Annotated in this window: 49 protein-coding genes; 27 read left to right on the forward strand and 22 right to left on the reverse strand. The window is 70.0% G+C overall.

Features of this window, described 5'->3' with window-relative positions; genetic code table 11:
• Positions 1 to 201 precede the first annotated feature (201 nt).
• Together ACIRGA_RS20185 and acnA are read right to left on the reverse strand one after the other, a co-directional pair.
• Entirely contained in the window at positions 202 to 999 is a 798-nt protein-coding gene (locus tag ACIRGA_RS20185; protein WP_400943009.1) for an alpha/beta fold hydrolase, read from the reverse strand.
• A gap of 80 nt (positions 1,000 to 1,079) precedes the next feature.
• Positions 1,080 to 3,887, reverse strand: coding sequence for an aconitate hydratase AcnA (gene acnA, locus ACIRGA_RS20190; protein WP_400943010.1), 2,808 nt, complete (start codon positions 3,885 to 3,887; stop codon positions 1,080 to 1,082).
• 341 nt (positions 3,888 to 4,228) lie between these two features.
• Here acnA and ACIRGA_RS20195 point away from each other — a divergent pair, with 341 nt between their 5' ends.
• The 6 genes from ACIRGA_RS20195 (at position 4,229) to ACIRGA_RS20220 (ending at position 11,718) form a co-directional block, all read left to right on the forward strand.
• Positions 4,229 to 5,578: an NlpC/P60 family protein gene (locus ACIRGA_RS20195; RefSeq protein WP_400943011.1), complete on the forward strand. Its 1,350-nt coding sequence runs from the start codon at positions 4,229 to 4,231 to the stop codon at positions 5,576 to 5,578.
• A gap of 181 nt (positions 5,579 to 5,759) precedes the next feature.
• Positions 5,760 to 6,302 carry a molybdenum cofactor guanylyltransferase gene (locus ACIRGA_RS20200; RefSeq protein WP_400943012.1) on the forward strand — a complete coding sequence of 181 codons (543 nt, stop codon included), beginning with the start codon at positions 5,760 to 5,762 and terminating at the stop codon, positions 6,300 to 6,302.
• Positions 6,303 to 6,346: 44 nt separating this feature from the next.
• Positions 6,347 to 8,623, forward strand: a complete 2,277-nt coding sequence (locus ACIRGA_RS20205; protein WP_400943013.1) for a hypothetical protein — start codon at positions 6,347 to 6,349, stop codon at positions 8,621 to 8,623.
• A gap of 92 nt (positions 8,624 to 8,715) precedes the next feature.
• The gene (locus tag ACIRGA_RS20210; RefSeq protein ID WP_400943014.1) at positions 8,716 to 9,786 is read left to right on the forward strand and encodes an AAA family ATPase; all 1,071 of its coding nucleotides are present in this window, start codon (positions 8,716 to 8,718) and stop codon (positions 9,784 to 9,786) included.
• Positions 9,787 to 9,856: 70 nt separating this feature from the next.
• Complete coding sequence (locus tag ACIRGA_RS20215) at positions 9,857 to 10,741, forward strand: DUF58 domain-containing protein (protein ID WP_225950060.1); 885 nt, start codon at positions 9,857 to 9,859, stop codon at positions 10,739 to 10,741.
• Positions 10,738 to 11,718 (forward strand): VWA domain-containing protein, encoded by a 981-nt coding sequence (locus tag ACIRGA_RS20220; protein WP_394360951.1) that lies wholly within the window; start codon positions 10,738 to 10,740, stop codon positions 11,716 to 11,718. The genes ACIRGA_RS20215 and ACIRGA_RS20220 overlap by 4 nt, the downstream gene beginning before the upstream one ends.
• Positions 11,719 to 11,838: 120 nt before the next feature.
• Here ACIRGA_RS20220 and ACIRGA_RS20225 read toward each other — a convergent pair whose 3' ends face one another.
• A complete protein-coding gene (locus tag ACIRGA_RS20225) occupies positions 11,839 to 12,300 on the reverse strand; it encodes a tRNA (cytidine(34)-2'-O)-methyltransferase (RefSeq protein WP_400943015.1) in 462 nt (153 codons plus the stop codon).
• A gap of 111 nt (positions 12,301 to 12,411) precedes the next feature.
• Between ACIRGA_RS20225 and ACIRGA_RS20230 the strand changes: the two genes are divergently transcribed.
• Positions 12,412 to 14,007 carry an alkaline phosphatase D family protein gene (locus ACIRGA_RS20230; protein WP_400943017.1) on the forward strand — a complete coding sequence of 532 codons (1,596 nt, stop codon included), beginning with the start codon at positions 12,412 to 12,414 and terminating at the stop codon, positions 14,005 to 14,007.
• On the opposite strand, the gene ACIRGA_RS20235 is transcribed toward ACIRGA_RS20230, so the two are convergent.
• From ACIRGA_RS20235 to ACIRGA_RS20260, 6 genes are all read right to left on the reverse strand, one after another.
• The gene (locus tag ACIRGA_RS20235) at positions 13,995 to 14,426 is read right to left on the reverse strand and encodes an acyl-CoA thioesterase (RefSeq protein ID WP_400943018.1); all 432 of its coding nucleotides are present in this window, start codon (positions 14,424 to 14,426) and stop codon (positions 13,995 to 13,997) included. The two genes, ACIRGA_RS20230 and ACIRGA_RS20235, sit on opposite strands and share 13 nt — an antisense overlap.
• Positions 14,427 to 14,498: 72 nt before the next feature.
• Positions 14,499 to 15,785, reverse strand: coding sequence for an alpha/beta hydrolase family protein (locus ACIRGA_RS20240; RefSeq protein WP_400943020.1), 1,287 nt, complete (start codon positions 15,783 to 15,785; stop codon positions 14,499 to 14,501).
• 145 nt (positions 15,786 to 15,930) lie between these two features.
• Positions 15,931 to 16,872 (reverse strand): TAXI family TRAP transporter solute-binding subunit, encoded by a 942-nt coding sequence (locus ACIRGA_RS20245; RefSeq protein WP_400943022.1) that lies wholly within the window; start codon positions 16,870 to 16,872, stop codon positions 15,931 to 15,933.
• A complete protein-coding gene (locus ACIRGA_RS20250; RefSeq protein WP_400943023.1) occupies positions 16,869 to 18,272 on the reverse strand; it encodes a sensor histidine kinase in 1,404 nt (467 codons plus the stop codon). The genes ACIRGA_RS20245 and ACIRGA_RS20250 overlap by 4 nt, the downstream gene beginning before the upstream one ends.
• A gap of 3 nt (positions 18,273 to 18,275) precedes the next feature.
• Positions 18,276 to 18,938, reverse strand: coding sequence for a response regulator transcription factor (locus ACIRGA_RS20255; RefSeq protein WP_400943025.1), 663 nt, complete (start codon positions 18,936 to 18,938; stop codon positions 18,276 to 18,278).
• A 16-nt stretch (positions 18,939 to 18,954) separates the two neighbouring features.
• Positions 18,955 to 20,310, reverse strand: coding sequence for an MFS transporter (locus ACIRGA_RS20260; RefSeq protein WP_400943027.1), 1,356 nt, complete (start codon positions 20,308 to 20,310; stop codon positions 18,955 to 18,957).
• Between the two features lie 191 nt (positions 20,311 to 20,501).
• Here ACIRGA_RS20260 and fabG point away from each other — a divergent pair, with 191 nt between their 5' ends.
• A complete protein-coding gene (fabG, locus tag ACIRGA_RS20265) occupies positions 20,502 to 21,206 on the forward strand; it encodes a 3-oxoacyl-ACP reductase FabG (protein ID WP_400943029.1) in 705 nt (234 codons plus the stop codon).
• A gap of 51 nt (positions 21,207 to 21,257) precedes the next feature.
• Entirely contained in the window at positions 21,258 to 22,025 is a 768-nt protein-coding gene (gene fabI, locus ACIRGA_RS20270) for an enoyl-ACP reductase FabI (protein WP_400943030.1), read from the forward strand.
• Between the two features lie 66 nt (positions 22,026 to 22,091).
• On the opposite strand, the gene ACIRGA_RS20275 is transcribed toward fabI, so the two are convergent.
• The 3 genes from ACIRGA_RS20275 to ACIRGA_RS20285 all read right to left on the reverse strand — a co-directional run bounded on the left by ACIRGA_RS20275 (position 22,092) and on the right by ACIRGA_RS20285 (position 24,344).
• Positions 22,092 to 22,496: a nuclear transport factor 2 family protein gene (locus ACIRGA_RS20275; protein WP_400943032.1), complete on the reverse strand. Its 405-nt coding sequence runs from the start codon at positions 22,494 to 22,496 to the stop codon at positions 22,092 to 22,094.
• 8 nt (positions 22,497 to 22,504) lie between these two features.
• Positions 22,505 to 23,686: a Cmx/CmrA family chloramphenicol efflux MFS transporter gene (locus tag ACIRGA_RS20280; protein WP_400943033.1), complete on the reverse strand. Its 1,182-nt coding sequence runs from the start codon at positions 23,684 to 23,686 to the stop codon at positions 22,505 to 22,507.
• Positions 23,687 to 23,759: 73 nt separating this feature from the next.
• Positions 23,760 to 24,344 carry a TetR/AcrR family transcriptional regulator gene (locus tag ACIRGA_RS20285; RefSeq protein WP_400943035.1) on the reverse strand — a complete coding sequence of 195 codons (585 nt, stop codon included), beginning with the start codon at positions 24,342 to 24,344 and terminating at the stop codon, positions 23,760 to 23,762.
• Between the two features lie 85 nt (positions 24,345 to 24,429).
• Between ACIRGA_RS20285 and ACIRGA_RS20290 the strand changes: the two genes are divergently transcribed.
• A complete protein-coding gene (locus ACIRGA_RS20290; RefSeq protein WP_400943036.1) occupies positions 24,430 to 25,476 on the forward strand; it encodes a ferrochelatase in 1,047 nt (348 codons plus the stop codon).
• A 46-nt stretch (positions 25,477 to 25,522) separates the two neighbouring features.
• Here the strand turns inward: ACIRGA_RS20290 and ACIRGA_RS20295 are convergent, their stop codons facing one another.
• On the reverse strand, positions 25,523 to 26,098 hold the full coding sequence (locus ACIRGA_RS20295) for a TetR/AcrR family transcriptional regulator (RefSeq protein WP_400943037.1): 576 nt from the start codon (positions 26,096 to 26,098) through the stop codon (positions 25,523 to 25,525).
• An 87-nt stretch (positions 26,099 to 26,185) separates the two neighbouring features.
• On the opposite strand from ACIRGA_RS20295, the gene ACIRGA_RS20300 reads away from it, so the two are divergent.
• Together ACIRGA_RS20300 and ACIRGA_RS20305 are read left to right on the forward strand one after the other, a co-directional pair.
• Positions 26,186 to 27,070: an alpha/beta fold hydrolase gene (locus ACIRGA_RS20300; protein ID WP_400943038.1), complete on the forward strand. Its 885-nt coding sequence runs from the start codon at positions 26,186 to 26,188 to the stop codon at positions 27,068 to 27,070.
• Positions 27,067 to 27,681, forward strand: coding sequence for a VC0807 family protein (locus tag ACIRGA_RS20305; RefSeq protein ID WP_400943039.1), 615 nt, complete (start codon positions 27,067 to 27,069; stop codon positions 27,679 to 27,681). The genes ACIRGA_RS20300 and ACIRGA_RS20305 overlap by 4 nt, the downstream gene beginning before the upstream one ends.
• Before the next feature lie 22 nt (positions 27,682 to 27,703).
• On the opposite strand, the gene ACIRGA_RS20310 is transcribed toward ACIRGA_RS20305, so the two are convergent.
• Positions 27,704 to 29,212, reverse strand: coding sequence for a carboxylesterase/lipase family protein (locus ACIRGA_RS20310; RefSeq protein ID WP_400943040.1), 1,509 nt, complete (start codon positions 29,210 to 29,212; stop codon positions 27,704 to 27,706).
• Between the two features lie 98 nt (positions 29,213 to 29,310).
• On the opposite strand from ACIRGA_RS20310, the gene ACIRGA_RS20315 reads away from it, so the two are divergent.
• Positions 29,311 to 29,910: a TetR/AcrR family transcriptional regulator gene (locus ACIRGA_RS20315; protein WP_400943041.1), complete on the forward strand. Its 600-nt coding sequence runs from the start codon at positions 29,311 to 29,313 to the stop codon at positions 29,908 to 29,910.
• 140 nt (positions 29,911 to 30,050) lie between these two features.
• Here the strand turns inward: ACIRGA_RS20315 and ACIRGA_RS20320 are convergent, their stop codons facing one another.
• Both ACIRGA_RS20320 and ACIRGA_RS20325 read right to left on the reverse strand, forming a co-directional pair.
• Positions 30,051 to 30,848, reverse strand: coding sequence for a hypothetical protein (locus ACIRGA_RS20320; RefSeq protein WP_400943042.1), 798 nt, complete (start codon positions 30,846 to 30,848; stop codon positions 30,051 to 30,053).
• A gap of 74 nt (positions 30,849 to 30,922) precedes the next feature.
• Entirely contained in the window at positions 30,923 to 31,351 is a 429-nt protein-coding gene (locus tag ACIRGA_RS20325) for a hypothetical protein (RefSeq protein WP_400943044.1), read from the reverse strand.
• Positions 31,352 to 31,484: 133 nt separating this feature from the next.
• Between ACIRGA_RS20325 and ACIRGA_RS20330 the strand changes: the two genes are divergently transcribed.
• From ACIRGA_RS20330 to mshC, 4 genes are all read left to right on the forward strand, one after another.
• A complete protein-coding gene (locus tag ACIRGA_RS20330) occupies positions 31,485 to 32,882 on the forward strand; it encodes an ATP-binding protein (protein WP_400943046.1) in 1,398 nt (465 codons plus the stop codon).
• Positions 32,883 to 32,919: 37 nt separating this feature from the next.
• Complete coding sequence (locus ACIRGA_RS20335; protein ID WP_400943048.1) at positions 32,920 to 34,875, forward strand: VWA domain-containing protein; 1,956 nt, start codon at positions 32,920 to 32,922, stop codon at positions 34,873 to 34,875.
• Positions 34,876 to 34,894: 19 nt separating this feature from the next.
• Positions 34,895 to 35,659 carry a MerR family transcriptional regulator gene (locus tag ACIRGA_RS20340; RefSeq protein ID WP_400943049.1) on the forward strand — a complete coding sequence of 255 codons (765 nt, stop codon included), beginning with the start codon at positions 34,895 to 34,897 and terminating at the stop codon, positions 35,657 to 35,659.
• Positions 35,660 to 35,734: 75 nt separating this feature from the next.
• The gene (gene mshC / locus ACIRGA_RS20345) at positions 35,735 to 36,973 is read left to right on the forward strand and encodes a cysteine--1-D-myo-inosityl 2-amino-2-deoxy-alpha-D-glucopyranoside ligase (RefSeq protein WP_400943050.1); all 1,239 of its coding nucleotides are present in this window, start codon (positions 35,735 to 35,737) and stop codon (positions 36,971 to 36,973) included.
• 50 nt (positions 36,974 to 37,023) lie between these two features.
• On the opposite strand, the gene ACIRGA_RS20350 is transcribed toward mshC, so the two are convergent.
• Entirely contained in the window at positions 37,024 to 38,631 is a 1,608-nt protein-coding gene (locus ACIRGA_RS20350) for an ABC-F family ATP-binding cassette domain-containing protein (protein ID WP_400943051.1), read from the reverse strand.
• 151 nt (positions 38,632 to 38,782) lie between these two features.
• Positions 38,783 to 39,250, reverse strand: a complete 468-nt coding sequence (locus ACIRGA_RS20355; protein ID WP_400943052.1) for a MarR family winged helix-turn-helix transcriptional regulator — start codon at positions 39,248 to 39,250, stop codon at positions 38,783 to 38,785.
• A 151-nt stretch (positions 39,251 to 39,401) separates the two neighbouring features.
• On the opposite strand from ACIRGA_RS20355, the gene ACIRGA_RS20360 reads away from it, so the two are divergent.
• From ACIRGA_RS20360 to ACIRGA_RS20370, 3 genes are read left to right on the forward strand one after another with little or no spacing between them, the layout of a single operon-like run.
• Positions 39,402 to 39,980 (forward strand): ArsR/SmtB family transcription factor, encoded by a 579-nt coding sequence (locus ACIRGA_RS20360; RefSeq protein ID WP_400943053.1) that lies wholly within the window; start codon positions 39,402 to 39,404, stop codon positions 39,978 to 39,980.
• Entirely contained in the window at positions 39,977 to 41,215 is a 1,239-nt protein-coding gene (locus ACIRGA_RS20365; RefSeq protein ID WP_400943055.1) for an MFS transporter, read from the forward strand. The genes ACIRGA_RS20360 and ACIRGA_RS20365 overlap by 4 nt, the downstream gene beginning before the upstream one ends.
• Before the next feature lie 15 nt (positions 41,216 to 41,230).
• Positions 41,231 to 42,055: a metallophosphoesterase family protein gene (locus tag ACIRGA_RS20370; RefSeq protein WP_400943057.1), complete on the forward strand. Its 825-nt coding sequence runs from the start codon at positions 41,231 to 41,233 to the stop codon at positions 42,053 to 42,055.
• Positions 42,056 to 42,157: 102 nt separating this feature from the next.
• Here ACIRGA_RS20370 and ACIRGA_RS20375 read toward each other — a convergent pair whose 3' ends face one another.
• Positions 42,158 to 43,057, reverse strand: coding sequence for a PAC2 family protein (locus ACIRGA_RS20375; RefSeq protein ID WP_400943059.1), 900 nt, complete (start codon positions 43,055 to 43,057; stop codon positions 42,158 to 42,160).
• Between the two features lie 178 nt (positions 43,058 to 43,235).
• Here ACIRGA_RS20375 and ACIRGA_RS20380 point away from each other — a divergent pair, with 178 nt between their 5' ends.
• From ACIRGA_RS20380 to hisG, 5 genes are all read left to right on the forward strand, one after another.
• On the forward strand, positions 43,236 to 43,916 hold the full coding sequence (locus ACIRGA_RS20380) for an HAD family hydrolase (protein ID WP_400943060.1): 681 nt from the start codon (positions 43,236 to 43,238) through the stop codon (positions 43,914 to 43,916).
• 56 nt (positions 43,917 to 43,972) lie between these two features.
• A complete protein-coding gene (locus tag ACIRGA_RS20385; RefSeq protein ID WP_400943062.1) occupies positions 43,973 to 45,436 on the forward strand; it encodes a DNA-3-methyladenine glycosylase 2 family protein in 1,464 nt (487 codons plus the stop codon).
• 14 nt (positions 45,437 to 45,450) lie between these two features.
• On the forward strand, positions 45,451 to 45,942 hold the full coding sequence (locus tag ACIRGA_RS20390) for a methylated-DNA--[protein]-cysteine S-methyltransferase (RefSeq protein ID WP_400943063.1): 492 nt from the start codon (positions 45,451 to 45,453) through the stop codon (positions 45,940 to 45,942).
• Between the two features lie 72 nt (positions 45,943 to 46,014).
• The gene (locus tag ACIRGA_RS20395) at positions 46,015 to 46,278 is read left to right on the forward strand and encodes a phosphoribosyl-ATP diphosphatase (RefSeq protein WP_016334149.1); all 264 of its coding nucleotides are present in this window, start codon (positions 46,015 to 46,017) and stop codon (positions 46,276 to 46,278) included.
• A 32-nt stretch (positions 46,279 to 46,310) separates the two neighbouring features.
• Entirely contained in the window at positions 46,311 to 47,156 is an 846-nt protein-coding gene (gene hisG, locus ACIRGA_RS20400) for an ATP phosphoribosyltransferase (protein ID WP_400943065.1), read from the forward strand.
• A gap of 69 nt (positions 47,157 to 47,225) precedes the next feature.
• Here hisG and ACIRGA_RS20405 read toward each other — a convergent pair whose 3' ends face one another.
• From ACIRGA_RS20405 to ACIRGA_RS20415, 3 genes are all read right to left on the reverse strand, one after another.
• Positions 47,226 to 48,161, reverse strand: a complete 936-nt coding sequence (locus tag ACIRGA_RS20405) for a ParA family protein (RefSeq protein ID WP_400943066.1) — start codon at positions 48,159 to 48,161, stop codon at positions 47,226 to 47,228.
• A gap of 67 nt (positions 48,162 to 48,228) precedes the next feature.
• The gene (locus ACIRGA_RS20410; protein ID WP_400943068.1) at positions 48,229 to 49,014 is read right to left on the reverse strand and encodes a thioesterase family protein; all 786 of its coding nucleotides are present in this window, start codon (positions 49,012 to 49,014) and stop codon (positions 48,229 to 48,231) included.
• A 9-nt stretch (positions 49,015 to 49,023) separates the two neighbouring features.
• Positions 49,024 to 49,917: a RecB family exonuclease gene (locus ACIRGA_RS20415; protein ID WP_400943069.1), complete on the reverse strand. Its 894-nt coding sequence runs from the start codon at positions 49,915 to 49,917 to the stop codon at positions 49,024 to 49,026.
• Positions 49,918 to 50,045: 128 nt separating this feature from the next.
• On the opposite strand from ACIRGA_RS20415, the gene ACIRGA_RS20420 reads away from it, so the two are divergent.
• Positions 50,046 to 51,197, forward strand: coding sequence for a site-2 protease family protein (locus ACIRGA_RS20420; RefSeq protein ID WP_400943070.1), 1,152 nt, complete (start codon positions 50,046 to 50,048; stop codon positions 51,195 to 51,197).
• Between the two features lie 60 nt (positions 51,198 to 51,257).
• Positions 51,258 to 52,082, forward strand: a complete 825-nt coding sequence (locus ACIRGA_RS20425; protein ID WP_007035384.1) for a tRNA (adenine-N1)-methyltransferase — start codon at positions 51,258 to 51,260, stop codon at positions 52,080 to 52,082.
• The last annotated feature ends 248 nt before the right edge of the window (positions 52,083 to 52,330 follow it).

A 52,330-nucleotide genomic window follows, 5' to 3' on the forward strand; every position in this document is an offset into this window, starting at 1 on the left:
TTTGGGTTTGTGTTTTTGGTTCAAATTTGTTTTAAAAACCAATTGCCCCACCCACCACCTCGGCCAGGATCGTATAAATAGACATAAAACGGACACCGCACAGTCGAAGAATGTCCCTTGTGGACACTCAGCGGCGCTTAGGCGTCAGCGAAGAGGGCCCACGCCACGTTTGACTTACGGGTCAATAACCCGAATCGCCACTCACGACCGCCCCAAGAAATCCAGCAGTATCCGCGAGAACTCGGCGGGCTTCTCCAGATTGATCATGTGCGCGACCCCGGGGACGACGAGTTTCCGCGCGTCGCGCGCATCGCACTCGATCTGGTCGGAGAGGGCGGCGATGTCCGGGGAATCCAGATCTCCGACCAAGGTCAAGGTTCGCGGGGTCAGCTCGCCGGTGCGTTCGACGGCCCGCAGTTCGTCCATCAGCGTGAAGCCCGAAAGCCCGTGCCGCACGATCGTCTGCGTGTACATCTCCTGGCACAGCCGCCGGACCCGCTGATCGACGTCCGCGGGCTCGCGCCGGGGGCCGTCCACCCACATGCGCAGGATGCATTCGATGGCGGCGGGGAGATCGCCTCGGGCGCCCGCCTCTTCGAGTTTCTTGTTCTGCTCCAGGACGAACGGATCCTTCGTCACCATCGCGCTGAGGCCGGTCGCGACGAGGACGAGGTTCTCGACCATGTCCGGGTAGGTCAGCGCGAAATCGACCGCGATCCGCCCGCCGCCGGACAACCCGACGAGTGACGCGCGGGGAAGTTCCAGCGCGATCATCAGCGCGCGGAGATCTTCGTAATGCTTGAACCGCTCTGTCGGGGTGGACGACTCGCCATGTCCGCGCGCGTCGTACCGGATGGCGGTGTGGTGTGGTGCGAGCGCCGCCATCTCGGCGTCCCACATCCGGGAATCGAGCATCCCGCCGTGGAGCAGGATCACCGGATCGCCTTCACCCCGGACCTCGTACGCCAATTCGCCGTTCTCGACCTGAACTCTCCCCATGCTCATACCGCACAGTACCGAAAAACGCACGAAGGCCCCTTTCCCGAAAGTGCGGGGAAAGGGGCCTTCGTGTGCCGTGCTTACGCCTTGGTCATCTTCCGCAGGACGTACTGCAGGATGCCGCCGTTGCGGTAGTAGTCCGCCTCACCCGGGGTGTCGATGCGGACGTCCGCGTCGAACTCCACCTTGGTGCCGTCGGTCTTCGTCGCGGTGACGTGGACCGTGCGCGGGGTCTCGCCGTCGTTCAGCTTCGTGATACCCGAGATGTCGAACGTCTCGGTGCCGTCGAGGCCGAGCGACGAGGCCGACTCGCCCGCCGGGAACTGCAGCGGGATGACGCCCATGCCGATCAGGTTCGACCGGTGGATGCGCTCGAACGACTCGGTGATCACCGCGCGCACACCCAGCAGGCGCGTGCCCTTGGCCGCCCAGTCACGGGACGAACCGGAGCCGTACTCCTTGCCGCCCAGGACGACCAGCGGGATGTCCTGCGCCGCGTAGTTCTGCGCCGCGTCGTAGATGAACGCCTGCGGGGCGTCGTCCTGGGTGAAGTCGCGGGTGTAGCCGCCCTGCACGTCGTCCAGCAGCTGGTTGCGCAGCCGGATGTTCGCGAAGGTGCCGCGGATCATGACCTCGTGGTTACCGCGACGCGAGCCGTAGGAGTTGAAGTCCTTCTTCTCCACGCCGTGCTCGGTCAGGTACTGCGCGGCCGGGGTGCCCGGCTTGATCGCGCCGGCGGGGGAGATGTGGTCCGTGGTGACCGAGTCGCCCAGCTTCGCCAGCACGCGCGCACCGGAGATGTCGGTGACCGGGGACGGCTCCGCCTTCATGCCTTCGAAGTACGGGGGCTTCCGGACGTAGGTGGACTCCGCGTCCCAGTCGAAGGTCTTGCCCTCGGGAGTCGGCAGCGACTTCCACCGCTCGCCACCGTCGAAGACGTCGGCGTAGTCCTTGGTGAACATCTCCTGCGTGATCGCGTAGTCGATGGTCTCCTGGATCTCCTTGGCCGACGGCCAGATGTCCTTCAGGAAGACGTCGTTGCCGTCGGAGTCCTGGCCGAGCGGCTGGTTCTCGAAGTCGAAGTCCATCGTGCCGGCGAGCGCGTACGCGATGACCAGCGGCGGCGACGCGAGGTAGTTCATCTTCACGTCGGGGTTGATCCGGCCCTCGAAGTTCCGGTTGCCCGAGAGCACCGAAACCGCGGTGAGGTCGTTCTCCTGGATCGCCGCGGAGATCTCGTCCGAGAGCGGGCCGGAGTTGCCGATGCAGGTGGTGCACCCGTAGCCGACCAGGTGGTAGCCCAGCTTCTCCAGGTACGGCCAGAGGCCGGCCTTGTCGTAGTAGTCGGTGACGACCTGCGAGCCCGGCGCCATCGAGGTCTTGACCCACGGCTTGACCGCGAGACCCTTGTCGACCGCGTTCCGCGCGAGCAGCGCCGCGCCGAGCATGACCGACGGGTTGGAGGTGTTGGTGCAGGAGGTGATCGAGGCGATCACCACGGCGCCGTGGTCGAGGATGAACTCGCCGCGGTCCGAGGTGCTGACCTTGATCGGGTTGGTCGGGCGGCCGCTGTGGCCGTTCGCCGCCGACTGGATGTCGACCGCGCCCTCGTCCTTGAACGAGAGGGCGGCCGGGTCGCTGGCCGGGAAGGACTCCTCGACGGCCTCGTCCACGTTGGTGTGCGGGACTTCCTCGCCGCCGACGTAGTCGTGGATCGACTTGCGGAACGAGTTCTTCGCGTCGGTGAGCTCGATGCGGTCCTGCGGGCGCTTCGGGCCGGCGATCGACGGGACGACCGTCGACAGGTCCAGCTCGATGTACTCGGAGTACTCCGGCTCGTGCGACGGGTCGTGCCAGAGGCCCTGCTCCTTGGCGTAGGCCTCGACGAGCGCGACCTGCTCCTCGGACCGGCCGGTGAGCTTGAGGTAGCGGACGGTCTCCTCGTCGATCGGGAAGATCGCCGCGGTGGAGCCGAACTCCGGGCTCATGTTGCCGATGGTGGCGCGATTGGCCAGCGGCACCGCGCCGACGCTCTCGCCGTAGAACTCGACGAACTTGCTGACCACACCGTGCTTGCGCAGCATCTCGGTGATGGTGAGCACGACGTCGGTGGCGGTCACGCCGGTCGGGATCTCGCCGGTGAGCTTGAAGCCCACGACGCGCGGGATGAGCATGGAGACCGGCTGGCCCAGCATGGCGGCCTCGGCCTCGATGCCGCCGACGCCCCAGCCCAGCACGCCGAGGCCGTTGACCATGGTGGTGTGCGAGTCGGTGCCGACACAGGAGTCGGGGTACGCCTGGCCGTTGCGGGCCATCACCGTGCGCGCGAGGTGCTCGATGTTGACCTGGTGCACGATGCCGGTGCCCGGCGGGACGACCTTGAACTCGTCGAAGGCGCCCTGGCCCCAGCGGAGGAACTGGTAGCGCTCACGGTTGCGCTCGTACTCGATCTCGACGTTGCGCTCGAAGGCGTCGGCGCGGCCGAAGACGTCGATGATCACGGAGTGGTCGATGACCAGCTCGGCGGGGGCGAGCGGGTTGACCTTGTCCGGGTCGCCGCCGAGGTCGGTGACGGCCTCGCGCATGGTGGCGAGGTCGACGACGCAAGGCACGCCGGTGAAGTCCTGCATGATCACGCGGGCGGGCGTGAACTGGATCTCGATCGACGGGTCGGCCTTGGCGTCCCAGTTGCCGAGCGCGCGGATGTGGTCGGCGGTGATGTTCGCGCCGTCCTCGGTCCGCAGCAGGTTCTCGAGCAGGATCTTCAGGCTGTAGGGAAGGCGCTGGGAGCCCTCGACCTTGTTCAGGCGGAACACCTCGTAGGAGGCGTCGCCCACCTTCAGCGTGTCTTTGGCGCCGAAGCTGTCCTTGCTGGCGGGTGCGGTCACTTCTAACTCCAGTGGCGGGTCAGTTCGGTGAGTTCTCCAGGCCGTTCGGGCCGGCCGGGAGCGAGTCTTGCGCACCCCCACCGTAGGTCCGGACGCGGGATGGCACACCTCGTTCGTCCCTTCAAACAGTACGCCCGTCCTTTTTACCTGGCAAGCCGACACGCGGGTCGCGAAGGTCTCATCCACCTGCGGCCGTTCGAGTGACGCACCGTTCGTCTGTTCGTCCCCCGTTGAGGGGAAATGGTGCCTACGGTGTGTAAGTTCCTGGTGGTGCTTCTGGTAATGCTGTGACGGCAGTGGCACAGTGAGCTCATTGTTCAAGATCAGGAGGTGGGCGGATCGTGCGTGGTGAAGCCGGGTCGGGGGCCGGTGCCCGCCGTGGCATGACCATCGGCGCGCTCGGCATCGCCCTGTTGCTCGGGGTGACGGGTACGGCCGTCGCGGTCCCGCCGCCTCCGCCGAACCCCAGCGACTCCGAGATCAATTCCAGCAAGGCCGACGCCAACGCCAAGGCGGGCGACGTCGGCAGGCTCACGAACCAGCTGGCCCAGGCCGAGTCGAAGCTCGCCCAGCTCAACGACGACGTCGAGCTGAAGATGGAAGAGGCCAACAAGGCGAGGGTCGACGCGGAGACCGCGCAGGACGAAGCCGCGCGGGCCGATCGCGAGGCGCGGTCCGCGCGGACCGAATCCGACGCCGCGCAGGCGACCATCGACAAGGCCCGCGCCGATCTCGACAAGTTCGCCGCCGCCAGCTTCCAGCAGGGCAGCACGATCGGCTCGGTGTCGGCGTACCTGACCGCCAACAGCCCGAAGGAACTCCTCGGCCGCGCCCAGATGCTCGACGCGGTCGGCGGCAGCAGGCTCAACGCGCTCGACACGATGAAGCGCGCGCAGACGGACAAGTCCAACAAGGACGCGACCGCGCGCAAGAAGCTGGAGATCGCGCAGGAGCGCAAGCGCGCGGCCGAGGCGGCGAAGCACGAGGCCGACAACGCGCAGCGCGCCGCGCAGCACGCGCAGGACACCCAGGCCGCGCAGAACCAGAAGCTCGAAGCCGACAAGGCGAGTGTCGAGAAGCAGCTCTTCGAAGCGCAGCAGAAGGTCAGCGGCCTGCAGGGGCAGCGGCAGCGTTACGAGGACTGGAAGGCGCAGAAGATCCGTGAAGACGAGGAGCGCGCTCGTCAGGCCGCCCTAGCCGCGGAAAGGCCCAGTCAGGGCGGCGGTGGCCGTCCGTCCGGCAGGCCGGTCCAGTCGGCCCCCGCCGGGGCGAGCGTCGAGGCCGTCGTCCGGCGGGCGCTGGCCCAGCTCGGCGTCGTCTACGCGTGGGGTGGCGGCAACACCTCCGGCCCGACCCGCGGTATCCGCGACGGCGGGACGGCGGACCGCTACGGCGACTACAACAAGATCGGCTTCGACTGCTCGGGCCTGATGATCTACGCGTTCGCCGGGGTGACGTCGCTTCCGCACTACAGCGGTTATCAGTACAACGCCGGGCGGAAGGTGCCGCTTTCCCAGATGCGCCGCGGCGACATGCTCTTCTGGGGCGGCAGCGCACGCGGCATCCATCACGTCGCGATGTACCTCGGGAACGGGCAGATGGTCGAGGCGCCGCAGTCGGGCCTGCGGGTCCGGATCGCGCCCGTGCGGTACGGCGGCATCATGCCGTACGCGGCCCGCTTGATCGGCTGACAGAGTGTCTCCCGAACTGAAGCCGGCAGTTCAGACGAGGACACGCGCGCGCGTTTCTTTTCGGCCGGAGGCCTCGGATTTGCGGAGGCGGGCCGCTGACACGGCTGAGCGAGCAGCTCGCCCATGCCGCGGCCCGGCTGCGGAAATCCGAAAGCGCGCTTTGAAAGGCCGGGCCTAGAGAGTGTCTTACGCGGGGATCGTGCTGGCGGGCGGCGCCGCGCGTCGACTGTCCGGTGTGGACAAACCCGCGCTCCCCGTCGGTGGGAAACCTCTGCTGGCCAGGGCCTTGGCGGCACTCGTGGACGCGGATCCGGTGATCGTCGTCGGCCCGGAACGGCCGGGATTCGGCGACGTCGTCTGGACCAGGGAGTCGTCACCCGGAACGGGGCCGGTGGCCGCGCTGGCGGCCGGGCTCGCGATGGTGCGCACGGAGATCGTCGTGGTGCTGGCCGGTGACCTCGCCGGCGTCCGGAAGTCCACTGTGGACCGGCTGCTGGCGGCGCTCGGCCGGGCTTCGGGCGCGGTGCTGGTCGACGCCTCGGGGGAGCGGCAGTGGCTGCTCGGCGCCTGGCGTGCGGAGGCATTGCGCGGCGCCCTGCCGGAAACGGTGGAGAACGCGTCGTTGCGGCGGACGCTGGGCGGGCTGGAGATCGTCGAGGTCCCCGAAGAGCCGGGAGAGAGCGACGACATCGACACGCCGGAGGATCTGGACCGGTTTTCCTGACCGAAGCCGGGGAACGCGGGCGCGCGGTTCGGCATCATAAGCCGGTGAGCGACCTGCATCCGGACGAATACGAGTCGGACGTCCTGCGTGACGGCGAAGGGTTCATCGAGGATTTCGACACGTGGTCCTCGCTGCTGGCGCTGGAAGCCGTCCTCGACGAAGCTCTCACCGAGCCGGAGATCGCCTCAGGACTCCGTAGGGAGGGATTGCGCGCCGAGGACGCTCGTGCGGCCGTGCTCGGCGATGTCACCGCGCTCGCGCGGATCCGGATGGAGCGGGAACGGCCGGGCGTGGTCTTCGAACGGCCCAGGCGCCTCCCGTTCCGGCGGATGACCGTCCGGGAGGTGGGCTGGTTGCTCGTGACCTGCGCGCTCCTCGTGGGCTACCTCCGGATCCTGCGGCTGTCGTGGTCGTCGATGCCGGTGCCCTTCCAGCTCGTCGGCGTGCTGGGGCTCGGGGCGGTGATCGGGATGGCCGTCCTGGTCATCGGACGCCGGATCCCCGGTCTCTTCGTCACCGAAGGCTGGCAACGCCCCGACGAGTGGGCGCATCCGGAGATGATCGGCTTGGGCGACCGGTGGGAGTTCGCGTTGCGGGAGATCGTCCTGCCCGCGCTGCGGGACCATCTCCGGGATCACCGGCGGATCCGCGACGGCGTGAATCTCGTCTTCGAAGAGCCGGACGCCTCGGCGGAGCTGGAAACGGGGCTGGTGCGGACGGCCGCGGTGAAACGGCTGCGCCGGATCGTCGATCGCGCGGAGTCGGTGGCCGTCGCGCTGGCCGGGCACCGGGGGACCGGAAAGACGACGTCGATCCGCTCGCTGGAGCAGGGCCTGCTGAGCCGGTCGGACCGAGCGGCGCCGCTGGTCGTGGTCGCCTCCGCGCCCGCGGCGTACGAGGCACGCGACTTCGTGCTGCACCTGCACGCGTTGCTCTGCAAGGCGGTGCTGGCGAAGATCTCGAAGGGCTCGCGCACGGTGTCCGGCCGTCTCCGGCGGCGGCGGATACTCGGGCGCTCACTCCGGAAGACGTTGGCGTTCCTGGTCTTCTGCGGAGCGGCGGCGTCGGGCGTCTGGCTTTTGTGGGGCGGGACGCCGTGGCAGGACCTCTGGACGCTCGCGCTCGATGTCGCGAACGGGCGGGTGACGCCTCAGCAGGTGTGGACGGGACAGCCGGTCGGGCGGCTGATCGCCCTCGGGGTGGTGTCGCTGTTCCTGCTGCGGCTGGTGTTCGGCGTGCTGGCGGCCGGAGCCGCGATCGTCCGGCTGCTGATCGCGCGCCGCCGGGATGTCCGTCTGGCGGGCTTACGTCGCCTCACCGAGCAGCAGCTCGACCGGATCCGGTTCCTGCAGACCTACACGACCGGGTGGTCCGGGAAGCTCAGCATGCCGCTGAAGGGTGAGGCCGGCCGGACGTGGTCGACGCAGCGCGCCGAACAGCAGCTCACCCATCCCGAGGTCGTCGAGAAGTTCCGCGAGTTCGCCGAAGAGGCGGCTCGGCGGCTGGAGGTGGAGCGGGTCGCGGGCCGGGTGGTGATCGCGATCGACGAACTGGACAAGATCGGCGAACCCGAGAAGGCGCATCAGTTCATCAACGACGTGAAGGGTGTCTTCGACGTCCCGGGGTGCCTGTTCTTCGTGTCCGTCTCGGATGACGCCGTGCTCGGCTTCGAACAGCGCGGGCTCGGCGTCCGGGACGCCTTCGACAGCGCGTTTTCGGAGATGGTGCGGCTCGAACCGTTCACGTTGGGCGAAAGCAGGCTCTGGATCGCCCTGCGGTTGCGGGGGATCTCCGAACAGTTCTGCTACCTGGCGCACTGCCTGTCGGGAGGCCTGCCCCGGGACCTCAAACGCTGCGCCATCGAGCTGGTCGATCTCGCGAACGAGGTCTACCAGCCGTCACTGGAGATCGTCGCGCGCAGCCTCGTCACGGGGGAGCTGGCGGGCAAGGCCCGCGCCTTCATCGCCACCGCGGCCACTTTGGACCGGTCGCCGGAGCTGACCGCGCTGACCACGGAACTGCTCGGCATTCCCGGTACCGAAGCACCGGGGGAGCTGGCCGGGCTCGCCGAGCGGCTGGTGGCCGGCGGCGACGGGGACGGCGCGGCGATCAGCGATCTGCGCTGGCACAGTGGCTGTTTCGTGCTGTTCTGCGCCACCGTGCTGGAGATCTTCGACGACACGCTGACCGGCGACCGGCTGACGCCCCGCCTGCACCGGCTCGCCGTCGTCCGCCAGCGGATGGCGATGCACCCGAAGCAGGCTTGGGACGACCTGGTGAAATTCCGCGGCGAGGCCCCTTCACAGCCGTCATACCGCTGATCGGGTTGGCTACCGTCACGAACGGCTGTGTCACCGAGCACTACGGTCACATCCGGACGCAAGAACGCAAGCGGGGAACACAGGAGGCACGAGTGACCGAGCCCGGCTACGCCGACGGCGCGCAGCAGCAGCCCGGAACGCCGGCGCGGGACGCCCAGTTGCTGGAGCGGACCGTGTTCGAGGTCAAGCGGATCATCGTCGGCCAGGACAGGCTGGTCGAGCGGATGCTGGTCGGCCTGCTGGCCAGGGGACACCTCCTGCTGGAAGGCGTTCCCGGTGTCGCGAAGACCCTCGCCGTCGAGACCTTCGCGCGAGTGGTCGGCGGCTCGTTCTCGCGCGTGCAGTTCACCCCGGACCTGGTCCCCGCCGACATCCTCGGCACCCGGATCTACCGGCAGGGCGCCGAGCGGTTCGACGTCGAGCTCGGCCCGGTGGTGGCGAACTTCGTGCTCGCCGACGAGATCAACCGCGCGCCCGCGAAGGTGCAGTCGGCGATGCTCGAGGTGATGGCCGAGCGGCACGTGTCGATCGGCGGCCAGACGTTCCCGATGCCCGACCCGTTCCTCGTGCTCGCCACGCAGAACCCGATCGAGAACGAGGGTGTGTACCCGCTGCCCGAGGCGCAGCGCGACCGCTTCCTGTTCAAGATCGTCGTCGAGTACCCGACCGCGGAGGAAGAGCGGGAGATCATCTACCGGATGGGCGTCACGCCGCCCACCCCGCAAGAGGTGCTGAGCCCGGCGGAGCTGGTGCGGCTGCAGAACGTCGCTTCGCAGGTCTTCGTGCATCACGCGCTGGTCGACTACGTCGTGCGCCTCGTGCTCACCACCCGGACGCCGAACGACCACGGCCTCGCCGACGTCGCGGGCTGGGTGTCCTACGGTGCTTCGCCGCGTGCCAGCCTCGGCATCATCGCCGCGGCCCGCGCGCTGGCGCTGGTCCGCGGGCGGGACTACGTGCTGCCGCAGGACGTCGTCGACGTCGTTCCCGACGTGCTGCGTCACCGGCTCGTGCTGTCCTACGACGCGCTGGCCGACGGCGTCCCCATCGACCACATCATCACGCGGGTGCTGCAGACCGTGCCGCTGCCGCAGGTCTCGGCCCGTCCGCAGGGCGGCACCGGGCAGGGCGGCCCGGTCCCGGCCGGCGCACCGGTCAGGTAGGGAAGCGAGCGTGAAGAACGAGAAGGGCGAACGTCCTTCCTGGGCTCCGCCGGTACTCCGCGGGGAGCGGATGGAGGCGGGCCTGCGCACGCTCGAACTCGACGTGCGCCGCCGTCTCGACGGACTGCTGCAGGGAAACCATCTCGGCCTGGTGCCGGGGCCCGGCTCGGAACCGGGGGAGGCCCGGCCGTACCAGCCCGGCGACGACGTCCGCCGGATGGACTGGGCGGTCACCGCGCGGACGACGAGCCCGCATATCCGGGAGACCGTCGCCGACCGCGAGCTGGAGACGTGGCTGGTGGCGGACGTGTCCGCGAGCCTCGACTTCGGCACGGCGCTGTGCGAGAAGCGCGACCTGGTCGTCTGCGCGACGGCCGCCGTCGCCCATCTGACCGGCGGTGGCGGCAACCGGATCGGCGCGCTCGTCTCCAACGGCGCGGGCAGCATCACGCGGATCCCGGCGCGCGGCGGGCTCCCGCACGCGCGGGGGCTGGTCCGCAAGATCGCCGAGACCCCGCGTGCCGAGGAAGGCGTCCGCGGGGATCTCGCCGCGGCACTGGAGAAACTGCGCCGTCCGCCTCGCCGTCGCGGGCTCGCCGTCGTGATCTCCGATTTCCTCGGCGACACCGAATGGCAGCGCCCGTTGCGCGCGCTCGGCGGGCACCACGATCTCATCGCCATCGAAGTCCTCGACCCGCGCGACATCGACCTGCCCGACGTGGGCACCGTCGTGCTGGCCGACCCGGAGACAGGGAAACAGCGCGAAGTGCACGCTTCGGCCTTGCTGCGCAAGGAATTCGGCGCCGCGGCGCACGCACACCGGCAGGAGGTCGCGGCCGCGCTGCGCCGGGCCGGTGCCGCGCATCTGGTGCTGCGCACCGATTCGGACTGGATCGCGGACATGGTCCGGTTCGTGGTGGCCCGCAAGCGCCGCTGGTCCGGTGGTGTCGCGTGAGCCTCACCGGATTCGCGTCGCCGTGGTGGTTCCTGCTGCTGCTGGCGGTCGCCGCGGTGGTCGTGGGCTACGTGCTGTCCCAGCGCGCGCGGCGCAAGCGGACCATGCGGTTCGCCAACCTTGAGCTGCTGGAGAAGGTCGCGCCGAAGAGCCAGGGATGGGTGCGGCACGTTCCCGCCATCCTGATCGTGCTCTCGCTGCTGGTGCTCACCGTCGCGCTCGCCGGGCCGACCGCCGAGCAGAAGGTGCCCCGCAACCGGGCGACCGTGATGCTGGTGATCGACACCTCGCTGTCGATGGAGGCGACCGACGTCGCCCCGACCCGGCTTAAGGCGGCCCAGGAGTCGGCGCGTTCGTTCGCGCAGAACATGACTCCCGGCGTGAACCTCGGGCTGATCTCGTTCGCGGGGACGGCGACCGTGCTGGTCGCGCCGACCACCGACCGCGGCGGAGTGGTGAAGGCGATCGACAACCTCAAGCTGGCTCAGTCGACGGCCACCGGTGAAGGGATCTTCGCCGCGTTGCAGTCGATCGAGAGCTTCTCGGCGATCGTCGGTGGCGCGGAGGGCCCGCCGCCCGCCCGGATCGTGTTGATGAGTGACGGCAAGCAGACCGTCCCGGACGACCTGTACGCCCCGCGCGGCGGCTACACGGCCGCTCAGGCCGCGAAGCAGGCTCAGGTGCCGATCTCGTCGATCTCGTTCGGCACCACGCACGGTTCGGTCGACATCGACGGCAAACCGCAGGACGTGAAGGTCGACGACGAATCGCTGGAGGAGATCGCGCGTCTTTCGGGCGGCGACTTCTACAAGGCGGCGAGCGCGGACGAGCTGAAACGCGTGTACGACGACCTCGGTGAGCAGATCGGGTACGAGCTGAAGGACGCCGACGCGAGCAGGCCTTGGGTGATCCTGGGGACGCTGGTCTTGATGATCGGTGCGGCGGCTTCGCTCTTCCTGGGGCAACGCCTGCCCTGATCGGCGCTTGAGCGTTCAGGGCATTCGGGCTGGGGCCGTCCAGCGACTGTGTCGCGAAAGCCACTTTCGGGACGTCTGATGTCCCGAAAGTGGCTTTCGCGACGTGCACAGGCCGTGGGGCTACGGCGTCGCGAAGCCGTTCTGCCGCCAGGCCTCGTAGACGCTGATGGCCGCGGTGTTCGAAAGGTTCAGCGACCGGCTCGACGGCAGCATCGGCAGCCGCACCCGATCGGTGATCTGTGGCGCCCCTTGAACCTCAAGAGGCAGCCCCGCCGACTCCGGCCCGAACATCAGGACGTCCCCGGGCTCGTACGCGACGTCGGTGTGCAGCCGCGTCGCCGAAGCGCTGAACGCGTAGACCCGCGCGGGGAGGAGCGCCGCCCAAGCCGCGTCGAGATCCGCGTGGACGTGGACGCGCGCGAGGTCGTGGTAGTCGAGCCCGGCGCGCCGTAACTGCTTGTCCTCCAGCGTGAAACCGAGCGGTTCCACCAGGTGGAGTTCGCAGCCGGTGTTCGCGGTCAAGCGGATCGCGTTACCCGTGTTGGGCGGGATTTCCGGGCGGTAGAACAGGATGCGGAACACGAGGGTTGATCGTCTTTCGTTCACGGGCGCTTCGCCTCAGCGCGGCCGGGTGGCCATCAAGGCGGGCGAGCATGAGGCCCACCCGTGACCATCCCACCACAGGAGGGCTTCATGCCTTCGCTCCCTCATCCCCTGTCGCGGCGTCGCTTCCTCGGTTACGGCTCCGCCGGCGCGGCCGCCGTCCTGCTGGGGACCGGTGCCTGGAACGCCGCCGGCGCGATGCCGCTCGCTCGCGGAGCCGGCGACCCGTTCACCCTCGGTGTCGCGTCGGGCGACCCGTTGCCCGGCGGTGTCGTGCTCTGGACCAGGCTCGCGCCGAAGCCCTACGAGGCCGACGGGTTCGGCGGCATGCCGCGGACGCCTGTCCGCGTCGAGTACGAAGTGTCGCTCGACGAGCGTTTCCGCGCCGTCGTCCGCCGGGGGTCGGTGGTCGCCACGCCGGAACTCGGGCACTCCGTGCATCCCGAGGTCCACGGTCTCGCGCCGGATCACGAGTACTTCTACCGCTTCCGCACGGGCGGCGTGATCTCGCCGGTCGGCCGCACCCGGACGGCGCCGGTCGCATGGTCGTCGCCGCGCGAGCTGAACTTCGCGTTCGCGTCGTGCCAGAGCTGGGAGGCCGGGCACTTCACCGCCTACGAGCACATGGCGGCCGAGGACCTCGACCTGGTCGTGCACCTGGGCGACTACCTCTACGAAAGCGGTGTCACGGGTGTCGGCCGCGGGACGCCGGTGGGGCCGCAGTTCAAGGGCGAGACCTTCGACCTGGCCCGTTACCGGCTCCAGTACGCCCTCTACAAGTCCGAAGCGCCGTTGATGGCCGCGCACGCCGCCTTCCCGTGGATCCACGTCAACGACGACCACGAGGTGGAGAACAACTGGGCGGGCGACATTTCGCAGATCGACAACGAACCGGACCAGGACCGCGCCGTGTTCCGCCAGCGGCGTGCGCAGGCCTTCCAGGCGATGTACGAGCACCTGCCGTACCGCATCGCCCAGCTGCCGAAGGGGCCGGACGCCCGGCTCCACCGGCGGCTCAGCTACGGCACGCTGGCCGATTTCACCATGCTCGACACCCGCCAGTACCGCGACGACCAGCCGTGCGGCGACGGCCAGTCGGCGAACTGCACCGAGCGGTTCGACGAGGACCGCACCCTGCTCGGCTCGGAGCAGCGGAACTGGCTGCTCGACGGGTTCTCCCGATCCCACGCGCGGTGGCAGATCCTCGGCAACCAGGCCCCGATGGGCCAGACCGACACCGACGCGGGCGAGGCCACGAACGTCTACCTCGACCCGTGGGACGGCTACGTCGCCGACCGCGACCGTGTGCTCGCCGCCGCCCAGGACCGCGGGGTGCGGAACCTGGTGGTCATCACCGGCGACAGGCACCAGAACTACGCCTGGGACCTCAAGCGCGACTTCGGCGACCCCGGTTCGCCCACCGTGGCGAGCGAGTTCGTCGGGACCTCGATCACCAGCGGCGGCAACGGCGCCGACATGACGCCCGCCGGCGAGAACCTGCTGAAGGCCAACCCGCACATGAAGTTCTTCAACAACCAGCGCGGGTATGTCCGGGTCAACGTCAACCGGCAGCGCTGGCGGAGCGACTTCCGGGTGGTGCCGTTCGTCAACACGCCCGGAGCGCCGATCAGCACGCGGGCCAGCTACGTCGTCGAAGACCGGCGGCCCGGCGTTCAGTCCGCCTGAGCGGGCAGGAAGGCGGCGTACTCCTCGCGCACCGACGCGGGCGGCGCCGTCTTCCTGAGCGTCGCCGGATCGACGAAGACGTAGCGGGTCTTGACCTCGGTGCACAGGACGCCGCCGCGGGTGATCTCGAAGTCGATGATCAGCGACGTCGAGCCGAGGTGGTTCAGGAACACGGCGACGACGAGTTCGTCGTCGTAGCGGCAAGGCGCGCGGTAGCGGAGGTTCGATTCGGCGACGACGACGTCGACACCGCGGGCGAGCGCCTCCTGGTGGGAGCCGAAGAGGGCCTTCTCCACCTCGAACATGGCCATGTCCACATAGGCGAGGTAGTGCGCGTTGAACACGATGCCCTGCCCGTCGCATTCGTGGTAGCGCACGCGCAGCGGCATTTCGACGATCGGTTTCCGTGGCTCGGTCACGGACTCCAACTTACGTGAAGGCCCCCTTCCCCCGGCTCAGCAGAGGGAAGGGGGCCTTCACGCGCGATCCGCTCAGTCGATGAAATCGATGTTCGGATGGCGCGGCGATTCGCCGTCGAACAGGTGCCTGTCGCGGCCACGAAGGTGGAGATCGAAGAACGCGCCGATGTAGTCCCGCTGCGCGGCCAGCGAACGACGGGGGTCGATCGTGCCGATGACGGCCTCACGCTTCTCCGGCGCCACTCGCGAACCGAGCTGCGGCACCACGATCTGCAGATCGCTGTAGGCCATGTGCGTGCTGCCGCCGCGCAGCAGGAGATCCCGCTTCCAGCCGCGCTGGTTGGCCCAGAAGTCCGCCCAGCTGCGGTCGAATTCGGGATGCCGGTGCGTGTGCTCCAGCGGTTTGCCGTTCTCGTCGGCGCCCTCGGCGCCCATCAGCATGAACGGCCTGTCCAGGCCACGTTTCGTGACCTCGCCGGGAACGTAGGCACTGCCCGGCGGGTAGCCGAACGCGGTGGCCATCGCCCCGTCGAGGTTGATCCCGGCGTCGACACGGCGGTCGTGGACCATCGTCTCGCCGGCGGTGAACCCGCCGTAGGAGTGACCGTAGGCGCCGACCCGCGACAGATCGAGCGATCGGCCGAGCCCACGCGGCAGCGGCCGGTTCTCCGCGTCCGGGTTCTGCCCGCGGGTGATGTCCGTCAGCTGGTCGAGGACGAACCGGCTGTCGGCGACCCGGGCGTCGAGCGCCTTCTTCATGAACTCGGGTCCCGCGCCCGGCGGAACGGCCGTTTCGAGCCTTCCGCCGGGGAATTCGACCGCGGCGCTCTCGTAGGTGTGCGAAAGCGAGACGACCACGTAGCCGCGGCTGGCGAGGTCGTCGACGATCGCCGTGTACGTCTCGCGAGGGCCGCCGAAACCGGGGGAGAAGAGCGCCACGGGCTTGGGCGCACCGTGAGCAACCGGCACGCCGGTTTCGGCGCGGCGTTTCGCCGACGCCCAGTCGATGGAGCCAGCCGGGAGATCGAGGTAGTCCTTGCCCGCCAGCGTCTGGTCGACGACGGCGCTCACGCCCGGCGTGAGCCACGGCGCGCGTGGCCCGTCGGCGGACCGGTCGGCCGGATAGGTGACGGTGACCATGAGCTCCCGGCGCCGCTCCGGTTTCCATGGATCCGGGCGGGACCGGTCGACGAGGTGGAGGTCGGTGGTGCCGACGTCGTAAGGGCCGGTGAGGGCCGGTGCGGTGAGCTTGACCTGGTCGGCCGCGACTGCGGGGGCCGCCGTGGCGAGCCCGCCCGCGAGCGCGAGGCCCGCGATCAGCGCCGAACCCCGCACCACCCTGGTGCGTCTCGATCCCACTGTCCCCTGTAGTCCAGGTTGTGACGACCGCATGAATCCGCCCACTGCTGGAGTCCTTCCGGATCGGGGCGGCCCGGCGGCCGCCTGCCTCCGACCCTGGCAGCGCTCCGGTGCGACGCGCATCCCTCTCAAGATGGAGCCCGGATCACCCGTGCAGGGCACGGTAGGCCGAGGCGGCTCCGGGATGCAGCGGGACCTTCCCGGTGCCGATCAGCGTCCGGACGTCGAGGAACTGCGTTCCCACCGCGGCCGCGGGGACGAGATCGGCGGCGTGCGCGGCGAGTACCCGCGCCACCGCGGCCGCGACGTCGTCGGGCAGTGAAGGAGCCGCCAGCAGCAGGTTCGCGACGCCGATCGTCCGCAGCTCGCCGACTCCCTGATAGGCCTGCGCCGGCACGTGGACCTGGTCGTACACCGGGCCGTAGCCCGCGCGCAGGGCGGGAAGGTGCGCGTCGAGCGGGAGAAGGGTGATCGGGGTGGTGCGGTTCAGTTCGGTGAGCGCGGGGGTCGGGATCCCGCCGGACCAGAGCAGCGCGTCGACCTCGTGCGCGGCCAGCGCGTTGATCGCCTCGCCCAAGAGCAGGTTCTTCGCCTTGACGGGCACGCCGGCGCGGGCGAACAGCCGCGTGCTGAACACCGCGACACCGGATCCGCTCGCGCCCATCGCCACCGGCCGCCCGGACAGGTCGGCGAGCGACCGCACACCGCCGTCCGCCCGGACGACGAGCTGGTGGTAGTTCTCGTAGACCCGGCCGATGGCCGAGAACGCGATCGGGACGGAGAACGGCTCCCCGCCGAGGAACGCGGACTCGGCGACGTCCCCGAGGACGAGCCCGAGATCGGCCCGGCCGTCACGGAGCCGCCGCAGGTTCTCGACACTGGCCTCGGTGGCGACGGCCATCGCCCGCAGCCGTGGTTCCGCCTGGTTCAGCTGCTGGGCCAAAAGCTCCGCGAAGGCGAGATAGAAACCGCCGCTCTCGCCCGCCGCGATGACGACCTCTCGCTCCGGGCCCCGGTAGCCCGCGGTCGAACAGCCCGCGAGCGTCGCCAGCCCGGCGAGGAGCGCGGTGCGCCTGGTGACGGTCATGCTCTTTCCCCTGCCGCCAAAGGGAGTTCGACGCGGACTTCGAGCCCGTGCGGTTTCGCCTCGCGCAATTCGAGCTTCCCGCCTCGCGCGAGCACGTGCTGGCTCGCGATCGCGAGACCGAGGCCCGTTCCGCGCGGCGCGCCGTCGCCGCCTGCCCGCCAGAACCGTTCGGTCGCGCGTTCTCGGTCCTCTGTGGACAGTCCGGGACCGTTGTCGGACACGAAGAGCGTGGCGGTCGTGGCACCGATTTCGTAGCCGGTGGTGATCGTGGCACCGCGTCCCGCGTAGTGCACCGCGTTGTCCAGCAGGACGTCCAGCACTTGGGCCAGTTCGCTTTCCTCGCAGCGCACCGGCACCGGCTCGTCGTGTCCCTCCGACGCCGCGAGGCCGACACCCGCGTCTTCGGCCGACGGACGCCACGCGTCGACCCGTTCCGCCAGGACGGCGGGGAGATCGCAGGGTTCTTCGCCGGATTCGCCCGCGGCGAGCCGGGTCGCGGCGCTTTCGGCGAGCGCCAGCGCGAGCAGCCCGTCGAGCAGGGACTCCAGACGCTCGACCTCCGCGACCGTCGCCCGGTAGGCCCGCTGGCCGTCGCCATCGACCTGCGCGGCGAGCGAATCCACCCGTAACCGCAAGGCCGCCATGGGATTCCGCAGCTGATGAGAGGCGTCCGCGACGAGCCGCCGCTGCTGTTCGGACGCCTCGACGACGGCGTCGGACATCCGATTGAAGGACGTCGCGAGCGAACGCAATTCCCGGGGCCCGGCCCGGTCGGGGACCTGCGCGCGATGTCCTTCGGTCACCGCCTGCACGCCGGTCTCCAGTTCGTGCAGCGGCCGCACCATCCAGCGGGCCAGCAGGACCGCGAGCAGCACGAACACCGCCGCGACCAGCACCGCGCCCGCGACGATCGCGGCCCAGCGGGCGGCGACGTCGGCCGCCGCCGTGGTCACCGACGCGCGGAGCACGACGACGCCGGCCACCCGGGTCCCGGTGCCCACCGGGCGGGCGAAATGGACCGGATCCACCGACCACGGGCTGAGCTGTTCGGGGCCCTTCGCGGGCTGGTTGCGCAGCGCGGCCTCGACGAGCGAGCGGACCACCGGTTCCGCGGCGGTCATCCCGCCGGTTTCGACCAGCGGCACCCCGCGTGCGTCGACCACCACGACCGCTTCGCCGTATAACGACGAATACCGCGCGGCGTCGACGGCCAGCGCGGTCGGGTCGGCGGCGTCGACCGCCTGCTGGGCGAGGACGACGAACCGGTCGACGTCGGCGTTGCGGGCGATGACGAGCTGCTGGGTCCGCTGCGCGGCGGTCGATCCGAACAGGGGGATCGCGAACGCGGCGACCACCGTCAGCGCGAGGGCGACGAGGACGACCAGCAGCCGGGCGCGCACCGCTCAGTCCCGGCCCAGCCGGTAGCCGAAACCCCGGATGGTGGTCAGCAGGCCCGGCCGGTCGAGCTTCGCGCGCAGCTGGGTCAGGTGCACGTCCAGCGAACGGGAGACGGCGAGGTACGCGTCGCCCCAGACCTCGTCCATCAGCTGCTGGCGGCTCACCGCGGTACCCGGCCGGGCGGCCAGCACCGCCAGGACGGCGAACTCCTTGGCGGTGAGCCCGATGTCGTGCCCGTCGACCAGCACGCGCCGCGCGCCGAGGTCGATCTCGACGTCCTCGACACGCACGACGCCGTCTTGTGGTGCCGCAGAGACGGCGGCACGGCGGACGACCGCGTCCATCCTCGCCAGCAGTTCGGCCAGGCGGACCGGTTTCGTCAGATAGTCGTCGGCGCCGAGCCGCAGCCCGCGCACCACGGACCGTTCGTCCCCGCTCGCGGTGAGCACGAGCACCGGCACCGGCGACACCTGGCGGACCTTCCTGAGCACGTCGAGCCCGGGCATGTCGGGCAGGTTGAGGTCCAGCAGGATCACGTCGGCGGCGCGGTGCCGGTGCAGCGCGTCGCTGCCGCGGATCGCGTGGGAGACGGTGTGGCCGCGTGACTGCAGCGCTTCGGCGAGCGCGTCGGCGACACCGGCGTCGTCCTCGACGAGCAGCACCCGCACGGCCACACCTTCCCGCCTAGCCTTCGCGGCCGGACACGAGCTCGGCCTCGGTCTTCTTCTTGTCCAGCTCCGAGGTCTTCGAGGTTTCCCGCATTGTGCCGTACACGATGAGCGACACCAGGACACAGCCCGCGACGTAGTAGAAGAACACCGATTCGTGGCCCGCTCCCTTCAGCGCCTGCGCGATGAGCTCGGCGGTGCCGCCGAAGATCGCCACGGTGAGCGCGTAGGGGAGACCGACGCCGATCGCGCGGATCTTCGTCGGGAACAGCTCGGCCTTCACGATCGCGTTGATCGAGGTGTACCCGGTGACGATCACCAGGCCGGACAGCATCAGCAGGAAGGCGAACACCGGCTGCTTCGTCCCGCCCATCAGCGTCATGATCGGGACGGTCAGCAGCGTGCCGGCGATACCGAAGAACATCAGCAGCGGACGGCGGCCGATGCGGTCGGACAGCTTGCCCGCCAGCGGCTGCAGGATGGCGGCGACGAGGATCGCGCAGAACAGGATCAGCGTGACCGTGCGGCGCGGGATGCCCGCGGTGTTCTCCATGAACTTCTGGCTGTAGGTGGCGAAGGTGTAGAACGACACCGTGCCGCCGAGGGTGAGGCCGACGACGAGCGCGATCTCCTTGGGGTACTTGCTCAGCGCGCGCAGCGTGCCCTTGTCGCCCGCGTCCTTGCCGGTGCCGGAGTTCTTGGCCTCCTCGAAGCTGGCCGACTCGTCCATCCCCCGGCGCAGGATCATCACCACGACCGCGGCGAGCGCGCCGACGACGAAGGCGATCCTCCAGCCCCAGGAGGTCAGCTGCTGCTCGGTCAGGACGGCCTGCAGGAGCAGCTGGAGGCCGAGCGCCAGCAGCTGGCCGCCGTACAGCGTCACGTACTGGAAGCTGGAGTAGAAGCCGCGCTTGCCGGGAGTGGCCACTTCGGACAGATAGGTCGCGGAGGTCGAATACTCGCCGCCGACCGAGAGCCCTTGGATGAGCCGGGCCACCAGCAGCAGGATCGGCGCGGCGATCCCGATCGTGGCGTAGGTCGGGGTCAGCGCGATCATCAGCGACCCCGCCGCCATCAACGTGACGGAAAGCACGAGTGCGCTTCGTCGCCCGAAGCGATCGGCGAACCGGCCGAGCATCCAGCCGCCGAGCGGCCGCATGAGGAATCCGACGGCGAAGACCGCCGCGGTGCCGAGGAAGGCCGCCGTCGTGTCCTTGGTGGGGAAGAAGGACTTCGCGAAGTACGTGGTGAAGGCGGCGTAGGCGTACCAGTCGTACCACTCGACCAGGTTGCCGATCGAGCCGCGCAGCACGTTGCCGACGACTCGCCTCTCGCTGACGGGCGGCGTGGATTCGCCGATCCGGGTTGTCATCTTTGACCTCCTGTGTTCCGGCTCACGGTGAACAATCCGTGACCGCCAGGCAAGGTTTCGGCGCGGTTCCTAACATCCGCTTAGGACGGTCGCGGTTACCCGGAGGTAGGGGTGGCGCGGCTCGGGCGCGAACCCGGCGAGCCGATAACCTCAGTGCCGTCAGCTCGACAGGACGAGGCGAGGAGAGCTCTGTGGGACGGTCGGTACTGGTCACCGGCGGCAACCGCGGCATCGGTTTGGCGATCGCGAAGGACCTCGCGGCGCAGGGCCACAAGGTCGCGATCACGCATCGCGGATCCGGCGCGCCCGAAGGTCTCTTCGGGGTGCAGGCCGACGTCACGGACGCCGAACAGATCGACGCCGCCTTCAAGCTCGTCGAGGAGCACCAGGGCCCGGTCGAGGTCCTCGTCGCGAACGCCGGGATGACCGAGGACACCCTGCTCATGCGTATGAGCGAGGACCAGTTCACCCGCGTGGTCGACGCCAACCTCACCGGCGCGTACCGGGTCGCCAAGCGCGCCTCCCGCGGCATGCTGCGCGGCAAGTGGGGCCGCTTCATCTTCATCTCGTCCGTCGTCGGCCTCAGCGGTTCGGCCGGTCAGGTCAACTACGCGGCCAGCAAGGCGGGCCTCGTCGGTCTCGCCCGCTCGCTCGCGCGTGAGCTGGGCTCGCGCAACATCACCTCGAACGTCATCGCGCCGGGCTTCGTCGCCACGGACATGACCGACGAGCTCGGCGAGGATCGCAAGAAGGAGATCCTCACCCAGGTTCCCGCCGGCCGGTACGCCGAGCCGTCGGAGATCGCCGCCGCCGTCCGTTACCTCGCTTCCGACGAGGCCGGTTACGTCAACGGCGCGGTGCTGCCGGTCGACGGCGGCCTCGGCATGGGCCACTGACGTCCCCGTTTTCCCCGTACCGATCGCAAACCACTCCGGACTGGAGGTCCCGTGCCAGGACTGCTCGAAGGCAAGCGCCTGCTGATCACCGGCGTCATCACCGACGCCTCGCTCGCGTTCCACGCGGCCAAGATCGCGCAGCAGGAGGGCGCGAAGGTCGTGCTCACCGGCTTCGGCAGGCTGTCGCTCGTCGAGCGCATCGCCAAGCGTCTCCCCGAGGAGGCGCCGGTGCTGGAGCTGGACGTCACCAACCAGGAGCACCTCGACTCGCTCGCCGACCGGGTGCGTGAGCACGTCGACGGGCTCGACGGCGTGCTGCACTCGATCGGGTTCGCCCCGCAGTCCTGCCTCGGCGCGCCGTTCCTGGACGCCCCGAGCGAGGACGTGAAGGTGGCCGTCGACGTGTCGGCGTACTCCTTCAAGTCGCTGGCCGTCGCGACGCTGCCGCTGCTCTCGCGCGGTTCGTCGATCGTCGGCATGGACTTCGACGCGCGCGTCGCGTGGCCCGCCTACAACTGGATGGGCGTGGCGAAGGCGGCGCTGGAGTCGGTGAACCGGTACCTGGCCCGCGACCTGGGCCCGCAGGGGATCCGGGTGAACCTGGTCAGCGCCGGCCCGATGAAGACCATGGCCGCGAAGTCGATTCCGGGCTTCGCGGACCTGGAGAACGGCTGGGGCGAGCGGGCTCCGCTCGGCTGGGACAGCTCCGACCCCGACCCGACGGCGAAGTCCGTCTGTGCCGTGCTGTCGGACTGGCTGCCCGCGACCACCGGCTCGATGATCATGGTGGACGGCGGTCTGCACGCCACCGGCTTCTAGGTCTCGATGCGTGTGAAGGCCCCCCTTCCCTCGGTCGAGCCGAGGGAAGGGGGGCCTTCACACGCATCAGGGGTGGACGGCGTTCGCGACGTGCCAGGAGTCCTCGAGCAGCAGGTACTTGGTGATCAGGCCGTCGTCGTCCACCTCGAACTGGATGGTGAAGGGCGAGTCGATCACCTTTCCGGTGGCGCGGATGGTCGAGCGCAGGCGGCCGATCGCGACCGCGTGCGGCCCGTCGACGAGGACGCGTTCGACGTCGAACCGATCCGGGATGAGGCCCTTGTCGAGCAGGTCGTAGAACTCGTGGATCTCCGCCCGGTTCCGCCGGGGGCCGATCCAGGGAACGAGGTCGGTGGCGCCGGGAATGTCCCACCGGACGACCTCGGCGAAGAGTTCGGTGGCGCTGTTTCGGTCCCCTGTGGACATTCGGCGGAAGAACTCGTCGAGGGTGGCCCTGGTTCGTTCGGACATGATTTTCCTTACTGGGTAACAGGTTCGTGGATGAGACGGGTGTCGTCGGTGCGCTGGACGCCGGCGGCGAAGGTGAGTGCGACGACGGTGGCGACCCCGAGCCCGGCGCTCACCCACGCCACGCTGGGATAGCCGAGGCCGGCGTCGATCGACTCGCCGCCGAGCCACGGGCCGACGGTGTTGCCGACGTTGAACGCGGCGGTCGTGCTCGCGCCGACGAGCGTGGGCGCGTTGCCCGCCACGGCGAAGGCGCGGACGTTCAAGGCGGGATTGATGCCGAATCCGGCGACGCCGAACAGGAAGACGGCGAAGATCGCGACCGGGGTCGCCGGGCCGGAGAGCGCGAGCAGCACCAGGGCGAGCAGGGCGACGGCGAGGCCGCCGTAGAGGGTCGCGAACGGTCGCGCGTCGGCGAGCCTGCCGCCGGCGGTGATACCGATCAGCGCGCCGAGCCCGAACAGGGAGAGCACGCCCGGCACCCAGCTTTCCGGCAGCCCGGCGACCTCGGTCAGCAAGGGCGCGAGGTAGCTGAAGGTCGCGAAGATCATCGCCTGCGCGAGCGCGATCACGCCGAGGGCCAGCCAGAACCGGCCGCCGCGATAGAGCCGTAGTTCGGTCGCGACGTAGGTCTTGTCTTCGCCGTTCTGTGTCTCCGGGACCAGCGCGAAGACCCCGATCAGTGCGAGCACGGTCAGTGCCGTGACCGCCCAGAAGGCCGCCCGCCAGCCGGCGTGCTGGCCGAGGAAGGTCCCGGCGGGTACGCCGGCGATGTTCGCGACGGTGAGCCCGCCGACCAGGATGGCCAGCGCGCGGCCGCGGCGTTCGACCGGCACCAGCGCGACGGCAGTGGCCGCCGCGACCGCCCAGAACCCGGCGCAGGCGACGGCGCTGACGACGCGCGTCGCGAAGAGCAGGGCGTACCCCGACCCCAGCGCGCCCACGACGTGCGAGAGCCCGAAGACGACGAGCAGCGCCATCAGGGTGGCGCGCCTCGGAACTCTCAGCGTCGCGATCGCGAGCAGGGGAGCGCCGACGACCATGCCGATCGCGAAGGCCGAGATGAGCAGCCCGGCCTCCGGGATGCCGACGTCCAGATCGGCCGCCATCCCCGGTAGGAGGCCGGTGATCATGAACTCGGAGGTACCGAGCGCGAACACGCTCAATCCGAGTACGCAGACCGCCAATGGCACGGGAAATCCCTCCAGTTTTGTATTGATCAGTCCAAAATGTGGGCAGCGTTGCGCACGGTGTTCGTTCCAGGTCTTACTTCGCGGCGATCGCGTCCAGTGCGATGGCGGCGACGGCCTCCATGGCCGCCCGTCCGGCGCCGCGCCGGGACATCAGCCGGAGCCCGGCGACGGTGCTGTGCGCGAACTCGGCGACGGCGCCGGGGTCGCGACCGCTGTCGATCGTCCCGTCGAGTTGTCCTTCCTTGGCGCAGGCCGAAAGAAGAGCGAGGTGCCGCCGGGTGTCGGCGTCGATCCGTGCCTTGACCTCCGGATCGCGCTCGCCGAACTCGGCCACCGTGTTGACCACGAGACAGCCCCGTCCGGGATGTTCGACTTCCTCGTCGATCGTGTACGCGAACAGGGCGCGGAACCGTTCGACGCCGGTCCCGGATTCCTTCAGCAAGGCGGTCCTGGCCACGATCCCGCGTTCGGCGTAGTGGTCGAGCGCCCGCATGAACAGCGCGTGCTTGCTGGCGAAGGTGTTGTAGATGCTGCTTCGGCCCAGGCCAGTGGCTTCGCAGAGGGCCTGGGTCGACGTGCCTTCGTAGCCGCGTGCCCAGAACGCGTCCATGGCGCGCCCGATCGCGGCGTGCTCGTCGAATTCCTTCGGCCTGGCCATGAAAGCGACCGTACCAGGTTTTGGATCGGTCGGTTCAAAATGGGCCGGGTCAGCGTGCGGAGCGCCACAACGGCAAGATGGCGGGGTGGGTTACGACGCGCTGCTTTGGCTTTCGTTCGGTGGTCCCGAGGGGCCCGACGAGGTGATGCCGTTCCTGGAGAACGTCACGCGGGGCCGGGGAGTCCCCCGGGAACGGCTGCTCGAGGTCTCCGAGCACTACCAGCACTTCGGCGGGGTCTCGCCGATCAACCGGCTGAACCGGGACGCGATCTCCGCGGTCGAGAAGCAACTCGCGGCCGCCGGGATCGAACTGCCTGTGCACTTCGGCAACCGCAACTGGCGGCCGATGGTCGAGGACACGCTGGCCGAGATCACCGAGGCGGGCGCCCGGCGCGTCCTGGTCTTCCCCACGAGCGCGTACGGCGGATACTCCGCCTGCCGTCAGTACGACGAGGACATCGAGCGTGCCCGTGCGTCGGTCGGTGACGGCGCGCCGGAACTGGTGAAGCTGCGGCAGTTCTTCGACCACCCACTGTTCATCGCCGCCTTCGCCGACGCCGTCCGGTCCGCGCACGCGAAGCTGGGGAACCGGCCCGGAACCAGGACGGTGTTCTGCGCCCATTCGGTGCCGGAGTCCGCGGACACCGCGTCCGGGCCGCCTTCGGAAGGCGGACGGCGCTACTCGCGCCAGATCGCCGAGGCCGCCCGGCTCGTCGCGGCCGAGGCAGGGATCGAGACTTACGACGTCGTCTGGCAGTCGCGTTCCGGCCCGCCGCAGGTGCCGTGGCTGGAGCCGGACATCGTCGACCACATCGACGCGCTGCACGCGGAAGGCGTCACTTCGGTGGTCGTCTGCCCGGTGGGTTTCGTGTCCGATCACCTCGAGGTGATCTGGGACCTCGACAACGAGGCCGCCGAGCGGGCCGCGGAACACGGCATGGGCTTCGCGCGGGCCGCGACGCCGGACACCGACCCGCGTTTCGCCGAACTCGTCGTCGAGCTGATCCGGGAACACACCGAGGGGGCGCCGGCGCGGAAGCTGTCGCCGTTCCCGGCGGCCGGATGCACCATCAACGGGGCGCCTTGCGCGGTGGGGTGCTGCGAGCCCGCGAAGAGGCCCGCGCGCCCGTAGCCGGTTCGCCGCTGGCCGTTGCTCACCAGATCGGCCGTCGAAGCGGTCATCGGGCGGCGATCCTCGTCAGGTGGAGATCGATCAGGGCGATGGCCTCGTCGCCGGACTGGTAACCGAGTAGTACCGCGTCGCCCAATCCGGCCACCAAGGCCAGCAGAAGGGCCGCTTCGGCGGCCGGGTCGACGGAGGGAACGAGATCGCCGTCCGCCTGGGCGGCGGCGAGCAGGGCCGCAACCGCCTCGCGGAGCATCCCGTGGCCGGTCCGGAAGTGCCCGGCGATCTCCGGATCCTTGAGCGCGCGCGCCAGGAAGGCGTTGGCGACCAGCGCGTCGTCCCGGCTCGCGTCGTCCAGGGGGAGCAGGGCGACGAGCAGGTCGCGCACGCGAAGCTCGCCCTCGGGTGGGGCGATGCGCTCTTCGAGTCCGCCGCGCAAGGTGGTCGCCGCGAAGCGCAACATGTCGTCCCGCGAAGCGAAATAGTGCTGGACGAACCCTTTCGAGATCCCGGCTTCGGCGGCGACCTCGTTCAGGCTGACCCCTTCGAGCCCCCGGTCGGCCGCGATGCGGCGAACGGCCGCGGCGATCTGCCGCCGCCGATCCTCGTGATCGACTCGTTTGGGCACGCACTCCTCCTTTTGGCAGTCCGATCAGATTGCCAACATCTCACCAACTGTTTACAATCCGATCGTACCGTAAGAGGAGGGGTGCGAATGAAGGTGGGCGGTTTCGCCTCGTCGGCGGCGCGAGCCGAGTACGAGGCCGTCTACGACCGAGGTTTGGCGGCTTTGCCCGCGCCGGCCGGTGTGCACGACATCCAGACGACGTTCGGGGTGGCGCGCGTGTACCGGTTCGGGCGGCCGGGCGGGACACCGATCGTGCTGCTGCCCGGCCGTGCGGGTACCGCGGTGATGTGGGAACCCAACCTGACGGCGCTGCTCAGGCACGGCGAGGTCTACGCGGTGGACCTCATCGGCGAGCCGGGCCGCAGCGAACAGACCGTCCCGATCCGCGACGGCGCGGACCAGGCCGCGTGGCTGAGTACGGTGCTCGCGGAACTCGGCCTGCCGTCCGTGCACCTGATCGGGTACTCGTTCGGTGGCTGGCTCGCCGCCAACCTCGCGGTGCGGGCGCCGGAGCGGCTGAGGTCGCTCACCGCGATCGACCCCGTGCTGACCTTCGGCGGGCTGACCGCGGGACTGGTCGTCCGTGCCACCCTCACCGCCATCCCCGGCATAAACCGGTGGGCTCGCCCGTCGTTCCTGCACTGGATCTCCGGCGGTGCGGAAGTCGACGCCACGGATCCGGTCGCGCGGGTGATCGACGAGGGGATGCGGACCTATCGCATCGCCCTGCCGTCGCCGAAGTTGTTCACCGACGCGCAGCTGCGCTCGCTGCGGATGCCCGTGCTGGCCCTGATCGCCGGACGCAGCGTCATCCACGACCCGGAACGCGCCGCCGCCCGCGCCCGCGAGCTCCTGGTGCGGGGACAGGTCGAACTGTGGCCGTCGGCGACCCACGCGATCGCCGGAGAATCCGCGGCCGAGGTGAACACGCGTGTCCTGAAATTCTTGGCCGGCTGCGAGACGGATTCGTGACCGCCAAGAATCCCATGGTGTCCTTGCTGCTCTGGGACGTCGCGCTTCCGCTCGCCGCTTACTACGGGCTCCGGCTCACCGGACAGAGTGAGCAGGTCTCCTTGCTGGCCGGGGCGGGGGCGGCCGCGGCGCGGATCACGTGGGTCGCCGTCCGCGACCGGTCCTTCGACGGCTTCGCCGCGTTGCTGGCCGGTGTGCTCGGGGTCGGGCTCGTGCTCTCGCTGGTCACCGGTGACACGAAATTCCTGCTGCTCAAGGAATCCTTCGCCACGGCGACCGCGGCGATCGTGCTGCTGCTGAGCTGCTTCAGCCGCACGCCCATGGTGCTCGTCGCCGTGCGGGCCGGTTCCAGCGCGGCGAAACGCGCGGAGATCGACCGGCTCGGCGACGAGGTCCCCGCCTTCCGGCGGGCGTTCACCCGCATGTCGGCGATGTGGGGAGCGGCGCTGCTGCTGGAAGCCGCGGTCCGGGTGCCACTGGTCTACACCTTGCCTGCCGACGTGATGAACGGGCTCAGCGTGATCCTGCTGCTCGCCGTGATCGGCGGGCTTTCGCTGTGGTCCGTCCGGTATGCCGAGAAGATCCAGAAGAAGCACACCGCGACCGTGTGACCGGTATCGACCGTCAACCGTCTTAGGAGCCGCCCCGGGCAACTACGAGATCGAACGGGGCGGGGGAGTGGCCTTCCCAGATCTGGCGGGATGCCTGTTCGGGATAGGGCAGAGTCTTCGACTCGGTGTCCAGGACGCGGGTGAGGTGCCCGCCGGGCCGGTGGGCGGACCAGCCCGCGTCGCCGGTGGTGACGAAGCGGACCCATGCCTCCTGGAGTTCGCGGGAGAGCGCGACGGCTTCGGGAGTGGGCACCTCGCCGATGAGCTGGGTGCCGACGGGGCTGTCCAGCGTGCCGAACGCCAGGGGCACGTCGAGGCTGTGGCAGGCGCCCAGGATGCCGCCGAGGGCCGGGGCGACCCAGCACAGTTCGAACAGGTACGAGGTGCCGCCGGCCGCGGCGTTCGCCTCGGCCAGCTTCTGTGACGGTATGCGGAAGAGGGCGTCGGAATACAGCGTTTCCACCAGTTCCTCCGGGCCTGCCTGCGGGAACGCGGCACGGTAGGCCCGCGCGCCGTCCGGCCGCGGGGCGTGCAGTTCCAGGGCTGCGCGGGCGTCCTCCTCGGTGAAGGTGCCGTACCGTCCGCTCACGACGCTGAAGTACCGGAATTCGTCCCGGGTGTGGCCGACGAGCAGTTCGGTCCCGCTCGCGCGCGCACCGGTCAGCGCGGCCCAAGGCGTTTCCGGGAGGACCTCGCCGTCGACGACGGGGCACAGCGCGGTGCCGGTCTCCGTGAGGCGTCCCCAGCTCTCCCGGTGCGCGTGGAGGCCGGCGTTGAACGAGGTGAGCTCGGCGGCCAGGTGCCATGGGTCGATGTCGCGCAGGGCCTCGGCGGTGGGGGCCGTCGCGCCGAGCCGGTCCGCGAACGTGGCGGTGACCTGCCGTGCCAGCGCGGGGGTGCTGTGCAGCCCCGGTACCGAATGGGCGATGGCCCGCCGGAACAGGCCGCGCGCGGACTTCATCGTCAGCAGGGCGGCGACCGAGCCCGCCCCGGCGGACACCCCGCCCACGGTGACCCGGCCGGGGTCGCCTCCGAAGGCGGCGATATTGCGCTGCACCCACTCCAGCGCCGCGATCTGGTCGAGAAATCCGCGGTTGGGCGGCACATCGTCGAGGAACGCGAATCCCTCCGCGCCCACGCGGCAGTTGATGGTCACCACGACGACTCCCGCCTCGGCCAGCGCCGCCGGGTCGTACATCGGGTCGCTCGACGCCGCCGAGAGATAGCCGCCCACGGGAATCCACACCAGCACCGGCAGTCCCGCCGCGCCGGGGTCCGGAGTGCCGACGTTGAGCGTCAGCCAGTCGGTGCCCTGCGGGGGCACGTCGATCGGCAGGGACAGCGGCACCACGGGGCCGAACTCGACCGCCTGCCTCGTCCCCTCCCAGCGGTGCGGCGGCGCGGGCGCGGCGAAGCGGAGCGCTCCGACCGGGGGCTGGGCGTAGGGGATGCCGCGGAACACGGCGTGCCCCTGCCGCCGGAGCCCCTGCACCACGCCTTCCGTGGTCCGCACCTTCGGCTGTTCGGACATGACGATTCCTTCCCCTCGATCGGCCCCCAGGATTATGGGTCAGGTGTATTATGTCAACTGTATTGGAACAGTCCCGGGGTACGAGGGAAGGGCCGGCGATGCCGAAACAGGTGGATCACCACGCACGCCGCGAAGCGATCGCCCGCGCACTGTGGCGGGTAATAGAGCAGCGCGGCGTCACACAGCTGACGATGCGCGTGGTGGCGCAGGAGGCGGGCATGTCACTCGGGCAGCTGCAGCACTACTTCGCCTCCCGGACCGCCATGCTCTCCTTCGCCATGGATTTCGCGTCCGAGCAGACCTCGGTGCGCGTACACCAGGGGCTCGAAAAGCTCGGCGACCGTCCGCACCCCCGTGACGTGCTGCGGCTGACGCTCGCGGAAATGCTCCCCCTGCATGCCGACGCCCGCGCGACCAGCCGGATGAGCGCTGCCTACGTCCTAGAGGCGCTGCACGACGAGGCCGTGCACGAGCAGGCGCGCCGCGGCCTCGTCCAAGGGCGGGCCCTCGTCGAGCGGTTGGTCCGCCAGGCGATCGCCGACGGGCACATCGACTCCGGCCGCGACCCGGCGACCGAGACCAACCTGCTCCTCGCCCTCACCGGCTTCACCTCCCTGATCGAACTCGACGTGATCGAGCCCCAGGACGCGCTCGCCGCGATCGACGTGCATCTGGACCGGCTGTTCAGGAGTACGTGACCGCCCTCGGACACGGGGCAGGTGGGGACAAGATCGGCAGTCCGGAGTCGAGCAAGCTGTCGGCGAGGCGGAGCGACTGCGAAGGTTCGGCATGACTCCCGAGGGCGAGATCGCGAGTGTTCCGCCTTCGTGGTCTTGACCTACGGGTGCCTGTCCGCCTGCTCGGCGAACACCCGCACCGCTTCGTTGATCGCCGCGCACCGGGCGTTGCGGACGGCTTCGGTCAGCGGCCGCAAGGCTTCCGCCCGCCGAAGCGCCGCCGAGGAGGAGAGCGCGCCGCCCGGATCGTCGGATTCGGCGATGGCGAGGATCGCCGCGATCTCCTGGGATCGCTGGAGCACCCGCAACGCCCGGCTGGGCATCCCGGCGGGCCAGGGCGCGTCGGTGGCCGCGCGGAGCCGTGCCGAGAGCTCCGCCCGTACCCCTGGCCGCTCGCTGGCGACGTCGAGCGCCTGCAGCGCACCCGCGCTCGCGCGGATCGCGTCGGTCAGGCCGTGTTCGGCCTCGCCCAGCGGGCGGTACTCGAGGACCCCCGGCATGGGCACCGAGTACACGGTCCACCGTATGAGACCTTCGGCGATCGCCTCGGGGACCACTCCGTAGCCGAGATCCGGCAGCACGACGGCCTCGCCGGTCCGCAGCGCGGCCGCGGCGAACTGCCCGCCGCCGCCCAGCCCCCGGACGTCGCCGGGCACCGGGAGCAGCAGCTGCATGCTCTTCGCCCCCTGCGAACGGAGGGCGAGCAGCAGCTGGACCGGAGTCGCGGCCCGGTTGAACGCGAGCGGCAGGTCGAACGCCTCGGCGGCCGCCGCGTCCGCGGCGACGAAGTCGTGGGCTTCGCCCCAGACCTGCAGGGCGTCAAGGACGTCGTCGGAGGCCGCGGCTCCGTTCAGCCACGCCGAAGACCAGACCGCGAGGGTCGCACTAGGACGGCACACCGGACTGATTTTAGTCGTGCTTCCGGCGAAACCAGGAAATGGGCGGGTTAACCCCGGCTTGACTTCTCCTCTCCTCAGCGGGTGAACAACGACCGCATCCGGGACCCGTTGGCGATCACGGCGACCCCGATCAGGACGAGGCCGCAGAGTCCTTGTTCGACCCGCATCCACACCGGAAGGACGCCGGGGAGCGAAATCAGCACCGCGATGGCCACGACCATGGCCGCCGAGGCGATCCGCAGCCGCAGGTACGCGCCGCGTCGGCCGCGCGCGGTCCCGAGGACGAACAGGAGCAGCACGACGGACGCGACGAGGACGCCCTCGCCGCGGACCCAGACGAGGTCGGTCACCAGATCCGGCCGGTCCCGCCAGAGGTACGCGACGACGAGGGCGAGGACGCTGACGCCGACGTAACAGCTGACGAGCACCTTCATCCGGAGGAACGCGGTGCGGACGCGAGGGTGGCCGAGTTCGTCTTCCGGCACCGGTGGTTTCTTGGGCATGGATCAAGCCTCCCGGGCGGGCGCCGGCGCCACATCGACCGATCTTTTGAACATCCCTCAACCGATCGGTTGATGCGGACCTGGAGTTGCTTCACGTCGACAGCGGCCACATCCGCGACGTAGCGTCGAACGGGTGAACGATGTTCCCGCAAACCTGCCCCGGACCGCCGGGGACCTTCGCGCGGCGGGTCACCTGCCGCGGTCGATCAACCACGAACTGCACGACAACCTGCTCGCCAAGCTCCGTGCCGGCGAAGACGCCTGGCCCGGGATCGTCGGTTTCTCGCGCACCGTGCTGCCGCAGCTGGAGCGCGCGCTGCTCGCCGGGCACGACGTCGTCCTCCTCGGCGAACGCGGTCAGGGCAAGACCCGGCTGCTGCGTACCCTCGCGGGACTTCTCGACGAATGGACGCCCGTCATCGAGGGTGCCGAGCTGGGCGAGCACCCGCTCGACCCGATCACCCCGGAGTCGCGCCGCCGGGCCGCCGAGCTCGGTGACGCCCTGCCGGTGACCTGGCGCCACCGGGACGAGCGGTACACGGAGAAACTGGCCACACCGGACACCTCGGTCGGCGACCTGATCGGCGACGTCGACCCGGTGAAGGTCGCGGAAGGCCGCAGCCTCGGCGATCCCGAGACCATCCACTTCGGACTCGTCCCGCGCGCCCACCGCGGCATCGTGGCGATCAACGAGCTGCCGGACCTCGCCGAGCGCATCCAGGTCGCGCTGCTGAACGTGATGGAGGAACGCGACATCCAGGTGCGCGGCTACACCCTGCGCCTGCCGCTGGACGTGCTGCTGGTGGCGACGGCCAACCCGGAGGACTACACCAACCGCGGCCGCATCATCACCCCGCTCAAGGACCGGTTCGGCGCCGAGATCCGCACCCACTACCCGCTCGACGTCGAGGCGGAGATCGCGGTCGTCCGGCAGGAGGCGCGTCTGGTCGCCGAGGTCGGCGAGCCGCTGCTGGAGGTGCTCGCCCGGTTCGTGCGGAACCTGCGCGAGTCGCCGGTGATCGACCAGCGGTCCGGCGTTTCGGCCCGGTTCGCCGTCGCGGCGGCGGAAACGGTCGGCGCCGCGGCGCTGCGCCGGTCCGCGCTCACCGGCGAGGAACCCGCGGTGGCGCGCCCTGTCGACCTCGACGCGGTGCCCGCCGTCCTGCGCGGCAAGCTGGAATTCGAGCCGGGGGAGGAGGGACGCGAGACCGAACACCTCGTGCACCTGCTGCGCCGCGCGGTCGCGGAGACGGCCCGTTCGCGGTTCGCCGGCCTGGACCTGCTCCCGCTGGCCGACGCCGTCGAGTCCGGGCACCTGGTGGCCACCGGGGAACGCGTCCCCGGCAAGGACGTCCTCGCCGCGCTGCCGGAACTGCCCGTGCTGCACGACGTCGCCGCGCGTGCGGGCGTCGCACCGGACGAACCGGCGGGACGGATCGCGGCCGCGGTCGAACTGGCGCTGGAATCCCTGTTCCTGTCGAGGAGACTCGCCAAGGACTCGGACGACTCGACCACCGTCTACGGCCGATGAGTTTCCCGCCGACGTACTTTTTCCCGCGGAGGCGGCGATGACACAGCCGGAGGGTTATTCGTACGGGCCGTGGCACGACGGCCCTGATCCGCTGGCACCGCCCGCGGATCTGCGGGACGCGCTCGACGAGATCGGCCGCGACGTCATGGCGGGCGCCTCGCCCCGGTCCGCGCTCGAAGAGCTGCTGCGGCGCGGCACTCCGCGCACCGCCGGGCTCGACGAGCTGACCAGGCGGCTCTGGCAGCGCCGGTCGGAGATCCAGCGGCGGCACCGGCTCGACGGCACGCTCCAGGAGGTCCAGCGGCTGCTCGATCAGGCGCTGGAAGCCGAGCGGCGCGAGCTGTTCCCCGATCCGGACGACGACGCCCGTTTCCGAGAGGCGCAGCTGGACGCGTTGCCGCCGGGAACGGCGGCGGCGGTGCGTGAACTCGCCGAGTACGACTGGCGTTCGCGAGAGGGCAGGGAGAACTACGAGAAGATCCGTGACCTGCTCGGCCGCGAGCTGCTGGATTCCCGTTTCGAGGGGATGAAGGAGGCATTGCGGAACGCCGGACCGGAACAGGCCGAGCAGGCGAACCGCATGCTCGCCGACCTCAACGACCTCCTGGCCGCGCACGCCCAGGGCCGTGAGGACGTCCCGGAGCGGTTCGCGGAGTTCATGCGTGAGCACGGCGAGTTCTTCCCGGAGAACCCGAAGAACGTCGAAGAGCTGATCGACGTCCTCGCCGCTCGCGCCGCGGCCGCGCAGCGGATGCTGAATTCGATGACCCCGGAACAGCGGGCCGAACTGGCCGAGCTGTCACAGCAGGCCTTCGGCGACCCTCGGCTCGCGCAGCAACTGTCCACTTTGGATGCTCAGCTGCGGGCGTTGCGGCCCGGTGAGGACTGGACGTCTTCGGAACGGTTCCGCGGCAACGATCCGCTCGGCCTCGGCGAGGGTGCCCGGGCGATGTCCGATCTCGCCGAACTGGACGCGCTGGCCGAACAGCTCGGCCAGTCGTATCCCGGGGCGAGGCTGGAGGACATCGACGTCGACGCGCTCGAACGCCAGCTCGGACCGGACGCCGGTGTCGACGCGCGGCGGCTGTCCGAACTGGAACGCGAGCTTCGCCGGCAAGGGCTCTTCGAACGTGCTCCCGATGGCACGCTTCGCTTGTCTCCCAAGGCTTTGCGACGGCTGGGCGAGACGGCGCTCGCGGACGTCGTGAACGCGTTGCGCGGCAAGACGGGGCAGCGGGAGACCGAGTCCGCCGGGGCCGCGGGCGAGCCGACCGGCGCGACCAGGCCGTGGCGGTTCGGGGACATGCAGCCGTGGGACGTCTCCAGGACGGTCCGCAACTCCGTCCTGCGCTCGGTTTCGGTGGGGGAGCGATCGGTCCGGATGGACGTCTCCGACGTCGAGGTGATCGAGACCGAACATCGGTCGCGCGCGGCGGTGGCGTTGCTAGTGGACACCTCGTGGTCGATGGTGCAGGAAGGACGCTGGCTGCCGATGAAGCGGACGGCGCTCGCGCTGCACCAGCTGATCAGCACCCGGTTCCGCAACGACGCTCTCCAGCTGATCACCTTCGGCCGCTACGCGACATCGGTCGAACTGGCCGAACTGGTGGGCCTGGAAGGCGCTTGGGAACAGGGCACCAACGCCCACCACGCGCTGCTCCTGGCCGGACGGCATCTGCGGCGGCATCCCGACGCGCAGCCGGTGGTCCTGATGGTCACCGACGGCGAGCCGACGGCTCATCTGGAGCCCGACGGCACGGCGGACTTCGATTACCCGCCCCAGCCGAGGACCCTGCTGAAGACCCTGTCCGAAGTGGACCGGATGGCGAAGCTGGGCGCGTCGGTGACGGTGTTCCGGCTCGGGGACGACCCGCGCCTCACGGAGTTCGTCGACCTGATCGCGCGCCGCTCCGGCGGCCGCGTCGTCGCTCCGGATCTGGACGGGCTCGGCGCCGCCGTGGTCGGCGACTACCTGCGGACCAGGAAGCGCTGAGCTCGCTTACGCTGGCCCGATGGGGTACTCGGTCGGAAAGGTCGCGGCGCTGTCGGGGGTCACCGTGCGCACGCTGCATCACTACGACGAGATCGGCCTGCTGTCCCCGAGCGGGCGGACGGCCGCGGGGTACCGCCGCTACAGCGACGAAGACCTCGACCGCCTGCAGCGCGTCCTGTTCTACCGGGAGCTCGGGTTCGGCCTCGAGACGATCGCGAAGATGATCGAGGACCCGGCGATGGACGCGCTGGAGCACCTGCGGCGTCAGCGCGCGCTGCTCGCCGACCGGATCGGCGAGCTGACCCGGATGGCCGAATCCGTCGAGCGGGTGATCGCGGCGAAGGAGGCCGGTGCCGCGTTGACCGCTGAGGAGCGTTTCGAGGTCTTCGGCGAGTTCCGTGAGCCGGAGGGCTACGCGGAGGAAGCCGTCCGTCGATGGGGTGAGACCCCGCAATGGCGGGCGGCGGCCGTGCCACGGTCCAAGCAGGAATGGATCGAGGCGGAGAATCTCCGGGAGGACTGGGTCCGGCGGCTGCTCGCCGTCTTCGACTCCGGCGCGCCCGCCGACGGCCGTGAGGCGATGGACCTCGCCGAGGAACACCGCCGGATGCTCGCGGCGTTCATGGGTGACTGCGACCTCACGACGCACCGGGAGCTCGCCCGGCTGTACGCGACCGAACCGGTCCAGCTCGGCTTCCTGGTGCGCGAGCCGGACCAGCGGCCGGGCCTCGGCGAGTACATCCGGGACGCCGTCCACGCCAACGCCGCCCGGGCCGGCGGATAGCGGATCCGGTTACTCCGGCCGTGTTCGTCTCCCACCGGGCGGGAACGGCGCGGCGGCTCCGCTTACAGTCGGGGTATGCAGACTTGGTCATCGGTCGACGTGCCCCGTATCCCCGGCACCCCCCGTCCGCTGCGGCTCCACGACACCGCGACGGGGCAGATCCGCCCCACCGCGCCCGGGTCCACCGCCCGGATGTACGTCTGCGGCATCACGCCGTACGACGCCACCCATCTGGGGCACGCCGCCACGTACCTGACGTTCGACCTGGTGAACCGCCTGTGGCGGGACGCCGGGCACGACGTCCATTACGTGCAGAACGTGACGGACATCGACGAGCCCCTGTTGGAACGCGCCGAGCGGGACAAGGACGACTGGGTCGTCCTCGGCATGCGCGAGACGGCGCTCTTCCGCGAGGACATGACCGCGTTGCGGGTGTTGCCGCCGCGGCAGTTCGTCGGCGCCGTCGAGAGCATCCCGGAGATCGTCGAGGTCATCGCCAAGCTGCTGGCCAACGGCAGCGCCTACCGCGCGGACGACGCGGAGTACCCGGACATCTACTTCGAGCACAACGCGACCGGGCACTTCGGTTCGGAGTCGAACTACGACGCCGAGACCATGGCGAAGTTCTTCGCCGAGCGCGGTGGCGACCCGGACCGTCCCGGCAAGCGGCACCCGCTCGACGCGCTGCTGTGGCGGATGGCGCGGCCGGGCGAGCCGTCGTGGGAGTCCGAACTCGGCGCGGGCAGGCCCGGCTGGCACATCGAGTGCAGCGCGATCGCGGTCAACCGGCTCGGCCTCGGCTTCGACGTCCAGGGCGGTGGCTCGGATCTGATCTTCCCCCACCACGAGTACAGCGCCGCGCACGCGGAGGCCGTCGCGGGGGACAGGCCGTTCGCGCGGCACTACGTGCACGCCGGCATGATCGGCCTCGACGGCGAGAAGATGTCGAAGTCGCGCGGGAACCTCGTGTTCGTCTCGCGGCTGCGCGCCGACAAGGTCGACCCGGGCGTGATCCGGCTCGCGCTGTTCGCCGGCCACTACCGTGAGGACCGGCCGTGGACCGCGCAGTTGCAGTCGGACGCCGAAGCGCGGCTGGCGCGCTGGCGCGAAGCCGTCTCCCTCGCCACCGGCCCCTCGGCGGAGGACACCGTCGCGCGCCTGCGTGACCACCTCACCGACGACCTCGACACGCCCAAGGCGCTCGCGGCCGTCGACGCCTGGGTGGAGCAGGCGCTGAACCGCTCCGGCACCGACCCGGCCGCCCCCGGCCTGATCCGGAACGCGGTCGACGCGCTGCTCGGCATCGAGCTCTGAAACCACTGCTGGGGCGGAGAATCCTCCGCCCCAGCAGTGTGTATAACGCCCTACACGGCGACGCGGCCGGCCTCCAGCCGGAGGTGGTCGCCCGCCCAATCCCGCCGCAGCCACCGATCGTGAGACGCGATGACGACGGCACCCGGCGCGGAATCGAGCGCGGTGAACAACTCCTCGGCCAAGGTGAGCGAGATGTGGTTCGTCGGCTCGTCCAGCAGGAGCACCTCCGGCGGGTCGGCGATGAGCAACGCCAGCGCGAGCCGCCGCCGCTGCCCGACCGACAACGCGCCCACCCGGGTCCCGAGATCACGCGGCGCCAGCAGCCCCAGCCCGCGCAACGGGGGAGCATCCTCGCCGAGGGCCTCGGCGTAGGTCCGTTGCGCGGTCTTTTCCGGCTCGGCGAACACGACGTCCTGGGCCAGCAGGCCGATCCGCACCCCGCGTCCGGAAAGGACGGTGCCGGAGTCCGGGGTCAGCGCGCCCGCGAGGACGGACAGCAGCGTCGACTTCCCGGCGCCGTTGCCGCCGGTGATCAGCAGCCTCGACGTCGTCGTGACGTCCAGGGTCGCCAGCCGCAGCCGTCCCGCGATCTCGATGTCCCGTACCGAGATGGCGGTCTTCCCCTCACCGGGCTCGCCGGTCAGGTCGCCCTGGAACCGCAGCGGCGCGGGCGGTTTCCGCACCTGGTCGCGTTCCAGCTCGGCCAGCCGCAGCTGGGCGTTGCGGACCCGGCGTGAGATCTGCTTCTGCACCCTCCCGGTCTTGAAGTCGTAGAGCATCTTGGCGTTGTCGCGCTGCGGCCGGTTGTGCGCGACGTTGCGCGCGGTGACGGCCACCGATTCGCGCAGTTCCTTGAGCTCGTCCTGTTCCTCGGCATAGCGCTGCTCCCAGCGCGCCCGCTCGGCCCGTTTCTGGTCCAGGTAGTCGGAATACGTGCCGCCGTACCGGGTCGGGCCGCCCAGCGCCGGGTCGAGGTCGACGATGTCGGTGCACACCGCGTCGAGGAACACGCGATCGTGCGACGACAGCACGAGGACCCCGGTCAGCGAAGCGAGATGCTGTTCGAGGAACTCCATCGCGGCGTCGTCGAGGTGGTTCGTCGGCTCGTCCAGGACGAGGGTGCCCGGCCGCCGGATGAGCAACGCGGCGAGACCGAGCCGCGACCGCTGGCCGCCCGACAGCGTGCCCAGTTCGCGCGCCGGGTCGATCCCGGCCAGCCCGAGACCCGCGCAGACGACCTCGGCGCGCCGGTCGGCGTCCCACAGGTCGTGCGCCTGGGCCCATTCGAGCACGGTGCCGTACTCGTCGAGCACCGCGGCATCGTCCGGGTGGTCCGTGAGCGCCTCGGTCAGTTCGCCGAGTCTCGCGGACGCTCGCCGGATCTCGGCGAGCGCGTCGTCGATGACGTCGGAAAACCGTGCTGTGAGCGGGAAAGGCAGTTCCTGCAGGAGGAATCCGAGGTCGTCGCCGCGGAGCACCTCTCCGCCCTGTGGCTCTTCGACCCCGGCCAGCAAGCGCAGGAGCGTGGACTTGCCGACGCCGTTCTCGCCGACCAGCCCGAGCCGCTGCCCGGCCGAAGCGGTCAGGTTCACGCCGTCGAGGACGACGCGGGCACCGTAGGAGTGGACGAGGTCCTTGGCGATCAGGGAAAGAGACATACGACATCACCGTGCTTCTTCGGACAGGGGAACCCCGCCGGGCCTCGTGGCTTACGGGAGCGGTGCTCGACCGAAGCCGCCTCGGAGCGGGGAAGGCGCGATGTCAGCTGTCCATGATGCGAAGAGTCTAACGCAACATCAGTAGCATTAGTCAACCCCCGTTTTCGGATCGCAGACGAGCGGCCTCTTGTTCGGCGAACGCGCGACCGTCGGTCATCACGCCGAGCAGTGCGGCGAGCTGGCGCCGGTCGAGCTTGCCGAGGCGGTCGCCGAAGAACCGGGCCATGGGGGAGTAGAGGTCGGCGACGTCGTCGAGCCGGTCGGGAAGCGGCCGGATCGCGAGACGGCGCCGGTCGGCGGGATCGGGGACGCGTTCGACCAGGCGTCGCTCCTCCATGCGGTCGAGCATCCGGGTCACCGCGCCGGTGGTCATGCCGAGCGCTCGCGCCAGCCGGGTCGGCGAGGTCGCGGCGCCGCTGATGACCAGCTGGAGCCCGTGCAGCTCGGTGGGGCTGATCCCGAGCCGCTCCGCCATGGCCGTCTGGAAGAGGACGGTCGCGCTGACGAACCGGGGGATCTCCAAAGCCGCGGCGGTGGCGAGTTCTCGCTGGTCAGGCATGTGCTTCCCTGGTGCAGTAGTTGAGTTATGCAGTTACTGCTGTGTGCAGCAACTGTCCGGACAAGGGTATCGAGGCGGCTTGACATCGCCCCGGCGGCCGGTAAATATGAAAGAGAACTTTCGAAAGACTTCTTTCAGATGGGATCGGGCGATGACCGGGTTGCCGCCGCGCAAGCGGATCGAAGACGTCGAGCTGATGCGGGCGTTGGCGCATCCGCTGCGGTCGGCGCTGGTGGACCACCTCATGGCGGTCGGCCCGCGGACTGCGAGCGAATGCGCGGAGGCCGTCGGCTCGACCGCATCGAACTGCAGCTGGCATCTGCGTCAGCTGGCTCGGCACGGCCTCGTGGAGCGGGTCGACGGGGAGGACGGGCGGGAGCGGCCGTGGCGGGCGTGCCAGGTCGGCATCGAGTTCGGTGACGACCCCGAGCTGCGAGGGGCACAGCTGGCCGTCGTGGGCACCACGCTCGCGCGGGAAAAGGAGCTGACCGAGCGTTATCTCGATGCCGCCGACCGCCTCGGCGAGGAGTGGCGGGACGCGTCGGGGATCAACAACTACTCGCTGCGGGTGACCGCGGCGGAGCTGGAAGAGCTGGTCCAGCGGATCGACGCGCTCGTGCGGCCGTACGTCGGCGCGATCCGCGAAGACGCTCCCGCGGAGGCCCTGCCGGTCCATTTGGGACTCCGGGCGTTCCCGCGGATCGACGCCGAGGGGAAGCCGAGCAGATGAAACCGTTGAGGGAACCCGCGTTCGCGCGGCTGTGGATCGCCGCCTTCTTCTCCGAGACGGCCGAGTGGATGCTGCAGATCGCGTTGCCGGTGTTCGTCTTCCAGGCCACCGGATCGGCGGCCACGACGGCGTTGAGCATCGTCCTCGGCCTGGTGCCCGCGGTGCTGCTGAGCCCGGTCGCCGGCGTGATCGCGGACCGCTGGAACCGGCGGCTGGTGCTGTGCGTGGTGTGCGCGGGACAGGCGTTCGTGGCATTGCCGCTGCTGTTCGTCGCGTCCGGCGGCCCGGTGTACGTGGTCTACGGCGTGATGGCCGCGCAGGCGGGCCTGGCTTCGCTGTTCGAGCCCGCCCGCAACGCGCTCGTTCCCGAACTGGTCGCCCCCGGCGAACTGATCGGCGCCAACGGCCTGATGAGCATCAACGGCAGCGTCGCACGGCTCGCCGGCGGCTGGGCGGGAGGTCTCCTGCTCGGGTTCGGCGGCCTGGGCTGGGTCGTGGTCGCCTATCTCGGCGTGCTGGTCATCGGCTCGGCTCTGCTGGCGCGCCCGTTCCGGCGGGTCGCCGCGCCGAAGCCGGCGGGACCGCACGAACCGGTGTTGCGGGCGTGGCTCGACGGGCTTCGCGAGATCGGCCGCGAAGGGCGCCTTCGCCTCGCCGGTGTCGTCGTGGTGCTGACGTCACTGGCGCAGGGGATGTTCCTGGTGCTGTTCGTGGTCTTCGTGCTCGACATCCTCGACGGCACCGAAGGCGACGTCGGCCTGCTGCGCGGCGTACAGGCGCTCGGCGGGCTGGCCGCGGGATTCGCCGTCGCCACCGTCGCCCGGAAGGTCGCGCCCGCCGCCCTGCTCGGCTGGGGCGGGCTCGCGCTCGGCCTGCTGTCGGCGGTGATCTGGAACCTGCCCGCGCTGACCGCGTCGCTGGGCGTCTTCGTCGGGCTCTTCGGCCTGGTCGGCGCCCCCGGGGTGCTCGCCGGATCCGGTCTGCTCTCCCTGGTCCAGACCGCCGCTTCGCCCGAACGGTCCGGCCGGGTGCTGAGCACCGTCTTCGCCGGGACGGCGGGGTTCACGGCGCTGGGTGCGCTGCTGGCGGGTGGGTTGCTGAACGTTCTGGGCAACGGCGTCCTGCTGAACGTCCAGGCGGGTCTGCACACCCTCTCGGCGTTGATCGTGCTGGGCGTGTCGGCGTCGGGCAGGCTGCGTAGTGAGGCTATTCCGGCGGTTCCCCGGTCCGGGTGAAGCTACGGTGGTGGAGTGCCGCATCTCTTCGCCACCAGCGACCTCCACGTCACCCATGAGGGCAACGCCCCGCTCGTCGACGAGGTCGTCCCCCGGACCCCCGACGACTGGCTGCTCGTGGCCGGTGACGTCGCCGAACGCGCCGAATCCGTGATCGGGGTGCTCAAGACCTTGCGTGAACGCTTCGCGAAGGTCGTCTGGGTACCCGGCAACCACGAGCTGTGGACCACCCAGAAGGACGAATGTCAGCTGCGCGGACAGGCGCGCTACGAGCACCTGGTCGAGCGCTGCCGTGAGATCGACGTCCTCACCCCGGAGGACCCGTATCCGGTGTGGGAACACCAGGAGAAGCCGCTGACGATCGCGCCCCTGTTCGTGCTGTACGACTACAGCTGGCGTACCCCCGCCGCCGACGGCCTGCCGATGCTGGCGGCCATCGAGCAGGCGCGCGAGGCGGGCGTGCTGTGCACGGACGAGTTCTTCCTGCACCCCGATCCGTATCCCAGCAGGCAGGCGTGGTGCGCCGACCGGGTGAAGATCAGCACGGCACGGCTGGAGGCGATCCCCGAAGACCACGGGACGATCCTCATGTCGCACTGGCCGCTGCACCGCCATCCGACCGAACCGCTGTACTTCCCGGAGTTCGCGCTGTGGTGCGGGACGACCGAGACCGAGGACTGGCACCGGCGCTTCCGGGCCGAGGTCGCCGTCTACGGGCACCTGCACATCCCGCGTTCGACGGAGGCGGACGGCGTGCGGTTCGAAGAGGTCTCGCTCGGCTATCCGCGTGAGTGGCGGAAGCGGTCGCGGGGGCCGATCCCGCTGCGGCGCATCTTCTGACGTCTCGCGGACCAGATCCGTGAAGGCCTCCTTGAGGGACTCTGGGTCCCTCAAGGAGGCCTTCACGGACTCGATGATCGCCACATGCGCCAAGCCGCGGGCTCAGCCTCGTCCGGGACCGTCCTGGCCGGGGCGACGCCGCCGCAGGTACCGCTCGAATTCGGCCGCGATCTTGTCCCCGCTCACGTCGTCCAGCGTGAACTCGGTCTCCGCGTCGCCGCGCTCCTCGAGCCCGCGGACGTACTCGCTGATCTCCTCGTCCTCCTCGGCCATCTCGGTGACCGTCCGCTGCCACTCCTCCGACTGCTCGGGCAGCGCGCCGAGCGGGATCTCGACGTCGAGGACGTCCTCGAGTTTGTGCAGCAGCGCCAGCGTGGCCTTGGGCGACGGCGGATGCGAGACGTAGTGCGGCACGGCCGCCCAGATCGAGACCGCCGGGACACCCGCCTGCACGCAGTAGTCCTGCAGGACGCCGACGATGCCGGTCGGTCCCTGGTAGTTGTTCAGCTCCAGCCCGAACTGCGAAGCGGTGTCCTTGTCGTACGCCGTCCCGGTGACCGGGACGGGCCGGGTGTGCGCGGTGTCGGCAAGGAGCGCGCCGAGGGTGACGACGGTGGCGACTTCCAGTTGCTGGATGTGCTCCAGCAGTTCGGCGCAGAAGGCACGCCAGCGCATATTCGGTTCGGGCCCCTGTACCAGCACGATGTCCCGGCTGAAGCCTTCCGGGCGGCAGACCGAGAGCCTCGTGGTCGGCCAGTCGACCCGCCGGGTGACGCCGTCCACCATGCGTACGGTCGGTCTGCTGACCTGGAAGTCGTAGTACTCGTCAGGACTCAGCTCGCTCAGCGGTGTCGCATCCCAGTTGAGCTGGAGATGCTCGACCGCCCGGCTGGCCGCGTCACCTGCGTCGTTCCATCCTTCGAAGGCGACGATCATGATCGGCTTGGTGTCATCCGGGTGGTCGCGGCCGGGCCGCTGGGTCTCGTCGACGGGCTCACTCACCGGACCAGCCTACGACCAGGCGGCCGTGCGCCGTTGGGCATGTCCGGTGGCGTTTCGCGGGAGAGAACCACGCGGAGCCGATGCAATACGACATTTCGGACAACTACCTGTCCGTCGACGTGAATCCGTCTCGGCTACCGTGGGCTCTGGAAGGTACGACCGAACGTGAGGGGGAGCCGTGACCGAACCGTCCACACCGGACGGACTCGCCGCCGTGCTGTGGGACATGGACGGCACGCTGGTCGACTCGGAGAAGCTGTGGGACGTCGCGCTCTACGAGGCCGTCGAAAGCCTCGGCGGCACCCTGACCGAGGAACAGCGCCTGAGTCTCGTCGGGTCCAATATGGACGACACGGCCGCGTTCCTGCTCGAAGTGTGCGCCAAGCCCGTCACCGCCGAGTCGATCGCGGAGATGGGGGAGTGGATCCGCCGCCGCACGGCCAACCTCTTCGACGGTCCCCTCCCGTGGCGCCCCGGTGCGCAGGAGCTGCTCGAACTGTTGCGCGCCAACGGTGTCCCGATGGCGCTGGTCACCTCCACCGAACGGTCGCTGACCGAACTCGCGCTCAACACCATCGGCCGCGACTACTTCGCCGCCACGGTCTGCGGTGACGAGGTCGATGGTCTGAACAAGCCGGACGCGAGGCCGTATCAGCTGGCCACGGAGTTGCTGGGAGTCCCGGCTTCCCGGTGCGTCGCGATCGAGGATTCACCGCCGGGCGCCGCTTCCGCGGCCGCGGCGGGCTGCACCGTCGTGGTGATCCCGAACGACGTCGACGTCGAGCAGGGAGAGCGGCGGGTGTTCCGCACCTCGCTGGTCGGGCTCGACGTGCCGGCCCTGACCGCGCTCCTGCCCTGACCGCCATGTCGCATTTCCGCTAGACCGCGCCCGGTGCGGTCGGTGATGCTGGCCGGGTGCATGAGGATTTCGAGCGCTGCGTCCGGGCGGTTCAAGCGAAGGACGCCCGGTTCGACGGCTGGTTCTTCACCGCCGTCCTGACCACGCGGATCTACTGCCGGGCGAGTTGCCCGGTCGTCCCGCCCAAACCGGAGAACATGTCGTTCTATCCGAGCGCGGCGGCCGCGCAGGAGGCCGGGTTCCGAGCCTGCAAGCGCTGCCGCCCGGACGCGAGTCCCGGTTCGCCGCAGTGGAACGAGCGCGCGGATCTGGTGGCCAGGGCGATGCGGCTGATCGCCGACGGCGTGGTCGACACCGACGGCGTGAGCGGGCTGGCAGCCAGGCTGGGCTACAGCGTCCGGCAGGTGGAGCGGCACGTGCGCGCCGAACTGGGCGCGGGCCCGCTCAGCCTCGCCCGCGCGCAGCGGGCGCAGACGGCGCGGCTGCTGATCGAGACGACCGGCCTGTCGATGATCGACGTCGCCCTCGCCTCGGGGTTCGGCAGCGTCCGGACCTTCAACGACACCGTCCGCGAGGTCTTCGCCCTGTCCCCGACGGAACTGCGGGCCCGCGTCCGCACCGCGCCGGCGACCGCTCCCGGGACACTGAACCTGCGCCTGCCGTACCGGAAGCCGTTGTTCCCGGACAACCTCTTCGGGCATCTCGTCGCGACCGGAGTCCCCGGCGTCGAGGAATGGCGTGACGGCGCGTACCGCCGCACGCTGCGGCTCCCGCACGGCGCCGCCGTCGTCGCGCTCAAACCGGAAGACGGCCACATCGGCTGCCGGCTCACGCTCTCGGACCTGCGGGACCTTTCGACGGCGATCAGCCGTTGCCGCCGTCTGCTCGACCTCGACGCCGACCCGGTCGCGGTCGACGAGGCACTGGCCGGGGACCCACTGCTCGGGCCGCTCGTGGCCGCGGCGCCGGGCAGGCGGGTGCCGAGGACGGTCGACGGTGACGAGTTCGCCGTCCGCGCCGTCCTGGGGCAGCAGGTGTCCACCGCCGCCGCGCGGACCCACGCCGCTCGCCTGGTCCTCGCGCACGGTGACCCCGTCGACGATCCGGACGGCGGGCTCACCCACGTCTTCCCGGATGCCGCCGCGCTGGCCGAGATCGACCCGGAAAGCCTCGCGATGCCGCAGAGCCGCAAGCGGACTCTGCTCGGCCTCGTCGCCGAACTGAACGACGGCGGACTCGACCTCGGCGCGGGAAGCGACTGGCAGCTCGCCCGCGAGCGGCTGCACGCGTTGCCCGGCTTCGGCCCGTGGACCGTCGAGAGCATCGCGATGCGCTCACTCGGCGACCCCGACGCCTTTCTGCCGACCGACCTCGGCGTCAAGGTCGCCGCGCGAGGGCTCGGACTCGGCCCGGCCGCGTTCGCCGCGCACGCGGAACGCTGGCGCCCGTGGCGCGCCTACGCCGTCCAGCATCTCTGGGCGACCGGCGACCACCCGATCAACCGGTTGCCCGCCGCCTGAGTTCGAGGAGCGCCATGCGCACGCACAACGTCATCGACAGCCCGTACGACAAGCTGACCCTCGTCGCGGACGGCGAAAGCCTCTGCGGGGTGTACATGGTCCAGCAGCGGCACCGTCCGGCCGAGGAGACCTTCGGCCATCCGGACCCGGGCTCGCCGATCTTCGTGGACACCGAGAAACAGTTGAAGGAGTACTTCGCCGGACAGCGGAAGGATTTCGATCTCCCGCTGAGCTTCGGCGGCACCGAATTCCAGCGGATGGTCTGGGAAGGTCTGCTCGGTATCCCATATGGCGAGACGGTGTCCTACGGTCAGCTCGCCGACCGGCTCGGCAGGCCCACCGCTTCGCGCGCGGTCGGACTCGCGAACGGGAAGAACCCGATCAGCATCATCGTGCCCTGCCATCGCGTCATCGGCTCCAACGGCGATCTCACCGGCTACGGCGGTGGTGTGGAACGGAAGCGGCACCTGCTCGACTTCGAACGGGGCGGTGCCGCGCTGTTCTGAAGTGTGACGCGAGCGGCAACACACCGGCCCGGGGCAGCGCGACGCGGGCGCGGATGGAAGGATCTCCAGACCGTGAAGACCTTCGATGAGCTGTTCGCCGAGCTTGCCGAGCGCGCCCGTACGCGCCCCGACGGTTCCGGCACCGTCGCCGCACTGGACGCGGGAGTGCACGCGCAAGGCAAGAAGGTGCTCGAAGAGGCCGGCGAGGTATGGATCGCCGCCGAGCACGAATCCGACGACAGGCTCTCCGAGGAGATTTCACAGCTGCTGTACCGCGTACAGGTGCTCATGCTCGGCCGAGGACTGTCGACAGAGGACGTGTACCGGTACCTGTGACGCGTTCGCGTCCGGAGAACCAAGGAGAAGCAATGCTGCGTGTCGCCGTGCCGAACAAGGGAGCCCTCGCCGCCGCCGCGTCGGAGATGCTCGGAGAGGCCGGCTACCGCAAGCGACATGAGGCCCGCGACCTGACCGTGCTCGACACGGTCAACGAGGTCGAGTTCTTCTTCTTGCGTCCCAAGGACATCGCGATCTACGTCGGATCCGGCGAACTGGATCTCGGCATCACCGGCCGCGACCTCGCGCTCGACTCCGGTGCCCCGGTCGAGGAGATCCTCGGCCTCGGCTTCGGCGGTTCCACCTTCCGGTACGCCGCGCCGGCGGGCCGGGAGTGGCGGCCCGAAGACCTGCAGGGCAAGCGGCTCGCGACGTCGTACCCGCGGCTCGTACGCGAGAACCTGAAGCAGCACGGGGTGGAGGCGGAGGTCATCCGCCTCGACGGCGCCGTCGAGATCTCGATCCAGCTCGGCGTGGCCGACGCCATCGCGGACGTCGTCGAGTCGGGACGGTCGTTGCGCCAGCACAACCTCGTGGCCTTCGGGGACCCGATCTGCGTGTCGGAGGCGGTGCTGCTCCAGCGGGCGGGCACCGAACACACCCGGCCCAAGGACCAGCTGAAGGCGCGGCTGCAGGGAGTCGTCTTCGCCCAGCACTACATGATGCTGGACTACGACTGCCCGCGGTCGTTGCTCGACGCGGCCATCTCGATCACGCCGGGGCTCGAGTCGCCGACCGTCGCGCCGCTGGCGCACGAGGACTGGGTGGCCGTGCGGGCGATGGTGCCGCGCAAGGAGGTCAACCGGATCATGGACGAACTCGCCGAGACCGGCGCCAAGGCCGTCCTGGCTTCGGACATCCGAGCCTGCCGCCTCTGACACCGTTTTGCGCGTGAAGGCCCCCGTCCCTCGGCTCAGCCGAGGGACGGGGGCCTTCACGCGCAAAAGCTAGCGGGGCCTGTTCGGCTTCTTGGGCATCAGGTCGTAGAGCTTCTTGCGTGCTCCGTTGTCCTTGGCGCTGCGAGTCACCGAGACCTCGGTGATGAAGTCCTCGAAGACGAAATCCTCGTCCGCGGGCACGATCGCCGCGGACGGATGGTTCCGCAGGTAGCCGTCCAGCGTCTCCGCGATCTCCCGGAACGACAATGCCTGCAGCGTTTCCGGCGCGTACGTCGTCACCGGCACACCGTGCGCGGCGGCTTCGTTCATCACGACGCCGAGCGGGACGTGCGACAGCATCGGGATCCCGAACGCGTAGAGCTCCTGCAACGCCGCCGCCGCGTAGTGCGAGATCGGGCGGCGGTACAGGCCGGGCACGAGGCCGTAGTAGGCGATCGGCGGACGGCCGACGGTCTGTTCGACGTAACGCACCTGGTCCGAAAGCAGGCGCAGCGCGCGGATGCTCGTCCGGTCCGGCTGCACCGGCACGAGGATCCCGTGCGAAGCGGCGAGCGCGTTGTTGGTCAGTACGTCGAGCGCGGGCGGGCAGTCGATGATGATGTGGTCGTAGTTCGCGAACTGGATGACCCTGGCCAGCTGCCAGCCGGGCACGCGGAACTGGTCCAGCCGCCGGATCAGGTCGAACATCCCCGGCGAGGTCGGGATGACGTCGAACGCGCCGCCCCGCCCGAGGTTGCTGCGCGGATGCCGCACCGCGAGTTCCTCGATCGAGCCCTTCCACACCTTGGTCAGGGCTTTGGCGAGGCTGGGCATGTCGGGCGCCACCTCGTCCAGCCCGAGGAGTTCGGTGGTCGCGTGGCCCTGTGGGTCGAGGTCGATCAGCAGCACCCGGCGGCCGCGTTCGGCCAGTGCGGCCGCAGCGCCCACGCTGAGTGAGGTCTTGCCGACCCCGCCTTTCTGGTTGACCACCGAGGTGATCTGCATGCCGAAGCGCTCCCTATGTCCGCTGTTCCGCGAAGGCTATTGGAAACCCGCCGAGAAAGCGCGTCTATCAGCCCGCCTGTCGCGGTCGCACCAGCAACGCCTGCGCCCCGGAGGCGATCGGGCCCGACACGTCGTGCAGCGTCGTCGTCGCCGTGCCGATCCCGTTCGGGCCGATCAGGGTGGCCGCGTCGACACCGATCCAGTCGCCCAGCGGCGGGCGGCGGAGGTGCACTGTCAGCTCCGAATTGATGAACCACCACTCCCGCGGGTCCAGGAAATTCGAAATCCCGTTGCCGGAGTCCGCCAGGACGAACAGCCGCTGCAGCGGGCTCGGCTTCTCGCCGTCCACGAGCGCGACGCGCTGCCTGCCCCAGACGGTCGCGGGCCCGGGTTCGTCCAGGGCGCCCTCGACCCGGCGCCACTCGACGGCTTGCAGGTACCCGCCGTGCCAGCCTGCCGGCCAGTTCGACGTGGGCAGACCTTCCGGCGACGGCAGTGCGGGACCTTCCGCCGTGGCCACCGCGGTGGTGTCCGACGTCGCGATCCGCCACGCCGAGGCACGGGCGACGACGCGCTCACCATGAGACAGCTCGGCGGTCAGCCACTCGACCGACCGGCCCGGTCGTTCCACCCGGGCCCGTACCGACAGCTCCTTGAGCGGCGCGGGCCCGAGGATCTCGACCGTCACCCGTGCCAGCTGGCTGGCATGCGGCGCCTCGACCTCTTCGAGCGCGCGGACCAGCAACGCCGAGGGCGGCCCGAAGTGCTGCGCCTCCGGGGTCCACGGGCCGGCGGTGTGCGGGGTCGGGAGGAAGACGCCGTCGCCTGACGGAACATAGAACGCTTCTGTCACAAAGGCACCTTAATCCGCACGGTCCAATACGGACTCTTCGCCGGGATCCGGCTCCGGCCAGCCGGGATACGGCGGGGGAGTGCCGCCGTACTGCGGGCAGAGGGCCTGGTGATCGCACCACGCGCAGAGTTTGCTCGGATTCGGCCGGAAGTCGCCGGTCTTGCCCGCCTTGAGGATGGCCTGCCAGATCGCCTCCAGCGTGCGCTCGAAGCGGATCAGCTCGCCCTCGTCGGGCGTGTATGCCAGCGACTGACCGTCGGTGAGGTACATCAGTTTCAGCTGGCGCGGCACGACGCCGCGAAGCCGCCAGAGGACCACGGCGTAGAACTTCATCTGGAACATCGCCTTGGCCTCGCCGATCTCGCGGGGCGCGGCACCGGTCTTGTAGTCGACGACCCGGATCTCGCCTGTCGGCGCCACGTCCAGCCTGTCGACGTAGCCCCGAAGCAGCACTCCGGAGCCCAGCTCGATCTCGACGTGCAGCTCGCACGCTTCCGGCTCCAGACGGCGCGGATCCTCGAGGCCGAAGTAGGTGTCGACGAGCTGCTCGGCCGACGAGAGCCACGAGGTGACTGCTTCGGGATCCTCCTGATCGAACAGCTCGATCCACTCCGGACGTTCGGAGGACAGCTCCTCCCACGCCGGCGCGAGCAGCTCCTTGGCCTGCGGAGGGGTGCGATCGGCTTGCGGAAGGGCGAACAAGCGCTCCAGCACGGAATGCACCAGCGTGCCGCGCAGCTGGGCCTTCGTCGGGATCTCGGGCAGTCTGTCGACCGCGCGGAAGCGGTAGAGCAGCGGACACTGCTTGAAGTCGCTGGCACGCGACGGGGACAGGGCCGGCCGACGGCGCGGGACTTCGGCGCCGGGCGGCGGATCGGCGGTGACCGTGTCGGTGTCGGGCATGGAGGAAGCGTATCGCCGGGCACCGACAGTTTCAGGACCGCAACGCACCGGAGCGGCATGACCGACACCACCCGGACGGGAAGGGCGGGTTACCGGCAGCCCACACCTGGGCATCTAGGCTTCGACCCATGGCGGTGACGGGTGAGCAGGGCCCGCCTCGACGAGGCGTGGCACCAGAGGGCGGGCTCCTGCTGTTCCGCGTCTCCGGGATCCCCGTGCTGCTGGCCCCTTCGTGGTGGATCGGCTCCCTGATCATCGTGGTGCTCTACACGCCGCTGGTCGGACGGATCCTGCCCGGCGCCACCACGCTGACCTCTTGGCTGCTGGCAGCCGCGTTCGCCGTCCTTCTCGGACTTTCGGTGCTCGCGCACGAACTCGGGCACTGCCTGGTCGCGTTGCGCCTCGGCATCCCGGTCAGGCGCCTGCGGCTGTTCCTGCTCGGCGGACTCTCCGAGGTCGCCAGGACACCCCGCCAGCCGCGGCACGAAGGGCTCGTCGCCGCCGCCGGACCGGTGGTTTCGTTGCTGCTCGGCGGATTCTGCGGTCTGCTGATGTTCGCCGTCCCGGCGGAAAGCGCCGCATGGCTGCTCATCGCCGAATGCGCCGTCGCGAACTTCGCCGTCGGGATCTTCAACCTGCTTCCCGGACTCCCGCTCGACGGCGGCCGTCTGGTCCGAGCCGGCGTCTGGGCGGTCACGGGGCGCCGGGAGAAGGGCACGCGGGCGGCGGTCGTCGGTGGCGGTGTCGTCGCGGCGGGACTGGTCGTCTGGGCGTTGTGGGGATTGGCGGCGGGCAGCGAAGACCGCTGGCTCCGCCTCGGTGTCTGCGTCGTGACGGCGTGGTTCGTGATCCTCGGCGCCCGAAGCGAACTCGCCGCCGAAACGCGCCGAGGATGGCCGGAAGGCGTACGGCTCAGCGAACTCATCCGGCCCGTTCTCCAGCTTCCCGCGGAAAGCCCCGTCTCGGACGCGCTGGCCGCTTCGGCTGGCCGCGGCGTGGTCCTGGTGCGTGCCGACGGCGTCGCGGCCGGACTGCTCGACGAGACGGCCGCCGCGCAGCTGGCCGGGACGTCGCCGCACGCGCCCGCGGAGATGGCCGCGGAGCCGATCCGTGCCGACACCGTGCTGCTTTCCTCGGAGTCGGGCGAAGAGATCGCCGAGCGGGTCAGGGAAACCGCCGCGTGGCAGTTCCTCGTCGTGGACGACGAAGGCAGGCCCGCGGGGGTGCTCCGGCGTGAAGACCTGCGCGCCGCGATGACCCGGAGCCGACCCCCGGCGTAGCGCGGCGCGGCCACCTGCGAGGATCGGTCGTCGATCTGTGTTCGCGCGTATGGAGGTTCAGTGTCGGTCCGAGGGCCGTTTCGTGTTGGTGACCGGGTTCAGCTGACCGACTCCAAGGGGCGGCACTACACCATGGTCCTCGCCGAGGGACAGCAGTATCACACCCACCGCGGCGCGCTGGCGCACGACGACGTGATCGGTGCGCAGGAGGGTTCGGTCGTCACTTCGGCCGGCGGCAGCCATTATCTGGCGCTGCGCCCCCTGCTGCCCGACTACGTGTTGTCGATGCCGCGTGGCGCGCAGGTGATCTACCCGAAGGACGCCGCGCAGATCGTGATGTGGGGCGATATCTTCCCGGGGGCGCGGGTACTCGAGGCCGGCGCCGGCTCCGGCGCGCTGACCTGCTCGCTGCTGCGGGCGGTTGGTTCGGAAGGCACCGTGCAGTCCTACGAGATCCGGGACGACCACGCCGAACACGCCGAGCGCAACGTCGAGAAGTTCTTCGGCCACAAGCCGGACAACTGGTCGCTGACGGTCGCGGACCTGTCCACGCACACCGGCGAGGTCGATCGCGTCGTCCTCGACATGCTCGCGCCTTGGGATCAGCTGGAGACGGTCGCCGCGCATCTGGTGCCGGGCGGCGTGCTCACGGTTTATGTGGCGACGGTCACACAGCTTTCGCGGATCACGGAAGCCTTGCGGGACCAGCAGTGCTGGACCGAGCCCGAGTCGTGGGAGACGCTCATGCGGCCGTGGCACGTCGTGAGTCTCGCCGTGCGGCCGGATCACCGGATGGTCGCGCACACCGCGTTCCTGCTGACGGCGCGCCGTCTGGCGGACGGGACCGTGTCACCGCGGGTGCACCGCCGCTCCGGCAAGGGCTAGTCAGGGTCTCGGCGAAGCCGCATAACCGCTGATCAGCTAGGTTGCGAGCGGGAACAGGCGTGCTCAAGAGGCCTGACGCCCTTCCTGCTGTCCAAAAAGGACTCTTTCGGGAAGATGGCGCCCGGTTCGAGTGATTTGCGCGGCTTGACGGGCGGGTCGTGAGTGGCAATGAGGGTTAGAACCCTCTGTCTGAGTTCAGGACATGTCGGACAGTTGATGTTTCAGGACCTCACGGACACTGACCGGCC

Origin of the sequence: Amycolatopsis sp. NPDC102389 (assembly GCF_044765885.1) — a bacterium.
GTDB lineage: Bacteria > Actinomycetota > Actinomycetes > Mycobacteriales > Pseudonocardiaceae > Amycolatopsis.

Bases quoted from the DNA above. Each gene is read 5' to 3' on its own strand.
- ACIRGA_RS20185 (WP_400943009.1), bottom strand. From the start codon at position 999: ATGGGGAGAGTTCAGGTCGAGAACGGCGAATTGGCGTACGAGGTCCGG.
- ACIRGA_RS20405 (WP_400943066.1), bottom strand. From the start codon at position 48,161: ATGCAGATCACCTCGGTGGTCAACCAGAAAGGCGGGGTCGGCAAGACC.
- ACIRGA_RS20230 (WP_400943017.1), top strand. From the start codon at position 12,412: ATGCCTTCGCTCCCTCATCCCCTGTCGCGGCGTCGCTTCCTCGGTTAC.
- ACIRGA_RS20365 (WP_400943055.1), top strand. From the start codon at position 39,977: ATGAAACCGTTGAGGGAACCCGCGTTCGCGCGGCTGTGGATCGCCGCC.
- ACIRGA_RS20275 (WP_400943032.1), bottom strand. From the start codon at position 22,496: ATGTCCGAACGAACCAGGGCCACCCTCGACGAGTTCTTCCGCCGAATG.
- mshC (WP_400943050.1), top strand. From the start codon at position 35,735: ATGCAGACTTGGTCATCGGTCGACGTGCCCCGTATCCCCGGCACCCCC.
- ACIRGA_RS20310 (WP_400943040.1), bottom strand. From the start codon at position 29,212: ATGTCCGAACAGCCGAAGGTGCGGACCACGGAAGGCGTGGTGCAGGGG.
- ACIRGA_RS20325 (WP_400943044.1), bottom strand. From the start codon at position 31,351: ATGCCCAAGAAACCACCGGTGCCGGAAGACGAACTCGGCCACCCTCGC.
- ACIRGA_RS20315 (WP_400943041.1), top strand. From the start codon at position 29,311: ATGCCGAAACAGGTGGATCACCACGCACGCCGCGAAGCGATCGCCCGC.
- ACIRGA_RS20420 (WP_400943070.1), top strand. From the start codon at position 50,046: ATGGCGGTGACGGGTGAGCAGGGCCCGCCTCGACGAGGCGTGGCACCA.
- ACIRGA_RS20285 (WP_400943035.1), bottom strand. From the start codon at position 24,344: ATGGCCAGGCCGAAGGAATTCGACGAGCACGCCGCGATCGGGCGCGCC.
- ACIRGA_RS20390 (WP_400943063.1), top strand. From the start codon at position 45,451: ATGCGCACGCACAACGTCATCGACAGCCCGTACGACAAGCTGACCCTC.
- ACIRGA_RS20340 (WP_400943049.1), top strand. From the start codon at position 34,895: ATGGGGTACTCGGTCGGAAAGGTCGCGGCGCTGTCGGGGGTCACCGTG.
- ACIRGA_RS20360 (WP_400943053.1), top strand. From the start codon at position 39,402: ATGACCGGGTTGCCGCCGCGCAAGCGGATCGAAGACGTCGAGCTGATG.
- hisG (WP_400943065.1), top strand. From the start codon at position 46,311: ATGCTGCGTGTCGCCGTGCCGAACAAGGGAGCCCTCGCCGCCGCCGCG.
- ACIRGA_RS20300 (WP_400943038.1), top strand. From the start codon at position 26,186: ATGAAGGTGGGCGGTTTCGCCTCGTCGGCGGCGCGAGCCGAGTACGAG.
- ACIRGA_RS20215 (WP_225950060.1), top strand. From the start codon at position 9,857: ATGGAGGCGGGCCTGCGCACGCTCGAACTCGACGTGCGCCGCCGTCTC.
- ACIRGA_RS20260 (WP_400943027.1), bottom strand. From the start codon at position 20,310: ATGACAACCCGGATCGGCGAATCCACGCCGCCCGTCAGCGAGAGGCGA.
- ACIRGA_RS20355 (WP_400943052.1), bottom strand. From the start codon at position 39,250: ATGCCTGACCAGCGAGAACTCGCCACCGCCGCGGCTTTGGAGATCCCC.
- ACIRGA_RS20350 (WP_400943051.1), bottom strand. From the start codon at position 38,631: ATGTCTCTTTCCCTGATCGCCAAGGACCTCGTCCACTCCTACGGTGCC.
- ACIRGA_RS20245 (WP_400943022.1), bottom strand. From the start codon at position 16,872: ATGACCGTCACCAGGCGCACCGCGCTCCTCGCCGGGCTGGCGACGCTC.
- ACIRGA_RS20335 (WP_400943048.1), top strand. From the start codon at position 32,920: ATGACACAGCCGGAGGGTTATTCGTACGGGCCGTGGCACGACGGCCCT.
- ACIRGA_RS20415 (WP_400943069.1), bottom strand. From the start codon at position 49,917: ATGCCCGACACCGACACGGTCACCGCCGATCCGCCGCCCGGCGCCGAA.